The sequence below is a fragment of the Methylobacterium sp. C33D genome, from assembly GCF_053345825.1.
Genome location: NZ_JBKFAV010000031.1, coordinates 1 through 54,892, shown reverse-complemented (window position 1 = coordinate 54,892; position 54,892 = coordinate 1). Strand labels below are relative to the sequence as shown.

At 71.1% G+C, this 54,892-nt stretch carries 54 protein-coding genes and 1 other RNA gene; 30 read left to right on the top strand and 25 right to left on the bottom strand.

The genetic code is table 11. From position 1 onward, the window contains the following. Positions 1-711: 711 nt before the first annotated feature. From ACLBXO_RS22835 to ACLBXO_RS22815, 5 genes are all read left to right on the top strand, one after another. Positions 712-1,875, top strand: coding sequence for an ABC transporter substrate-binding protein (locus tag ACLBXO_RS22835; protein ID WP_447686782.1), 1,164 nt, complete (start codon positions 712-714; stop codon positions 1,873-1,875). A gap of 60 nt (positions 1,876-1,935) precedes the next feature. Next, entirely contained in the window at positions 1,936-2,811 is an 876-nt protein-coding gene (locus ACLBXO_RS22830; RefSeq protein WP_012329745.1) for a branched-chain amino acid ABC transporter permease, read from the top strand. Continuing rightward, positions 2,808-4,643, top strand: coding sequence for a branched-chain amino acid ABC transporter ATP-binding protein/permease (locus ACLBXO_RS22825; RefSeq protein WP_447686781.1), 1,836 nt, complete (start codon positions 2,808-2,810; stop codon positions 4,641-4,643). Before ACLBXO_RS22830 ends, ACLBXO_RS22825 begins: the two co-directional genes overlap by 4 nt. A gap of 8 nt (positions 4,644-4,651) precedes the next feature. Beyond that, positions 4,652-5,407 carry an ABC transporter ATP-binding protein gene (locus tag ACLBXO_RS22820; RefSeq protein ID WP_331316282.1) on the top strand — a complete coding sequence of 252 codons (756 nt, stop codon included), beginning with the start codon at positions 4,652-4,654 and terminating at the stop codon, positions 5,405-5,407. 260 nt (positions 5,408-5,667) lie between these two features. Further along, complete coding sequence (locus ACLBXO_RS22815) at positions 5,668-5,946, top strand: hypothetical protein (RefSeq protein WP_331316284.1); 279 nt, start codon at positions 5,668-5,670, stop codon at positions 5,944-5,946. A 187-nt stretch (positions 5,947-6,133) separates the two neighbouring features. Here the strand turns inward: ACLBXO_RS22815 and msrA are convergent, their stop codons facing one another. Both msrA and ACLBXO_RS22805 read right to left on the bottom strand, forming a co-directional pair. After that, complete coding sequence (msrA, locus tag ACLBXO_RS22810) at positions 6,134-6,652, bottom strand: peptide-methionine (S)-S-oxide reductase MsrA (protein ID WP_331316285.1); 519 nt, start codon at positions 6,650-6,652, stop codon at positions 6,134-6,136. A gap of 208 nt (positions 6,653-6,860) precedes the next feature. Continuing rightward, positions 6,861-7,016, bottom strand: coding sequence for a hypothetical protein (locus ACLBXO_RS22805; RefSeq protein WP_012329749.1), 156 nt, complete (start codon positions 7,014-7,016; stop codon positions 6,861-6,863). Positions 7,017-7,179: 163 nt separating this feature from the next. On the opposite strand from ACLBXO_RS22805, the gene ssrA reads away from it, so the two are divergent. From ssrA to ACLBXO_RS22790, 3 genes are all read left to right on the top strand, one after another. Beyond that, positions 7,180-7,352: a transfer-messenger RNA gene (gene ssrA, locus ACLBXO_RS22800) on the top strand. A gap of 318 nt (positions 7,353-7,670) precedes the next feature. After that, positions 7,671-8,204, top strand: a complete 534-nt coding sequence (locus ACLBXO_RS22795) for a hypothetical protein (RefSeq protein WP_447686780.1) — start codon at positions 7,671-7,673, stop codon at positions 8,202-8,204. Positions 8,205-8,665: 461 nt separating this feature from the next. Continuing rightward, positions 8,666-9,490: a cobalamin B12-binding domain-containing protein gene (locus tag ACLBXO_RS22790; protein WP_331316287.1), complete on the top strand. Its 825-nt coding sequence runs from the start codon at positions 8,666-8,668 to the stop codon at positions 9,488-9,490. Between the two features lie 70 nt (positions 9,491-9,560). Here ACLBXO_RS22790 and ACLBXO_RS22785 read toward each other — a convergent pair whose 3' ends face one another. Next, positions 9,561-9,809: a hypothetical protein gene (locus ACLBXO_RS22785; protein WP_331316288.1), complete on the bottom strand. Its 249-nt coding sequence runs from the start codon at positions 9,807-9,809 to the stop codon at positions 9,561-9,563. Positions 9,810-10,270: 461 nt separating this feature from the next. Here ACLBXO_RS22785 and ACLBXO_RS22780 point away from each other — a divergent pair, with 461 nt between their 5' ends. The 4 genes from ACLBXO_RS22780 (at position 10,271) to ACLBXO_RS22765 (ending at position 13,584) form a co-directional block, all read left to right on the top strand. Next, positions 10,271-10,918, top strand: coding sequence for a hypothetical protein (locus ACLBXO_RS22780; protein ID WP_331316290.1), 648 nt, complete (start codon positions 10,271-10,273; stop codon positions 10,916-10,918). Positions 10,919-11,162: 244 nt separating this feature from the next. After that, on the top strand, positions 11,163-11,582 hold the full coding sequence (locus ACLBXO_RS22775; RefSeq protein WP_331316291.1) for a CopG family transcriptional regulator: 420 nt from the start codon (positions 11,163-11,165) through the stop codon (positions 11,580-11,582). A gap of 49 nt (positions 11,583-11,631) precedes the next feature. Then, positions 11,632-12,888, top strand: a complete 1,257-nt coding sequence (locus ACLBXO_RS22770) for an extracellular catalytic domain type 1 short-chain-length polyhydroxyalkanoate depolymerase (protein WP_447686779.1) — start codon at positions 11,632-11,634, stop codon at positions 12,886-12,888. A 423-nt stretch (positions 12,889-13,311) separates the two neighbouring features. After that, the gene (locus ACLBXO_RS22765; protein WP_447686778.1) at positions 13,312-13,584 is read left to right on the top strand and encodes a hypothetical protein; all 273 of its coding nucleotides are present in this window, start codon (positions 13,312-13,314) and stop codon (positions 13,582-13,584) included. Between the two features lie 55 nt (positions 13,585-13,639). On the opposite strand, the gene ACLBXO_RS22760 is transcribed toward ACLBXO_RS22765, so the two are convergent. The 7 genes from ACLBXO_RS22760 to ACLBXO_RS22730 all read right to left on the bottom strand — a co-directional run bounded on the left by ACLBXO_RS22760 (position 13,640) and on the right by ACLBXO_RS22730 (position 16,628). Then, positions 13,640-14,008 carry a hypothetical protein gene (locus ACLBXO_RS22760; protein ID WP_331316296.1) on the bottom strand — a complete coding sequence of 123 codons (369 nt, stop codon included), beginning with the start codon at positions 14,006-14,008 and terminating at the stop codon, positions 13,640-13,642. Positions 14,009-14,302: 294 nt separating this feature from the next. Continuing rightward, positions 14,303-14,542, bottom strand: coding sequence for a hypothetical protein (locus tag ACLBXO_RS22755; protein ID WP_331316298.1), 240 nt, complete (start codon positions 14,540-14,542; stop codon positions 14,303-14,305). A 503-nt stretch (positions 14,543-15,045) separates the two neighbouring features. Then, positions 15,046-15,264 carry a hypothetical protein gene (locus ACLBXO_RS22750; protein ID WP_447686777.1) on the bottom strand — a complete coding sequence of 73 codons (219 nt, stop codon included), beginning with the start codon at positions 15,262-15,264 and terminating at the stop codon, positions 15,046-15,048. A 110-nt stretch (positions 15,265-15,374) separates the two neighbouring features. Beyond that, positions 15,375-15,650, bottom strand: a complete 276-nt coding sequence (locus ACLBXO_RS22745; RefSeq protein ID WP_331316302.1) for a hypothetical protein — start codon at positions 15,648-15,650, stop codon at positions 15,375-15,377. Positions 15,651-15,701: 51 nt separating this feature from the next. Further along, a complete protein-coding gene (locus ACLBXO_RS22740; RefSeq protein WP_331316304.1) occupies positions 15,702-15,896 on the bottom strand; it encodes a hypothetical protein in 195 nt (64 codons plus the stop codon). A gap of 41 nt (positions 15,897-15,937) precedes the next feature. After that, positions 15,938-16,291 (bottom strand): DUF6481 family protein, encoded by a 354-nt coding sequence (locus ACLBXO_RS22735; protein WP_447686797.1) that lies wholly within the window; start codon positions 16,289-16,291, stop codon positions 15,938-15,940. Between the two features lie 127 nt (positions 16,292-16,418). After that, entirely contained in the window at positions 16,419-16,628 is a 210-nt protein-coding gene (locus ACLBXO_RS22730; RefSeq protein ID WP_012329763.1) for a cold-shock protein, read from the bottom strand. Between the two features lie 561 nt (positions 16,629-17,189). On the opposite strand from ACLBXO_RS22730, the gene ACLBXO_RS22725 reads away from it, so the two are divergent. Next, complete coding sequence (locus tag ACLBXO_RS22725) at positions 17,190-17,825, top strand: class I SAM-dependent methyltransferase (protein WP_447686776.1); 636 nt, start codon at positions 17,190-17,192, stop codon at positions 17,823-17,825. A 25-nt stretch (positions 17,826-17,850) separates the two neighbouring features. Here ACLBXO_RS22725 and ACLBXO_RS22720 read toward each other — a convergent pair whose 3' ends face one another. From ACLBXO_RS22720 to ACLBXO_RS22685, 8 genes are all read right to left on the bottom strand, one after another. Then, complete coding sequence (locus ACLBXO_RS22720; protein ID WP_447686775.1) at positions 17,851-19,290, bottom strand: 8'-apo-carotenoid 13,14-cleaving dioxygenase; 1,440 nt, start codon at positions 19,288-19,290, stop codon at positions 17,851-17,853. A 169-nt stretch (positions 19,291-19,459) separates the two neighbouring features. Next, positions 19,460-21,613 carry a PAS domain-containing sensor histidine kinase gene (locus ACLBXO_RS22715; RefSeq protein WP_447686774.1) on the bottom strand — a complete coding sequence of 718 codons (2,154 nt, stop codon included), beginning with the start codon at positions 21,611-21,613 and terminating at the stop codon, positions 19,460-19,462. Between the two features lie 277 nt (positions 21,614-21,890). Next, positions 21,891-23,585 (bottom strand): AMP-binding protein, encoded by a 1,695-nt coding sequence (locus ACLBXO_RS22710; protein ID WP_447686773.1) that lies wholly within the window; start codon positions 23,583-23,585, stop codon positions 21,891-21,893. A 61-nt stretch (positions 23,586-23,646) separates the two neighbouring features. Beyond that, positions 23,647-24,558, bottom strand: coding sequence for a hydroxymethylglutaryl-CoA lyase (locus ACLBXO_RS22705; RefSeq protein ID WP_447686772.1), 912 nt, complete (start codon positions 24,556-24,558; stop codon positions 23,647-23,649). Continuing rightward, a complete protein-coding gene (locus ACLBXO_RS22700; protein ID WP_447686771.1) occupies positions 24,555-26,573 on the bottom strand; it encodes an acetyl/propionyl/methylcrotonyl-CoA carboxylase subunit alpha in 2,019 nt (672 codons plus the stop codon). Before ACLBXO_RS22700 ends, ACLBXO_RS22705 begins: the two co-directional genes overlap by 4 nt. Before the next feature lie 10 nt (positions 26,574-26,583). Next, positions 26,584-27,372 (bottom strand): enoyl-CoA hydratase-related protein, encoded by a 789-nt coding sequence (locus ACLBXO_RS22695; RefSeq protein WP_447686770.1) that lies wholly within the window; start codon positions 27,370-27,372, stop codon positions 26,584-26,586. A gap of 10 nt (positions 27,373-27,382) precedes the next feature. Beyond that, a complete protein-coding gene (locus tag ACLBXO_RS22690) occupies positions 27,383-28,927 on the bottom strand; it encodes a carboxyl transferase domain-containing protein (protein WP_447686796.1) in 1,545 nt (514 codons plus the stop codon). Positions 28,928-29,004: 77 nt separating this feature from the next. After that, positions 29,005-30,174 carry an isovaleryl-CoA dehydrogenase gene (locus ACLBXO_RS22685; RefSeq protein WP_447686769.1) on the bottom strand — a complete coding sequence of 390 codons (1,170 nt, stop codon included), beginning with the start codon at positions 30,172-30,174 and terminating at the stop codon, positions 29,005-29,007. A gap of 172 nt (positions 30,175-30,346) precedes the next feature. Between ACLBXO_RS22685 and ACLBXO_RS22680 the strand changes: the two genes are divergently transcribed. Beyond that, complete coding sequence (locus ACLBXO_RS22680; protein WP_447686768.1) at positions 30,347-30,970, top strand: TetR/AcrR family transcriptional regulator; 624 nt, start codon at positions 30,347-30,349, stop codon at positions 30,968-30,970. A gap of 180 nt (positions 30,971-31,150) precedes the next feature. On the opposite strand, the gene ACLBXO_RS22675 is transcribed toward ACLBXO_RS22680, so the two are convergent. Then, complete coding sequence (locus ACLBXO_RS22675; protein ID WP_331315276.1) at positions 31,151-31,348, bottom strand: hypothetical protein; 198 nt, start codon at positions 31,346-31,348, stop codon at positions 31,151-31,153. 270 nt (positions 31,349-31,618) lie between these two features. Here ACLBXO_RS22675 and ACLBXO_RS22670 point away from each other — a divergent pair, with 270 nt between their 5' ends. Continuing rightward, a complete protein-coding gene (locus tag ACLBXO_RS22670; RefSeq protein WP_331315278.1) occupies positions 31,619-31,837 on the top strand; it encodes a DUF6894 family protein in 219 nt (72 codons plus the stop codon). Here the strand turns inward: ACLBXO_RS22670 and ACLBXO_RS22665 are convergent. Together ACLBXO_RS22665 and ACLBXO_RS22660 are read right to left on the bottom strand one after the other, a co-directional pair. After that, positions 31,825-31,971 carry a hypothetical protein gene (locus ACLBXO_RS22665; RefSeq protein ID WP_331315279.1) on the bottom strand — a complete coding sequence of 49 codons (147 nt, stop codon included), beginning with the start codon at positions 31,969-31,971 and terminating at the stop codon, positions 31,825-31,827. The two genes, ACLBXO_RS22670 and ACLBXO_RS22665, sit on opposite strands and share 13 nt — an antisense overlap. Positions 31,972-32,676: 705 nt before the next feature. Continuing rightward, on the bottom strand, positions 32,677-32,886 hold the full coding sequence (locus ACLBXO_RS22660; RefSeq protein ID WP_331315280.1) for a hypothetical protein: 210 nt from the start codon (positions 32,884-32,886) through the stop codon (positions 32,677-32,679). A gap of 307 nt (positions 32,887-33,193) precedes the next feature. On the opposite strand from ACLBXO_RS22660, the gene ACLBXO_RS22655 reads away from it, so the two are divergent. Both ACLBXO_RS22655 and ACLBXO_RS22650 read left to right on the top strand, forming a co-directional pair. Continuing rightward, entirely contained in the window at positions 33,194-34,810 is a 1,617-nt protein-coding gene (locus tag ACLBXO_RS22655) for an FAD-dependent oxidoreductase (RefSeq protein ID WP_447686767.1), read from the top strand. A gap of 207 nt (positions 34,811-35,017) precedes the next feature. Continuing rightward, positions 35,018-37,390 carry an ATP-binding protein gene (locus tag ACLBXO_RS22650; protein WP_447686766.1) on the top strand — a complete coding sequence of 791 codons (2,373 nt, stop codon included), beginning with the start codon at positions 35,018-35,020 and terminating at the stop codon, positions 37,388-37,390. 13 nt (positions 37,391-37,403) lie between these two features. On the opposite strand, the gene ACLBXO_RS22645 is transcribed toward ACLBXO_RS22650, so the two are convergent. Continuing rightward, positions 37,404-37,538, bottom strand: coding sequence for a hypothetical protein (locus ACLBXO_RS22645; RefSeq protein ID WP_331315284.1), 135 nt, complete (start codon positions 37,536-37,538; stop codon positions 37,404-37,406). 197 nt (positions 37,539-37,735) lie between these two features. Beyond that, on the bottom strand, positions 37,736-38,101 hold the full coding sequence (locus ACLBXO_RS22640; RefSeq protein WP_447686765.1) for an ArsR/SmtB family transcription factor: 366 nt from the start codon (positions 38,099-38,101) through the stop codon (positions 37,736-37,738). A gap of 105 nt (positions 38,102-38,206) precedes the next feature. Between ACLBXO_RS22640 and ACLBXO_RS22635 the strand changes: the two genes are divergently transcribed. Further along, the gene (locus ACLBXO_RS22635; protein WP_447686764.1) at positions 38,207-38,953 is read left to right on the top strand and encodes a glucose 1-dehydrogenase; all 747 of its coding nucleotides are present in this window, start codon (positions 38,207-38,209) and stop codon (positions 38,951-38,953) included. 372 nt (positions 38,954-39,325) lie between these two features. Here the strand turns inward: ACLBXO_RS22635 and ACLBXO_RS22630 are convergent, their stop codons facing one another. Then, positions 39,326-40,066: an SDR family oxidoreductase gene (locus ACLBXO_RS22630; protein ID WP_331315288.1), complete on the bottom strand. Its 741-nt coding sequence runs from the start codon at positions 40,064-40,066 to the stop codon at positions 39,326-39,328. Between the two features lie 207 nt (positions 40,067-40,273). Between ACLBXO_RS22630 and ACLBXO_RS22625 the strand changes: the two genes are divergently transcribed. Continuing rightward, entirely contained in the window at positions 40,274-40,831 is a 558-nt protein-coding gene (locus tag ACLBXO_RS22625) for a TetR/AcrR family transcriptional regulator (RefSeq protein ID WP_447686795.1), read from the top strand. Positions 40,832-41,061: 230 nt separating this feature from the next. Here ACLBXO_RS22625 and ACLBXO_RS22620 read toward each other — a convergent pair whose 3' ends face one another. Beyond that, positions 41,062-42,513: a carbohydrate porin gene (locus tag ACLBXO_RS22620; RefSeq protein WP_447686763.1), complete on the bottom strand. Its 1,452-nt coding sequence runs from the start codon at positions 42,511-42,513 to the stop codon at positions 41,062-41,064. On the opposite strand from ACLBXO_RS22620, the gene ACLBXO_RS22615 reads away from it, so the two are divergent. The 11 genes from ACLBXO_RS22615 to ACLBXO_RS22565 all read left to right on the top strand — a co-directional run bounded on the left by ACLBXO_RS22615 (position 42,500) and on the right by ACLBXO_RS22565 (position 54,862). Next, entirely contained in the window at positions 42,500-42,625 is a 126-nt protein-coding gene (locus ACLBXO_RS22615) for a hypothetical protein (RefSeq protein WP_447686762.1), read from the top strand. The two genes, ACLBXO_RS22620 and ACLBXO_RS22615, sit on opposite strands and share 14 nt — an antisense overlap. A 574-nt stretch (positions 42,626-43,199) precedes the next feature. Continuing rightward, entirely contained in the window at positions 43,200-44,759 is a 1,560-nt protein-coding gene (locus tag ACLBXO_RS22610; protein ID WP_447686761.1) for an ABC transporter substrate-binding protein, read from the top strand. Positions 44,760-44,816: 57 nt separating this feature from the next. Further along, on the top strand, positions 44,817-45,797 hold the full coding sequence (locus ACLBXO_RS22605; RefSeq protein WP_447686760.1) for an ABC transporter permease: 981 nt from the start codon (positions 44,817-44,819) through the stop codon (positions 45,795-45,797). Next, positions 45,797-46,717, top strand: a complete 921-nt coding sequence (locus ACLBXO_RS22600) for an ABC transporter permease (protein ID WP_447686759.1) — start codon at positions 45,797-45,799, stop codon at positions 46,715-46,717. Before ACLBXO_RS22605 ends, ACLBXO_RS22600 begins: the two co-directional genes overlap by 1 nt. Then, complete coding sequence (locus ACLBXO_RS22595; protein ID WP_447686758.1) at positions 46,717-48,567, top strand: ABC transporter ATP-binding protein; 1,851 nt, start codon at positions 46,717-46,719, stop codon at positions 48,565-48,567. Before ACLBXO_RS22600 ends, ACLBXO_RS22595 begins: the two co-directional genes overlap by 1 nt. 105 nt (positions 48,568-48,672) lie before the next feature. Next, entirely contained in the window at positions 48,673-49,431 is a 759-nt protein-coding gene (locus tag ACLBXO_RS22590; protein ID WP_331315299.1) for a DeoR/GlpR family DNA-binding transcription regulator, read from the top strand. Next, on the top strand, positions 49,424-50,716 hold the full coding sequence (locus ACLBXO_RS22585) for an allantoate amidohydrolase (protein WP_447686757.1): 1,293 nt from the start codon (positions 49,424-49,426) through the stop codon (positions 50,714-50,716). The genes ACLBXO_RS22590 and ACLBXO_RS22585 overlap by 8 nt, the downstream gene beginning before the upstream one ends. Next, positions 50,713-51,693 carry an aminoglycoside phosphotransferase gene (locus ACLBXO_RS22580; protein ID WP_331315303.1) on the top strand — a complete coding sequence of 327 codons (981 nt, stop codon included), beginning with the start codon at positions 50,713-50,715 and terminating at the stop codon, positions 51,691-51,693. Before ACLBXO_RS22585 ends, ACLBXO_RS22580 begins: the two co-directional genes overlap by 4 nt. A 10-nt stretch (positions 51,694-51,703) precedes the next feature. Further along, complete coding sequence (locus tag ACLBXO_RS22575) at positions 51,704-52,639, top strand: phosphotransferase (protein WP_447686756.1); 936 nt, start codon at positions 51,704-51,706, stop codon at positions 52,637-52,639. 11 nt (positions 52,640-52,650) lie between these two features. Continuing rightward, entirely contained in the window at positions 52,651-53,430 is a 780-nt protein-coding gene (locus ACLBXO_RS22570; protein WP_447686755.1) for an inositol monophosphatase family protein, read from the top strand. Between the two features lie 28 nt (positions 53,431-53,458). Next, positions 53,459-54,862, top strand: coding sequence for an ethanolamine ammonia-lyase subunit EutB (locus ACLBXO_RS22565; RefSeq protein WP_447686754.1), 1,404 nt, complete (start codon positions 53,459-53,461; stop codon positions 54,860-54,862). The last annotated feature ends 30 nt before the right edge of the window (positions 54,863-54,892 follow it).

The window sequence follows — 54,892 nt, the reverse complement described above, 5'->3', positions numbered from 1 at the left end:
ATGACGGGACCGGGCGCGGGGGAAGCGGGCACGCGCCCGCTGTCCCGTACGCCGCACGCGCTTCAGCTCGCGATGCCCCGTGTTCGAAGCTGGACGGTGCAACGGTTCGCTGGAAAACGAAAGCGCGTCCGGTCGGAATACTCCGTCGCGGCGGGACGAAGGGCAGGATGCACGGCCTGCTCAGCGAGTTCGAACGGTTCGTCCCGACGGGTCGCGAGGCCGCACGCGTCGCCACCATCGCGTTCATGAACGCCGGTCCCGCGCTCGGCGACCTGCCCGCATCGGAACACGGGCCGCGGGCGCCCGGACGTCCCGCGTGCCTGAGGCGCAGGGTGGCCCGCGCGCCCGCGACGGCATCGTCCTGCGTCCGGCCTCCCACGGGCGAGCGTACAGCGATCTAGATAGCCCGTGACGCTGGTCCGCCTCGCAGAAGAGCGCCGGATCTCTGCCTGAAAGTACACAGTCCGGATCGCGCCTATTCGGGTCTCCGCGTTCCGGATGCGCATCGGGACAGCGTGTCTGCGAGCGGTGTCTCGCCGTGATCGTCTTCGATCTCGCCGCACCGCAGCGAAATCGGTCGAGTGACGATCCGAGAGCTTCTTCTCATCGAAACTGATCGGCGAAGGTTTGCAGGATAGACATCGGCGCGGGGAATAGGGACCATCGTTGCCAACGCCGGGCCCGAGCATCGGCGGTGGGACGGATACGCCGATGAGGACGACGCGCCGCGTTTTCTTGACGGGGACCGCATCCGCGGTCGCGGGCAGCCTGGTGCCGGGGGTGATCCGCTCGGCCTGCGCTCAGGGTGCCGGGGCAACAGTCCGGATCGGCATGGTGCTTCCGGTGACGGGGCCGGGCGCGGATGCCGGCCGCTACGCGCTCGCCGGCGCGAAGATCGCCCTGGAGGCGGTCAACAAGGCCGGCGGGGTGCTCGGCAAGCCCCTGGAGATCGTCACCGAGGACGATCAGACCACCAATCCCGGCGCGGTCTTCGCCTTCTCGAAACTGGCGTCCCAGGGCGACCTCGTCGGCTTCCTCGGCTCGATCCGCTCGACCCAGAACCACGCCATGGCGCCCGACATCCTGAAGACGGGGAAACCGGTCTGTTTCGGCGGCACCGACCCGGTTCTGACGCAGCTCGGCAATCCCTGGCTGTTCCGCTTCCGCCCCAACGACAGCTTCTCGGCCCGGGTGATCGCCGAGCACGGCGTCAACGGGCTGGGCAAGAAGAAGTGGGCGATCATCCACTCCACCGACGCCTTCGGGACCAGCGGTGCCAAGGCGCTGACCGAGAGCCTCGCCAAGGGCGGCGCCGCCGTCGCCCTCGACCAGGGCTACACCAACCAGAGCCAGGACTTCACGCCGGTCGTGCTGGCGATCCGGCAGTCGGGCGCCGACGTGATCGGCTCGTACTTCACCTTCGAGAACGATATCGGCATCTTCGCGCGGCAACTGCGCCAGCTCGGCGTCACCGCGCCCTGGGTCGGTTCGCCGTCGATCACCAACGTGACCGCCCTGAAGCTCGCCGGGCCGTCGCTCTACGGCACTTACGGCGTGGCCGACTACGCCGAGGAATCGAGCGACGCGGCCCGGGCCTTCGGCAACGCCTACCGGGCCGCGATGAAGGTCGCCCCCGACAACCAGTCGTCCTGGACCTTCGACGCGGTCACGGTGCTGGCCAAGGCGATCAACACGGCGGGCAAGACCGACCCGCAGGCGATCCGCGAGGCCATCCTGGCGGTGCGCGGCCACGAGGGGGCCGAGGGGACCTACAACTTCGACAAGAGCGGCGACGGCCTGCACGGCTACAACGTCGTGCGCAACGACAAGGGCAACATCGTCTTCGACCGGCGGATCGACTTCTACCAAGGGTGAGCCGGCCGACGTGTTCGGGGCGCGTGAACGACATCCGGAGGAGGCGAGAGTGCGGACCGCATGGACCTGATCCTGCAACTCCTCTTCACCGGGATCGGCATCGGCTCCGTCTACGCCCTGGTGGCGCTCGGCTTCGTGCTGATCTTCCGCGCCACCAACGTGGTGAACTTCGCGCAGGGCGAGTTCTCGATGGTGGCGGCCTTCCTGATGGTGGTCTTCGCGGTCGACCTCCAGTGGCCCTACTGGTTGTCACTCCTCCTGACCCTCGGCGGGATGGCGCTGCTCGGCGCCCTGTTCAATCTCGGCGTCTACTACCCGCTGCGGCACCGCAGCTACCTGCCGGTAATCATCTCGACCATCGGCGCCTCGATCTTCCTGGCGAACACGACGCTCGCCCTCTACGGGCCGCAGCCGCAGGTGCTCCCGCCCGTCTTCGAGACGCAAGGGTTCCTGCTCGGGCCGGTCTTCCTCGACAGCCAGTACCTGCTGATCATCGCGGTCACGGCGGCCCTGGTGGCGTTCCAGTACTGGTTCTTCGAGCACACTCTTGTCGGCAAGAAGCTCCAGGCGACGTCCCAGGACAAGGAGATGGCCGCCCTCCTGGGCATCCCGGTGGCCGGCATGATCATGCTGACCTTCGTGTACAGCGCCGTGCTCGGCGGCATCGCCGGCATCCTGGTGGCGCCGGTGCTGTTCGTGTCGATCCAGATGGGAGCCACGATCGCCCTCAAGGCCTTCGCGGCGACGATCATCGGCGGCTTCGGCGACGTCACCGGGGCGATCATCGGCGGCCTCGCCCTCGGCATCATCGAGACCTTCGGGGCGGCCTACATCTCGGTTCCCTACAAGGACGCCTTCGCGTTCCTGGTGCTGGTGGTCTTCCTGGTCGTGCGCCCGCAGGGCCTGTTCGGCGAGCGCGTGGCGGAGAAGGCATGAGCGGTCGCCCCTCCACGGTCACCGGCCCGGCCGCCGCGGCTCCAGCGCCCGCGCCGCGCCGCCTGCCTCTCGGAAGCCTCGCCTACGCGGCTCTGGTCGCCGCCCTGGTGACGCTCGCCGCGACGACGCCGCTCAGCGGCTACGCCCTCAACATCCTGATGCAGGCGACGACCTACGCGATCGCGGTGATCGGGCTCACCGTGGTGCTCGGCCTGTGCGGGCAGATCAACCTCGCCCAGGCCGCCTTCTTCGGGATCGGTGCCTACGCGGTCGGGCTCGGCACGGTCGACGGGGGCCTGAACTTCTGGATCTGCCTCGTCACCGGCCTGGGTCTCGCGCTCCTCCTGGGCGCCGCGCTCGGCGCCTCGACGCTGCGGCTCGGCGGCCACTACCTCGCCATGGTGACGATCTCGTTCCAGCAGATCCTGACCCTGGTGCTGACCAACTGGATCCCGGTCACGCACGGTCCCGACGGGGTGCCGAACATCCGCCGCCCGGCCCTGTTCGCCGACGGGCAGAGCTACCTCGCCCTCTGCGTGCTGGTGCTGGCCGTCGTCGGCTGGCTCGTCTGGCACATGCCGCGGACGCGGCTCGGGCGCGCCATGCGGGCGGTGCGCGACAACGAGCTCGCCGCGGGCGTGTCGGGCATCGACATCTACCGCACCAAGGTCGCGGCCTTCGCCCTCGGGGCGCTGCTGGCGGGGCTCGGCGGCGGGCTGTTCGCCGGCAGCTTCACCTATATCAGCCCGGACCAGTTCTCCTTCGCCGAGTCCATCGTCTTCCTGACAATGGCGCTGCTCGGCGGCGTCGGTTCGCCGGTCGGCGCCGTGATCGGCACCGCGCTGCTGATCCTGATCCCGGAATGGCTCCGCTTCCTCAAGGAGATCCCGGGGCTCTACCTCGCGATCTACGGGCTCGCGGTGATCCTGATCGTGGTGTTCATGCCCGACGGGATCTGGGGCTTCCTCGGCGACCAGGTCCGGCGGCTGCGCCGGGCCCGCCCGGCTCCGCCGCCCGTCGCCGAGCTGACCTTGAGCCAGGGCGAGGCCTCCGCGGCACCGATGCTGGAGGTGTCGGACCTGTCCAAACACTTCGGCGGCCTCAAGGCCGTGGACGCGGTGAGCTTCACGGTGGCGCGGGGCGGCATCCACGCGCTGATCGGCCCCAACGGCTCCGGCAAGACCACGACGCTGAACGTCCTCTCGGGCCTCTACAGCCCCACGGGCGGTACCGTGCGGCTGGCCGGGCGGGACGTCACGCGCCTCTCCCCGCACCGGCGGGCGGCGGCCGGGATCGGCCGCACCTTCCAGAACATCCGCCTGTTCCGCTCCATGAGCGCCCTGGAGAACGTCGTCATCGGCGCCGAGCGCCCCAACAACCCGCTCGCCGCCCGAGACCGCGCGAGCCTGGAGGCCCGCGCACGGGCGGCGCTCGCCTTCGTGGGGCTGGATGGGCGGGCGCTGGAGCCGATCTCCGGCTTCTCGTACGGCCACCAGCGCCTGATCGAGATCGCGCGGGCACTGGCCGGCAACCCCGTGCTGCTGCTCCTCGACGAGCCCGCCGCGGGGCTCAACTCCAGCGAGAAGAACGCCCTGACGGTGCTCCTGCGCCGGATGGCCGCCAAGGGCCTGATCATCCTGATCATCGACCACGACATGACGCTGGTGAGCGACGTGGCGAGCCACATCACCGTGCTGAACTTCGGCCGCCGCATCGCCGACGGCGTCACCGCGACCGTGCTGCGCGAGCCCGCGGTGATCCAGGCCTATCTCGGCGAGGACGCCGCCGCCGGCCCTGCGGCGAGCCTTAAGACCGACCTCGCCCCGGTGTGACTCCCGCGATGACGACGCCCGCCACACCCCTTCTCGAGATCCGCGACCTCGTCGTCCGGTACGGGGAGATCGAGGCCGTGCGCGGCCTGTCCTTCTCGGTCGGGGCCGGAGAGGTGGTGACGCTGCTGGGCTCGAACGGCGCCGGCAAGTCGACGACGCTCAAGGCGATCTCCGGGCTGGTGCGGCCCGCCGCCGGCACGATCCTGCTGGAGGGGCGGCCGCTGGAAGGGCTGAAGCCCGAGGCGATCGTGCGGCTCGGTGTCGCCCACGTTCCGGAGGGGCGCCGGGTCTTCCCGGGGCTGACGGTGCGCGAGAACATCATGCTGGGCGCGTCCAACCGCTCCGGCCTCGGCAGGCGGGCGCTGCGCGACGAGGTCGAGGCGATGTTCGACCTCTTCCCGGACATTCGCCGCTTCGGCGACGCCCTGGGCTGGACGCTGTCGGGCGGCCAGCTCCAGATGGTCGCCCTCGCGCGCGGCCTGATGGCCAAGCCGCGGATCCTGCTGCTGGACGAGCCCTCTCTCGGACTGGCCCCGGTGATCGTCCAGGCGGTTTTCGCGATCATCGCCGAGGTGCGCCGCCGCGGGACCACCGTGCTGCTGGTGGAGCAGAATGCCCGGATGGGGCTCTCGGTGGCCGATCGTGGCTACGTTCTGGAGACCGGCCGGCTCGTCCTGCAGGGCGCGCCCGACGCCCTGTGGGCCAACGACGAGATCCGGTCGGCGTATCTCGGCGGCCGGACAAGGCCCGAACCCGCGGTCTGACCGTCCGGCGCCTCGGCGGTTGCGCGTCGCTGAGGTTTGGAAGGCCCCGTGGCCCGGGCGGGGCGCGACGGCAGAGCTGGACTGTGCGGTTTTGCCCCAAGCCGCCCGCCATCCGCGGGGGCGCTCCGGGACCTAGTTCCGCTCCTGTGAGCCTCTGCTCACGAGCCGGGAGCCGGTGCGCGGCCGAGTTTCCGACGCGAACTGCCCGGCTACGACCCGCGCGTGCATGTGCCGGTCCCCCGTCTCTCGAGGCTTCGACGATGCGTTTCCTTCCCGCTGGTGCATTCGCCCTCGTCGTCATGGCAACGCCCGCCTTCGCGCTGGACATCGGAGACACCATGCAAGCCTGGGCCGGAGCGTCGTCGACGGAGAAAGATGATCTGTTGCGTAGAATGGACGGCGCGCGCGGCGGGCGCGCATCACGTGACAGCGTGCGCTCTTGCCTCGACGACACGTCGCGGACCGCGGGCCACGCGAATTTGCCGATCTCGGAGGTGGCGAAGGCCTGCTCCGAGCAGGCCTCGCGAGAGAACATATAGGTCCGTCGCCGTAACGGAACCGTTGCCGATCGTCGCGACGCGGCGGCGGAGCCCGTCGCTGCCGTGACGATCCTCCGCGCCGAGCGACCCGTTCCAGAACCGGTGCATGTCAGCGGGTCACTGGCGGTTCTGTCGTGACCGCGGGGCCCGAGACGGCAGACAATCCGCCTGCCCCGGGCCGGCGCGCTCACGCGTCCTGCGCGGCGCGCGCGCGTGCGGGCAGCACCCAGTTCGGCCTGATGAAGTGGCAGGTGTAGCCGTCGGGACGCCGTTCCAGGTAATCCTGATGCTCCGGCTCCGCCTCCCAGAACGGACCGGCCGGCGCCAGCTCGGTCACGACCTTGCCCGGCCACAGGCCGGAAGCGTCGACGTCGGCGATGGTCACTTCCGCGACCCGACGCTGGTTGTCATCGGTGTAGAAGATGGCCGAACGATAGCTCGGGCCCCTGTCGTTGCCCTGGCGGTTCGGCGTCGTCGGGTCATGGATCTGGAAGAAGAACTCCAGCATGCGCCGGAAGCTCGTCCGAGCCGGGTCGTAGATGATCTCGATGGCCTCGGCATGGGTGCCGTGGTTGCGGTAGGTCGCGTTCGGCACGTCGCCGCCCGTGTAGCCGACGCGGGTCGACAGCACGCCCTCCTGACGCCGGATGAGGTCCTGCATGCCCCAGAAGCAACCACCGGCCAGCACCGCCCTCTCGGTTTCCATCTTCGCTCCTCCTGAGCCGCTTCACTGATCTCGCCAATATGGGGATCCCGAGGCGCTACGCCCTGCGACCTCGTAGCCTGGATCGATATCGCGGCACCTAGCAGACCCGCCTCGGTCGCGGCGTCAACCGCCCACACCCGCGCGTGGATGCGCGCGGGCTGCCAGGGAGAGACGTTCGCTGCCGAGCGAACGTCTCCGAGGCGGCCTCTCAGCTCCTCACGAGCGGCTTGCTGGCCTTGAAGTTCTTCCGCGCCGGCTCGGCCTTGCGGGGATCCGGCTTGTCGGCGAGGAGGCGCTTCACGCGCTCGTTGAAGTCCTCGGGCGTGACGCCCTGCGCTTTGCCGGTTTTGAGTTCGCGCGCCATTTCGGCCTCCGCGTCGTGGCCCAGAGCACGGGATTGCGCGGAGGGATCGCCCTCATATGGGCGCTCGTCGGCCGCGGCGCCACAGACTTGGGGCCCGGAGAGCCCTTCGCACCCGATGGACCGGCGGGCCGGGATGGGGTATGGTCGCGGCGAGGTTGATGACCGGTTCGTAATAACGCTTCAGGACCCGGGGGCGGTACCCGGCGCCTCCACCAGAAGCATCCTGCCCCGGATACCGCGCGGGGACCAGGGTGCGCGTCCGCCGTTGCGGTCTGCGCGCCGCCAGGGTGCTTCTGCTGGGGGTGAAACAGGTTCGACTGGGCGGTAAAGGGATCGCGAGTTCTGTCCTGCTTCGGCAGGATAAGATGCGGCTTTCGGTAAGGACTCGACCGGCTTGGCGCGGGCAACCCTCGTTCCGAGCACCTGGCCAAAACTCTAAATGCCAACGACAACGTCGGCATGGAGATGCGCCTCGCGGCGTAATCTTCCGGGGCGTGGGTACGCCTAGCAACAGAACCCGGGGCTTCGGCCTCGGGACCCGCCTTTATCGTCTGCCCTTCGCAGGTTCGGGTTCGCGGTCGGGCAGATCGGAGCGTTGCTCGAACGAGCGCGAGCCGGGCGGCGGCGAAGGCCGTCGCGGCCGCGGTCGGCGCGATGATGCGGCGCCTCGTGGGAGACGCTCTCGCCGAACCCGCGCGCGGCCGCGGTGCCGCCATTCCGGATATCGTCGCGGCTTGCGAGCTCGCCCATTGCGCCGGACTGTTCCGTGAGCGCCCCGGCGATACGCCCGAGCCCGGCGCTACACCCGAGATTCCGGACCTGCGGCGGACTTGGTTCGCCATGGAAAACGGCGAAGCGCTGCGCGCCGTGGCCGATCGCGCCAGCGCCGAAGCGACGCGTGATCGGGGTGCGCCGCGGAGGCGCCGGCCGCCGAGCCTGCGGACGGTCTTCGCACGGCGATGGCTGCCCGGGGAGCAGCGCACGGTCTCTGCGGGCGGATCTCGTCTTAAGGATGTTCGAACCGTGATCGTGGCATCGGGCGCTTCGCCGGCTGACGTGGCGGTGCGCGGCTGCCGGCGGCCCGGTCGCCCCAATCGTGAACGCATCCACGCTCGCCCGAAGCACCCACGCTCGCCCGAAGGCGGCTCGTGGGCCTTCACCTGGGTCGGTCGCCGCGGCGTCGGATGACCGGCGGCGGGCCGCGGGACCGACCTCGGATCTCGCGCGCCGCGCAGCGCGCGCCGGGACTGCTCTGCCGCCTCGTCCAACCTTCGGCCGATCTACGTTGTCGTCCCGTGTCGGAACGGCGACCTGCCCGGCTTCGCGGCGTAAAAACCGTGTCGCTCCGCGCGGTGCCGAACGCGGGGCTCTCGGTGGCGGCTCCATCGTAGGGCAGCCGGGTGTGGCGGAGGCCGAAGGCATCGCGGGCCGCGGGACAGGACGCGCGATGCGCGGGAACCTGCATCCGACGCAGCAGTTCAGCGCCGGCACGGGCCCGAACAGCCCGCAGCGGCCGTATCGAGCTTGGATCCCGTCAGGCTGTAGCCGAAGTTAATCGCACGGGATCTGAATTATAGTTCACTAATCGAGTTGCCTATTGGCGGATCAAAACATATAGTGCTGTATCGGCGGGGGAGCCAATGCCTGAAATGGCGGAGATCGGTGTCGCGCGCACATGCGGTGACCGACAGATTCGGTCCGCTCGCGGAGCGGCCGCGCGCAACGTGGCCATTATCCAGGCCGGCCTCGCCCGGATCGTCGAGGACGAGATCCTGCCGCGCTTGGCGCTCGCGCATCAGGCCGATCCGCCGCCGCAGCCATCGCCCCCGAAACCGCCGACGCCTGAACGCGTCGCCTCCCTCGCTCGAGCGTTGATGGAAGGCGAACCGCACGGCGAATGGGTCCGCGCCCTCTTGGAGGAGGGGGTCTCGTTGGATGCCCTGCTGCTCGACCTGTTTGCACCCGCGGCACGGCATTTGGGCGAGCTCTGGGAAGAAGATGCCGCGGATTTCCTCGACGTGGCGGTCGCGCTCGGTCGCCTCCAGAATCTGACGCGCGCTCTGTGTGCGGATCTGGAGGGCGTGGACGTGACGGCGAACGGTCGCCGCGTCCTGCTGATGCCCTGTCCCGGCGAGACCCATCTCTTCAGTCTCGCGCTCGTGGCGAGCTTCTTCCGCGAGGCGGGATGGGATGTGGTCCTGACCACAGGCGCGGACGAGGACCCCGCCAGCTTGGTCCGCGCCGAACAGTTCGATCTGGTCGGCATCTCTCTGTCTTGCGACATCCTCCTGCCCGTGATGGCGGTGTCCGTGGCGAAGTTGCGCGCCGCGTCGTGCAACCCGGACTTGCGCGTCATCGTCGGTGGACCGCTCTTCGTGCGGGCGCCTGACAGCGCCCGTCTGGTCGGCGCAGATGCCGTTGCCGCGGACGCGCAATCGGCGGTCGGGATCGCGGAGGCCACCCTGGCGCGATGACGCCATGCGGCCGAGTGCCCGATCCGGCGACTTGGCGCTGTGCGGATCTTGGCGTTGCGCGGATCTCTTCTCATCGGGACGGTGTTAGAATCGTCGCGGTCGAGAGGCAGAGATTCAGAATTTGCAAGCATTCGACGAGCAATTGGTGCACGAATTCGTCCGCGGCCTCGTACAGTCGGCCGTCGCACGCGGCCTCGATCCGACCCTTCGGCTCGAACAGTTTCGGGCATTGCAGCAAGCGGCCGTCGCCATGTCGCGAGATCCTGCCGTAGGTCGCACCAGCGAGCAGCTTATCCGGGCGATCGACTGCGCTCTCCACGACCTGGCTGCGGTGAAATCGTAGGCGGATCGGACGCGTCGCGCGGGTTCGAGCGCACGACCGCGGCAGTGCTGACTGCCTCCGCGCGGAGCGAAACCCGCGATCGACGATCCGTCCTGACTGTGGTCCGCGAGTCTCGCCGCGCGGGCCCTCCCCTCGACGATGGCGTCGGAGCACGGGCCTGACACGACGATGTTCGGCAATCCCGGCCAGCTCCGAAGTCTTTTGGGAAGGTTGTCCCGGGATCGGGCGCCGCAACACGGCCTGCCCGCCGTTCTGGCGCAAGGTCTCGGTCCCGCGTCAGCGACCTGCGGGCGATCTTGTGCCGAGCGGCGCCGTCACGCGCCGGCCGGACGTCCTCCAGGCCAGCGCTGACCGGTCGTTGCGGACAACCTGCAAGTACCCTATCGGCCGCGATGATGCCCGACCGATCCCGCCGCACCATCTGGTCCGACAGTCTCATGGCCGAGGTCGGCGCGCGCCTCCCCCTCTTCGATGACCTTTCGCATGACGCGCTCCAGCGTCTCTCGGCCGAGGGCTTCGGGCGCGGATTGCTGACGGCGTCCCTGCGAGCCCGCCTGCGCAAGGCCGGCTTCCCGGATCTCGGTCATCTGGCCAGGTCTTCACCGATCGCGATCGCCGCGACCAGGAAGTTCGGCCCCATCCGCGTCGAGCGCGTCCGGCATTTCATCCTCGACGAACTGGCGCGCTGGCTCCCGGACGCGCGGGAGATTCACACCGCCGAGGCAACGCGGGAGCGGAGGCTCGTCCGGCTGCGCGGGCTGTCGGCCGGATGCCTGCCCCTCGGGGCGGATCAGATCGCGGCGCTCCGCTTCGAGGACGGATCCTGTGCGGACATGGCCACGTGTTCGCGTCTCGGGCTTCTGCGGACAGGCACCGTGACATCCGGTGAGGTGGACCACGTCGTCACGGCGCTCGCCCGTCTTGCTGGCGCGGCCGATCCGATCCCCTCGCACCCTCTGGATGATGCCGGGGCGGCACCGGCGGGCGACGCCGCGGCCGTGGCGGCCCGTCGTGCCGCTCTGCTGGCGGAGCGGGATCGCGAATGGGACGAGGCCGCACCGACCGCCAGCCGGCTTCGGAGATAACCCCTCGTCCGGATCCGGGATCGATCGCCGAGTCCGGATCCCGCCGGATTGCCGGTCGCCGCGCGCCCGGCTCAGATCGCGGCTCGGCCCGACGCGACCCTGCCTGGGCTCCTGACGCGGCGGCTCTCCACGGAAGACCCGGCGATCCGTCCGTCCCGATTCGAGCACGCGCTGCGAGCCCTTGCGCCGCCACCCAAGTCAACCATCTAAAGACCATCCAATCGGATGGCCTGGGGATGGTGAGATGGTCGGCAAGGTGCACGAACTGCGGCCGAAGCTGCCGGACAGCGAGAAGATCACGCTCAACCTCGGCTTCGTGGACCTCGGCCACATCGACCTGATGGTCCGCGACGGCTTCTACGCCAACCGCGCCGATTTCATCCGAACCGCCGTGCGCAATCAGATCGAGCGCCAGGGCGAGGCCGTCAGGCAATCTGTCAGCCGGAAGCAGCTGAGCCTCGGCCTGTCGCACTACACCAAGCAGGCGCTCGAGGCGGCGCGCGACGCGGGCGCACCGCTCCACATCCAAGTGCTCGGGCTGGCCAGCATCGCCCTCGACGTCACGCCGGAACTGGCCCGCGCCGCCATCGCCTCGGTCGAGGTGCTCGGCGCCTTCCAGGCCAGTCCCGCGGTCAAGGCGGCGCTCGCCGACCGGATGACCTGACGGCTGTCAGCCCGCCCCGCCCGCTCCCCACTCGATCAGGACCCGCCCGATGGATCGCGCCACGAAGACCGCCTTCCGACGCTTCGCGTTCCCGAAGCTCGACCCGGCCCGTGCCGCCCGCGCGTCGGAGGCGATGGCCAGGCTCCATGAGCGGCAGGCCGCCGCCTTCAAGCTGTGGTCGGAGGCGGGTCGGGGCGCGGCCGAGGCGGATGCGCCGACCGCGGACGCGGCCGACATCCTCGACATGGTCGCGCCCTCCGCACCCGGCGAAGCCTGGGTCGCGCCGCAGACGACCGCAGGCCGCTCGGACCGGCGCCCCCAGGCGGAGTTCGGAGGCGACATCGCAGGCAGCGTGATGCGCACCATCCAGGACGCGCTGGCGACGGCCGGCCTGGGCGCGGATCGCGACGGGCGGGACGTGGCGACGCCGGCTCCCGCGCGGCTTCCGGAAGGGGCACGCTTCGAGGCCCGCACATTCACCGGCGCGGCCGGGACCCGGAACTACAAGGTCTACGTACCGAGCGGCTACGCCGGCCAGGCGCTGCCCGTCGTGGTGATGCTGCACGGCTGCACGCAGAATCCCGATGACTTCGCCGCTGGCACGCGGATGAACGCGGTCGCCGAGGCGCGCGGCGTCCTCGTGGTTTATCCGGAGCAGCCGCGTTCGGCCAACATGCAGCGGTGCTGGAACTGGTACGAGCCCGGTGACCAGCAACGTGAGGGCGGCGAGCCTGCCCTGATCGCCGGCATCGTCCGGCAGGTGATCGCGGACTTCTCGGCCGATGACAGGCGCGTCTACGCGGCGGGCCTCTCGGCGGGCGGGGCCGCCGCCGCGATTTTGGCGATGACCTATCCCGACCTGTTCGCGGCGGTCGGCGTCCACTCCGGCCTGGCGTGCGGCTCGGCGCGGGACGTGCCGTCGGCCTTCGCGGTCATGAAGGGGGACGGCGCGCGCGCGACGGGGAAACGACACGCCGTGCCGCTGATCGTGTTCCACGGTGACCGCGACCGCACGGTGCACGCGGCCAACGGCGACCGCGTGGCCGCGCAGGGGCCGTCCGATCCGGACCTCCGCACATCCGTGACAGAGGGCCGGACACCGGATGGGATGGACTATACCCGCACCGTCCGGACGGACGCGTCCGGCCGCCCCATCGTGGAGCAGTGGGTCCTGCACGGCGCCGGGCACGCGTGGTCGGGCGGCAGCCCGGCCGGCACGTTCACCGACCCGCGCGGCCCGGACGCGAGCCAGGAGATGATCCGCTTCTTCCTGGAGCACGCGCGGGGGGGCGGTGCCAGACCCTGAGTGCTGCCGGTCTGTCGGCCGCCCCGGCCCTGCCGGATCGCGCGACCGACGAGGGATCCGATCTCGCTGGGCGGGGGAGCGCGCTTCAGGTCCGGACTATCTTTGTCGGTCATGAAGGCGCAGAGTATCGCCATCACCGGATCGGTTGATCCAGGCTCTGGTGACTGAGGGTCTATGCCCCCGCCTGCAACGGACAGGCGCGCGTGGCAGACCTCATCGAATGTCCCGCCGAGCCGCGTGCGCGACACGCGCGCCGCGGGGGCGGGCGGCTGATCGATCCGCTCACGGATCTGGATGCCGCGGGCTTGGCCCGGAATCTCGCGTCGCGGACCGTCGCGACATTCCGAGCCACTCGATCAAGCTGCGCGTCGAGGACCCGATACCGCAGTCGACTCGGCCCCCTGATCACCGATGGATGTGCGCATGACTGATCGCGAGACGTGCTTGGACGCGCTGGGAACGCTCATCGTCCGGGGGGACCCGGCCGAGCTCGCGGCCGCCCAAGATATCCTGCTGCGGTTCATCCTGCGCGAAGACGGTGCGGAGCGGCGAACAGCGGCCCTCGATGGGCTGCGCGCCGAACTCGCGTGCGAGACGCGGACCGGAGCCCGCTCCCGCGAGCAGCAGGCCTTCCACACGGTCCTCCTCGCGATGATCGAGCGGACCCGCGACATGGCGGGCGCGACGACGGTGTGAACGCCCGCGGAAGCGCAACGCGGTCCGTCGCGGCACGATTGTGCCGCGTGTCCCGTCAGATGCCGATGCTCGCTGCCCCGGCCGCGGCCGCCTGCGGAACGGTGGCGCCGTTCCGCAACGCCATCGCGATGGCGATCGACATGGTGTCGATGGCGAGCGCGCGATCTTGCCCGTAGTCGTAAGAGCTGCTTCTCCCGGAACTCAGCCGCGCGGAGTAGGCGTCGGGGAACGCCCGATCGATCCGCGTTCTGAGGAGCTGAGCGGCCGCGGCGTAGTTGGCTTCGAAATCGCGGCCCTTGCTCGCCGATGCCCCTTCGAAGGTGCCGGCTTCCTTTCGCCTGGCGATCGCATCGGAGCTGCGCTCCTGCGCGCTGCCAAGAAAAAACTGGATCGTTCTGGAGATCAGCCACCGGACGATGGTCATCGAAATCTCCTGGGGTGCTGGCGAATGCGTGCCTGTGCGGATGCATAGCACATCACGGCACGGCCTGAGCTTAAAAATACGGTTCCGGCGATTATTAATGTCCCCTGCCTGCTGCGGCGGGATGCTGGCTGGGACAGAGGTGTCCGGCTTTCCCGGTCACGGGCGGGCCCGCCTCGGTCGCCCCGCACATCGATACGGGGACGCTCGGGGGCGCGCCCGCACGCGGGCCGAACCCCGCGCGCCCACCGAAGTCATCGCGCGTCCCGGCCCCGGCCGTGCCCGCACCGCCGTCGGTCACGGCGAAGACGATGGCGAAGACGATGGCGAAGAGATCTGCGGACCCGGATGCAGCAGGGTCGTGACGTGTTCGGTCGCTTGCCACACGGGCCAGGAGCCCTCGCGCACGAACATGGCGAACGCCTCGATCACGTCCGGCCGGTCGAAGGCGCGCACGCCCTCCGGTGCGCGCCCGACGATGCAGGTCGCATCCGCCGCATCGGCGGCGGGCGAGCGGCGATCCAGTGAGAACATCACGCCCGACCGATCGGGCCTGAGCGCGTCCGGCAGGGCGTCGATCTTGCGCCAGAGGCAGAACCACCGGGCGCAGGCCTCCGGGCGTTCGCTGTAGATCCCGCAGCCCGTTCCGGTGCTGTGCCCGCACACGGTTCCCGCCGGCTTGTCGAGGGCGGGAATCGCCAGAACACGGCAGCACATTGTGCAGGAACCGCATGACCGACCGGGGACGGTGCGCTCGGGGGGGCGCGGGGCGCCCCGGCTCGGGCCGCCTCGGGCTCGTGCTTCGCTTGCGATCGGTCTGTCCTCGCTTGCCGTCGTCCGGCGGGGATGATCCTGGTGAGGCGAGGGCGGTGCTGCGAAGCCGTCCGGTCGCTGCACGCCCGCCGACCCTCAGCGCCCTCCATACCGTGCCGACAGCCGCTGTTCACGTCCCCCGTCCAGGTTGGCCGCCGTGATCGCGCCGGCCGGGAGGGCGTCGGCGACGAGGGTGCGAAGCGGCTAACGATCCCGCAGGCGGCGGGTCAGGCGGCCGGGCGCCGCGCGTGCCGCCACGCCGCGATCGCGCTCCGTCGCGCCTCGAAAGCCACGCGCAATCGCGTTCCGGGTGCGCCCTGACGCTCCGCGCCGAAGCCGTGGCGCAGAACGGCATCGGGCCCGAACACCCGTCGCATCTCGGCACGCCAGAGGCGGTCCGCGACGGCGAGCGTGGTCTCGGTTTCCGCGAGGCGTTCGATGTCCATGGCAGACGTCCTCAGCTCATCGCTGCTGCCACAACGCGCGGTCCTGTCGGGAGGTCCCGCGCGGGCGTCATCCCGGCCGCGGTCGCAGGGCGGTTCCGGAAATCGGCGCGTCAGAGGGCCCGCGCGAGGCCCGCTTCCAGATGGAGGGCGCTGGCGGTCTGCTGAGAGAGGCGGACGCCCGTCGGCTCGACCTCCGCATCGGCCTTCACCGCGCGGCGCACGATGGCCAGTGCCTCGTCCTCCGAGGTGGTGATCGCGGCGTAGAACATGACCAATTGGCCCGACAGCTCCGCGTCGTCGGGACGCGTCACCTTGAGGATGAAGGCCGTCTGATTGGGTTCGATCATCGCCGCGTCGGCCGAGTGGGTGTCCTTCGTCGTCGTCATGGATCGCAACAGCCTCGATCTGGGTCGGACCGGTCGACGTCCCGAGTCCGTTCAAGCGGACGTGAGCTCACCCTCCCGCACGGCGCGCTCGCCGCTCGCGGACTTGATGCGGTAAGTCGGCTCGCCGGACCGGTCGTCCGGCATCAGGCGGACGACCTCGAAGAGGCCGTCGACGGTGCTCTTACTGCCGGCGTAGCTGAGCCCCAGCTGCCGAACGTGCTGGCCGATCTTGAACTTGTGAGACATGGGTCGTCCTCCGGAGTGACAGCGCGCGGGCCGGGTTCGGGCTAGCGGCGTGCACGCGCCTTTCGGGCCGCGAACCGCGCGTCGCGGGCCGCCTTCTGTTCGGCAGCGCGGGCAACCTGCTGCTCCGCCATCTCGGCAGCCAGACGGTCGGACTCGGCCGCGGCGCGGGCCTGCGCGGCCTGGACCTCAGCCTCACGCTCGAGCTCGGCGGCCAGACGCACGGCTTCCCGTTCGGTCGCCCGCAGGTCCCGGGCCTGGATGACCGCGCGCCGCGCGGCCTGCCGAGCGAGCACGGCCGGATCATCGGCCGCCGGGCGTGCCCGGAACCGGGCCAGGGTGGCCTGCCGCGCTCTGGCCGTCTCTGCGAGACGATCGACGAGGTGATCGGTTTTCAAAGGCTTCACGAACTCTCCGTAGGCGCACCGGGCGTCAGCCCGGGTGGCGAGACATGGATGAGGCATGGATGAAGCCGCTCCGCGGCAGGAGCGGCTTCGACGTGCATCGCGCGGGGACGCGCGAGGCTCAGGCGGCCTGAAGGCTGCCGGCCGACTGCTTGCCGGTCCGCCGGTCGGTCTCCATCTCGTAGGAGACCTTCTGGCCCTCGTTCAGGCCCTGCATGCCGGCGCGCTCGACGGCCGAGATGTGGACGAACACGTCCTTGCCGCCGTCATCCGGCTGGATGAAGCCGAAGCCCTTGGTGTCGTTGAACCATTTAACGGTGCCGATGGTCATAGGTATTCCATATCAGTGAAGGCAAAAAGATAGGGCGGGCGCATGGATCGCACGCGCCCGGTCGCCGAATGTCGAAAATGGGAGAGATGCAGAACGCTCGCCCTGTTGAGGCGATACGGCCGGATACCTGGCCAAAAATCGATCTCACATCTGTAAGCCAACGGCGCATCGATGACAAGTATTTTAAAAAACTGCGCGTTTCACGCCGCGCTGTGCAGCAATAATTGATCCTGAAATTCTGCTCGGACTGCGCGCGAACGGCCCGGATGAACCGCCGCGTCCGCGTCCCTGCGCTCACGCGCCCGGTCGCCCGATTTCCGACAGTGCCGGCCGCCGCTCCCGCCCGACGAGGACGGGTGGCCGAGCGAGCGGAGCGGTCCCGCAGGCACGGCGCCGGCTCGAGCCCGCGATCCGCCCCGCGCGGTCTCCCCGGCGCGGATGCGGCGACGTGGACACCTGTCCGCGGGGCTGTGGGGCACTTTCTTTATCCGCACGCTATCCCAGCTTCGCGCGCCGGCCGTCGGGTTCGACGCGCCGTTCGACCCGGGAGCCCGCTCGCCGATGACTCAGGATCTGCCGGACTTTCCCCCCGAGGCGTTCGCCAAGCACGACCGTCGGCCAGATCCCGCGTTCTACGCGCAACCGCGCTTCGTGACCCATATCGACGACGCCGCGATCGCGGCAGTCACCGACCTCTACAGAGCGATCGTCCCGGCGGGCGGCGACATCCTCGATCTGATGTCGAGTTGGGTCAGTCACCTGCCGGACGAGATCACCTATGCCAGCATCACCGGTCACGGCCTGAACGCGGCCGAGCTCGCCGCCAACCCGCGCCTGACCCGGCATTTCGTGCAGGATCTCAACACCGAGCCGCGCCTGCCGCTCGACACGGCCTGCGTCGACGCCGCGCTGATCTGCGTCTCGGTCCAGTATCTCCAGCGCCCCGTGGCCGTCCTGTCCGAGATCGCGCGCGTGCTGCGCCCCGGTGCGCCGGCGGTGATCAGCTTCTCGAACCGCTGCTTCCCGACCAAGGCGGTGGCCATCTGGAACGCCCTCGACGGCGCGGGCCACGCCCAGCTCGTCGGTCTGTACCTCCAGCGCGCCGGCTTCGCCCGCGTCGAGGGACGCGTCCTCAACCCCGTGGGAGGCCCCGGCGACCCCGTGACGGCGGTGATCGGCTGGACCGCCGCGACCTGAGGAGCCGGGGCGCAGCACCGGCCTCTCAGGCGAGGCCGCGTGCCGGGAACCAGTTGCCGTGGAAGCCAAGCGGGATCCGGTGTCCGAGGCGGACCCGCGCCACGGGAGGTGCGTCGAACGCGCGCGCGTCGAGGATCGCGAAGTCGGTCGTGTCGCGGGCGGTGTCGATGACGAGCCCGACGAGCCAGCCCTCGTCCTCGCCGGCCCCGGCATGCGCGGGCACGAAGACGAACTCACCCGGGACGTGATCGGGACCGAAATCGTGCACGTGCCGCGCGCCCGTCTCGAGGTCGTGCTTGTAGAGCCGCGTCGCACCGGCGAGCTGCGTGTTGCCGTCGGCGGGGACGCTGACCGTGTAGAGGTAGCGGTGGCGCTGCCCGAGGCGCCGCTCGTCGAGGCGGGGGAATTCCTGCGCCGCGGGGTCGATCACGCGCCGCTCGACCCGACCCGTCGACGGATCGATCGTCCAGCGTTCGAGCCGGCCCGGCGTGTCGAGCCCGCCCCCGGGCGAGGCGAACACCGTCCCGTAGGCGACGACATCGAGGATCACGCGCCCGTCCGCGGCGTCGTAGGCGTTGGCGGCGTGGAACACGAAGCAGGGCTCGACGGCGCACCAGACGATGTCGGCGTCGCTGCCGTGCCGGGGGAGGAGGCCCACCCGGGCCCCGTGGCCGGGGTTCCAGCGGAACGGGAAGCGGTACCCGGCGAGCAGGGCCCGGAACGAGAACGTGACGGGCAGGTCCAGCACGATCACGAAGCGGGCCGTGATCGCGCAGTCGTGGATGCAGGGGCCGTGGGCGACCGCGACCGGCACATCCCGCACGACCTGCCCGCCCGGTGCGAGAACGACGTGGCGCACGCGGTCCCAGACGCGGCCGTCATACGCGACGGCGTGAGTCTCGCCGGTCAGCGGATCGCGGTGCGGATGACCGGTGAAGGAGCCGGTGAGCGTCCCGTCGAACGGGTTGTAGCGCTGCTCCTCCAGCGTCCGCGAGAGCTCGACGGGGAAGCTGCCGGCCTCCACCACCGCGAAGATCCGGCCGCCGATCTCGACGACGTTGGTGTTGACGGTGTCGTTGCCGCCCCGGCGCGGCCCGGGCGCCGCTGGCCGCCCGAGCGCCGCGGCGGCCTGGCGTGAGCCGATCCATCGGTTGCGATACCACCGCGCCCGGCCATCCTCGAGGGCGAGACCGTGCACCATGCCGTCGCCGAGGAACCAGTCGTGGCCCCGCGTCGCCGCTCGGACGGGGTTCGCCCCCATCTTGAGGTAGAGGCCGTCGAGGCCGGGCGGGATCGCCCCGGTGACGGGCAGGTTCTCCAGCGTCAGCTCCGCGCGCATCGGTTCGTGGACGCCGACGACGAAGGGATTCACCGTGCCGGGCAGCCGCAGCCGGTTGCAGGCCGCCAGCAGGCCGACGCCGATCTCGGCGGCCGCGCGGAAGGCCGACTGGACTCGTTTCGGCATCGGGCGCGATTCCACGATCGGGCGGCGGGCAGGACGACATCGACGCGAAGCCGGCCTTCCCCTGCCACCGAAGGAGGCCGCGCTCGCGTCTTCGCGCACCATACCCGAACGCGGGGACCGCGACGCGCGCGGCCGAACTCCGACGCTCGGCGCGGCCGCGTCCCGTCGATCAGGAGACCGGCATCTCGATCCGACAGCGCACGCCGTCCGCGCCGAGCCTGTAATCGACCGTGGCCTGGAGCGCGTAGGCCAGCGCCTCCTGGATCAGCTCCGTGCCGTAACCGCTGCGCGTCACCTGACCGGGATCGATGGTGACGCCGCCCTCTGTCCAGTCCAGGGCCAGGATCCGGCGGCCGCGCGAATCGGGAAGGATCGCCCAGGTGACGCGCAGCCGACCGGTCGCGTTCTGGAGCGCGCCGTACTTCACGGCGTTGGTGGTCAGCTCGTGGACGGCCAGGGCGAAGTTCTGCACCTGCCGCGCGGTCAGGTGTACCTCGGGGCCGGCGACGGTGATGCGGTCGGACGCGCCGTCCACGTAGGCGGCCAGTTCGGCCCGCACCAGCGCGCCGACCTCGACCGTGTCGCTGCCGTACTGGCTGAGCAGACCCTGCGCGCGGCTCAGCGCCAGCAGCCGCGCCTCGAACGCCTCGACCGGGCTGCCCTGCCGCAGCGTCCTGCCCGCCACGGCGCTGACGACACCGAGCAGGTTGCGCGTGCGGTGCTGCAGCTCGTTGATCAGCACCTCCTGCCGCGCCAGCAGCCTGTGGTGGTCCGTGACGTCGATGTTCACCCCGGACCATTTGCGGATCGACCCGTCCGGGTACGTGATCGGCACCGCGCGGACGTTCGACCACCGCCACGACGCGCTCGGGGCGTGCCACAGGCGGTACTCGTGATCGACCGCCGTCCGCGTCGCGACCGCCTGCCGCCACTTCGCCTCCGTGAGGGCCCGGTCATCGGGATGGATCGCGTGGACCCAGCCGCGCCCGAGCCACTCGTCCGGGCGCTGCCCGGTGAACGCGCGCCAGCCCGGGCTGTCGACCTCGATGACGCCCTCGGCCGACGCCTCCCAGCTGAACTGTCCGAACCCCTCGACCAGCCCGCGGAAGCGCTCCTCGCTCGCGCGCAGATCGTCCTCGGCCCGCTTGCGCGCGGTCACGTCGCTGGCGGCGCCGAACCATTCGCGGATCTCGCCGTCATCGTCGAGGAGCGGCACGGCCCGGGACAGCGCCCAGCCCAGGCTCCCGTCCGCCTGCCTGACGGGATGCTCCAGCTCGAACATCGTCTTGGATCGGATCGCCCGCCGGATCGCCTCGCGCAGGCGCGGCTGGTCGGCGGGATCGATGTAGGCGCTCAGCCAGTCGTCGTTCGGGGTGACGGTATCGGCCAGGAAGCCGCGACCCTCGAGGACGCGCAGCTCGCTCCAGTCCGGGCTCATGCGATAGATGACATCCGCACTGGCGGTGACGAAGGCGCGGAACCGCTCCTCGCTGGCGCGCAGCCGATCTTCGGCCCGCTTGCGCTGGAGGATGTCCTTGAAGAGGACCGCCACCTGCCGCCGTTCCGGCGCCCCGATCGGGAAGGCGTAGACCTCGTACCAGCGCCCGAGCGCGTCGGCGCGGTCCTCGAAGCGCTCGGGTTTGCCGGTGCGCACGATCCGGCCGTAGGTCTCGAACCAGTGCGGCTCGAGGTCGGGCGCCAGCGCCCGGATGGTCTGCCCGACCGCGTCGCGGAGGCCGGTCTGCTGCTCGAAGGCCGCGTTCACCGACAGGAAGCGGTAGTCGACCGCCTGCCCGGCCCCGTCGAACAGGACCTCGATGGTGCAGAACCCCTCGTCGATGGCGTCGAAGAGGTCGCGGTACCGGGCCTCGCTGGTCCGCAGCTTGGCCTCGGCGCGCAGGCGTTCACCGATCTCGAGGCCGGTCATGTGCACCGCCATCACCTGCCCGTCCGCGTCGCGCACGGGCATCAGGAGCGCGTCGAAGACGTCCTCCGCGGCCCCTCCGACGCGGGCGGCCAGAGGTTGCCCGGCCACCTGTACGGCCTCGCCCGCGAAGGCGCGCGCGTAGAAGGCCGCGACCGTCGCCCACCCCGCCGGAAAGGTCCGCGCCAGCGGCCGGCCGAGCCCCGCCGGGTGCCGGTCGCCGTAGAGCCGCGCGGCGGCATCGTTGTAGATCAGGAGGCGCTCGGGTCCGCAGACGAGGGACGCGACCAGCGGGCTGCCGAGCACCTGCTCGACCATGACCCTGAGGCGCTCCGGCCAGCGGGCGGACGCCCCCAGCGGCGTCTGTTCCCAAGCGAAGTCGCGGATGCGCGCGGCCATCTCGCCGCCGCCCTGTGGCCATGCCGACACTGATACACCGCCTCGGTGACGTCACGCGCCAGCATGTCCGCTCGCGGCGCGCGCAGCAATGATGGCGCTTCACCGGACGACGACTTCGACACGCCGCCGAGCGATGACACGAGCGATGACAGCATCCGCGGGAGCCGAGCGGTCTTCAGGAGCCGCGCCGGCGGCCGCGGGCGACGGGTGCGGACGCCGTCCGGCGACACCGCGCCGGTGACGGCCCGGCCGCTCCGGCGGAAGCTGGCCCGCGCCCTCAGGCCGTCGCGGGTCGCGCGAGCCCCAGCTGCTCCTCCACGCACCGACGCATCACGAACTTCTGGATCTTTCCGGAAACCGTCATCGGGAAGGCGTCGACGAACTGGATGTATTTCGGGATCTTCTGGCGCGCGATCTGCCCCTCGCAGAACGCGCGCACCGCCGACTCCGACAGGGTCTCACCGTCGCGCAGCCTGATCCAGGCGCACAGCTCCTCCCCGTATTTCGGGTCCGAGACCCCGAAGACCTGGACGTCCTGGATCTGCGGATGCCGGAAGAGGAACTCCTCGATCTCGCGCGGATAGATGTTCTCGCCGCCGCGTATGACCATGTCTTTGATCCGGCCGACGATGTTGCAGTACCCCTCCGCGTCCAGTGTCGCGAGGTCGCCGGTGTGCATCCATCCGGCGGCGTCGAGGACCTCCGCGGTCCGCTCCGCGTCCGCCCAGTAGCCGAGCATGACCGAGTAGCCGCGCGTGCACAGCTCGCCGCGCTCGCCCCGCGGGGTCACGCGTCCCTCGGAATCCACGATCTTGACCTCGAGATGCGGGTGGATCCGGCCGACGGTCGTGACGCGCCGCTCCAGCGGGTCGTCGCTGGAGCTCTGGAAGCTCACCGGGCTGGTCTCGGTCATGCCGTACGCGATGGTGACGTCGCGCATGTTCATCTGCTCAACGACCCGGCGCATCACCGCGATCGGGCACGGCGCGCCCGCCATGATCCCGGTGCGCAGGGAGCGGAGATCGAACTGCGCGAAATCGGGATGGTCGAGCTCGGCGATGAACATGGTCGGCACGCCGTAGAGCGCGGTGCAGCGCTCGGCCTGCACGGTCGCCAGCGTCGCGCGCGGATCGAAGCCCTCGCCCGGAAAGACCATGGCGCAGCCGTGGGTCAGGGCCGCGAGATTGCCCATCACCATGCCGAAGCAATGGTAGAGCGGCACCGGGATGCAGATCCGATCCTCGGCGGTCAGCCGCATCGCGCGGCCGACGAAGTGGCCGTTGTTGAGGATGTTGTGGTGGGTCAGCGTCACGCCCTTCGGGGCGCCCGTCGTGCCGCTGGTGAACTGGATGTTGGCCGCGTCGTCGAACTGCATCACGTCGGCGAGGTCGCGCAGCGCGGCCGTGCCGGCCGCGTCGCCCCGGGCCGCGACGGCGTCGAAGGCGATCGCGCCCGGGGCCGGCGGTCCGCCGATCTGGATCACCGCGCGCAGGTGCGGCAGACGCGCGGCGGAGAGCCGGCCCGGCTCGGAGGCGGCGAGTTCGGGGGCCAGGGTGTTGAGCATCCCGAGATAGTCGCTGTCCTTGAACGCCGTCGCCGTCACGAGGGCGGCGCAGCCGACCGCGTTGAGCGCGAATTCCAGTTCCGTCAGCCGGTAGGCCGGATTGATCGTCACCAGGATCAGCCCCGCCCGGGCGGCGGCGAACTGGGTCAGCACCCACTCGGCGCGGTTGAGCGACCAGATCCCGATGCGGTCTCCGCGCCGGAGGCCGAGGGCGAGCAGGCCGACCGCGACGGCGTCGGCGCGGTCCCTCAGCTCGCGCCACGTCCAGCGCGCATCCTGCGCGGGCGCGACCAGCGCCACGCGATCCGGCCACGCCGCGGCGGCGCGATCCAGGGCCTGGCCGATGGTCAGGCCGAGCAGGGGCTCACCGACCGCCCCGTGGACATAGCTCACCGCTCGGTCGCTCATGTCGTCCTCCCTCGTTCCTCCGAACACGTGCGCGGCCGCGGCGCCGAGGCCGCCCGCTCGATCAGGGGTGCGGCGGCGCGGCGGCCAGCGCGCGGGCGACCTTCGAGGCCGGCTCCCGGCCGAGCTGGGACGCGATCGACCGCCCGGCCGCGGCGAGGGCGTCGAGGTCGATGCCGGTCTCGATGCCCATGCCGCGCAGCATGTAGACGACGTCCTCGGTGGCGGCGTTGCCGGCGGCGCCCGGCGCGTAGGGGCAGCCCCCGAGCCCCGCCACCGCGGCGTCCACAACCGACACCCCGAGTTCGAGGCAGGCGAGGATGTTGGCCAGGGCCTGCCCGTAGGTGTCGTGGAAATGCAGGGCGATGGCCGTCATCGGCACGTCGGCGGCCACCCGCTCGACGAGCCGCCGGGCCTGGAGCGGCGTGCCGGTCCCGATCGTGTCGCCGAGGGCGATCTCGTGGCAGCCCATCGCGTGCAGGGACGCGGCGACCCGGGCGACCGCCGCCGGCACGACGTCGCCCTCGTAGGGGCAGCCCAGCACGCAGGAGACGTAGCCCCGCACCCGCAGGTCTCGCGCGCGCGCTGCCTCCAGCACCGGGGCGAAGCGGTCGAGGCTCTCGGCGATCGAGCCGTTGACGTTGCGCCGGGAGAAGCTCTCGGAGGCGGCGGCGAACACCGCGACCTCCCGGACCCCGGAGGCACAGGCCCGCTCCAGGCCCTGCAGGTTCGGGACGAGAACGGCATAGCCGACCTCGGGCCGGGGCCGCAGCCGCGCCAGGACCTCCGCGGTGTCGGCCATCTGCGGCACCCAGCGGGGCGACACGAAGCTGCCGGCCTCGATGCGGGTCAGCCCGGCCTCGGCCAGGGCCTCGATCAGCGCCACCCTGGCGGCGATCGGCACCGGCGCGGGCTCGTTCTGGAGCCCGTCGCGCGGCCCGACCTCGACCACCTGCACCCGGGCCGGATAGCTCATGCGGGTCGCTCCTCCGCCGCGAAGGTGACGATCTCGGCGCCCTCCTCGACCATGTCGTCGACGGTGTGGCGGATCTCGGCGACGGTGCCGGCCTGCGGCGCGCGGAGGGTGATCTCCATCTTCATCGCCTCGATCACCGCGAGCGGCGCGCCCTTCTCCACGGCATCGCCGGGCCGCACCCAGAGCTGGGTCAGGCGGCCCGGCACGGGCGCCGTCACCCGGTCGCTGCCGGACGCCTCGGTCCGGGGCGGGGCGAGGGGATCGACGTGGACCAGCGTCGCGTTCCGGCCGCCGACGATCACCGTCAGCTCCGCGCCGCTGCGGACCGCGCGCAGCCGGCGCCAGACGCCGTCCAGCATCAGCCGCTCGCCCTCTGCGTCCTCGGCGAGCGCCGCCAGGACGGAGCCACCCGGCAGGTCGACGCGGGCGCCGCCGTCGGGGAGCGGGTGCGTGCGCAGGGTGACGGGCGGGTCGTCGCCGTGGCGGAACTGCAGGTCCTGGTAGGGCTCCCCGTTCATCCGCCACGCGTCCGGATCGGCCCAGGGCGACCACGGGTCGCCGCTCGCCCGCGCCTGCGCGGCGACGGCCGCGCGCCGGTCGCGCAGGACGGTGAGGGCGGCGGCGGCCCAGAGCGCGGGATCGGCCGCACCGGTCACAGGCGGCGCCAGCAGGTCGTCGGCGTGGCGGGCGATGAAGCCGGTATCGAGGTCGGCCGCGCGGTAGGCGGGGTGGCCGGCGACGGCGCGCAGGAGATCCAGATTGGTCGTCACGCCGACGACCTCGTAGGCGGCGAGGGCGGCCGCGAGCTGCCGGATCGCGGCCGCCCGGTCCTCGCCCCAGACGACCAGCTTGGCGATCATCGGGTCGTAATCCGGGGTGATCCGGTCGCCCTGCACGATCCCGGTCTCGACCCGCACCCGCCCCGGCACCTCCGGCGGCTGGCGCAGGTGGGCGAGGGTGCCGACCGCCGGCAGGAACTCGCGCTCCGGATCCTCGGCGTAGACGCGCGCCTCGATGGCGTGGCCGCGCAGGGCCAGATCCCCGGCGCCGAGCGGCAGCCGCTCGCCCGCGGCCACGCGCAGCTGCCACTCCACCAGGTCGAGTCCCGTGACCATCTCGGTCACCGGATGCTCGACCTGGAGCCGGGTGTTCATCTCCATGAAGTAGAAGGTCTCGCCGTCGGCGATGAACTCCACCGTGCCGGCGCCGACATAGCCGACCGCCCGCGCCGCCGCGACCGCGGCCTCGCCCATCCGCGCGCGCCGGACCGGATCCATCCCCGGGGCGGGCGCCTCCTCGATCACCTTCTGGTGGCGCCGCTGGATCGAGCAGTCGCGCTCGAACAGCGAGACGGTGGTGCCGTGGCTGTCGGCGAAGACCTGGATCTCGATGTGCCGGGGGCGGGTCAGGTATTTCTCGATCAGCACCCGGTCGTCGCCGAAGGGCGCCCGCGCCTCGCGCTGGGCGCCGGCCAGGGCGGACTCGAACGCCGCGGGCGCCGCGACGACGCGCATGCCCTTGCCGCCGCCGCCGGCCGACGCCTTGATCAAGACCGGGTAGCCGATCCGGGCGGCCGCCTCCTTCAGCACCGGGAGATCCTGCGCGGCGCCGTGATAGCCCGGCACCAGCGGCACCCCGGCGCGCTCCATCAGCGCCTTGGCCTCGGCCTTGGAGCCCATGGCCCGGACCGCCGCCTGGGGCGGGCCGACGAACACGAGGCCGGCCCCGGCGCAGGCGCCGGCGAAGTCCGCGTTCTCCGACAGGAAGCCGTAGCCCGGATGGATCGCCTCCGCCCCGGCGCGCCGGGCGACGTCGAGGATCCGCTCGCCCACGAGGTAGCTCTCGCGCGCCGGGGCGGGCCCGATCGGCCACGCCTCGTCGGCCATCCGGGTGTGGCGGGCGCCGGCATCCGCCTCGGAATAGACCGCGACCGTGCCGATGCCGAGGCGCCGGGCCGTGGCGATCACCCGGCAGGCGATCTCGCCGCGGTTGGCGATGAGGATCTTGCCGAACATGGCCGCCCCCTCAATCCCGCCGCCACGGGGGAGGGCGCTTGTCGAGGAAGGCGGCGATGCCCGCCTGCCCCTCGTCCGACGCCCGGCGCCGGGCGATGCGCCGGCCCGTCTCGCGTCCCAGGTCGGCGTCCACCGGCCGCCCCTCGCACAGGAAGACGAGGTCCTTGGCCTCGGCCTGCGCGCCCGGGGCGCCCCGGAGGATGTCGCGCAGCACCTCCGCGCCGGCCGCCCCCAGCCGGCCGTCGGGCACCACCTCGTGCACGAGGCCGATCGCCCGTGCGCGCTCGGCGGAGAAGACCTCCGCGGTCTGGAACAGGCGCCGGGCCCAGCGCGGGCCGATCGCGTTGACCACGTAGGGGCCGATCGTCGCCGGGATGAGGCCGAGCCGCACCTCGCTCAGGCAGAACCGCGCGCTCTCGGCCGCGATGGCGACGTCGCAGCAGGCGGCGAGCCCGACGCCGCCGCCGTAGGCCGCGCCGTGCACGAGGGCGAGCGTCGGCTTCGGCAGCCGGTCGAGACTGTGCATCAGCCCCGCGAGCCCGGCGGCGTCGGCGAGGTTGCTGTCGAAGGACTGGCCGGCGATCCGGCGCATCCACGCGAGGTCGGCGCCCGCCGAGAAGCTCTGGCCGGCGCCCGCCAGGACGATCGCCCGGATCCCGGGCGCGGCGCCCAGCCGGTGCAGGGACGCGGTGAGGGCGGCGATCAGGCCGTCGTCGAAGGCGTTGTGCTGCTCCGGACGGTTGAGCGTCAGGGTGGCGACCCCGCGCTCGTCGACCGTCTCCAGCAAGGTGCCGCCCACCCCGCGCCTCCTACATCCGGAACAGGCCGAAGCGGGTCTCAGGCGTCGGCGCGTTGAGGCTCGCCGAGAGGCCGAGCGCCAGGACGCGGCGCGTGTCGGCCGGGTCGATCACCCCGTCGTCCCAGAGCCGGGCGCTGGAATAGTAGGGGTGGCCCTGCTCCTCGTACTGCGCCCGGATCGGCGCCTTGAACGCCGCCTCGTCCTCCGCCGACCACGTGCCGCCGCGGCCCTCGATGCCGTCGCGCCGGACCGTGGCCAGGACCGAGGCCGCCTGCTCGCCGCCCATCACGCCGATCCTCGCGTTCGGCCACATCCAGAGGAAGCGCGGCCCGTAGGCCCGTCCGCACATGCCGTAATTGCCGGCCCCGAAGCTGCCGCCGATCAGGACGGTGAATTTCGGCACCGCGGCGGTCGCGACGGCGGTGACCATCTTGGCCCCGTCCTTGGCGATGCCGCCGGCCTCGTAGCGCCGGCCGACCATGAAGCCGGTGATGTTCTGGAGGAACACCAGGGGCACGCCGCGCTGGGCGCAGAGCTCGACGAAATGGGCGCCCTTCAGGGCACTCTCCGAGAACAGGATGCCGTTGTTGGCGACGATTCCCACCGGGTAGCCCCAGATATGGGCGAAGCCGCAGACCAGGGTCTGGCCGTAGAGGCGCTTGAACTCGTCGAAGTCGCTGCCGTCCACCAGCCGGGCGATGACCTCGCGCACGTCGTAGGGCGTCCGGCGGTCCGCCGGCACCGCCGCGTAGATCTCCTCGGCGGCGTAGCGCGGCGGCTCGGGCTGCCGCAGCGCGAGCGCGGGGCGCTTCACCGCGTTCAGGTTGGCCACGATGCGGCGGGCGATGCCGAGGGCGTGGGCGTCGGTCTCCGCCATGTGGTCGGTCACGCCCGAGATCCTGGCGTGCACGTCGGCGCCGCCGAGCTCCTCGGCGCTGACCTCCTCGCCGGTGGCGGCCTTCACCAGCGGCGGCCCGCCGAGGAAGATTGTGCCCTGGCCGCGGACGATGATCGACTCGTCGCACAGCGCCGGCACGTAGGCGCCGCCGGCGGTGCAGGAGCCCATCACCACGGCGATCTGGGCGATCCCCTGCGCCGACATCGTCGCCTGGTTGTAGAAGATGCGACCGAAATGGTCCCGGCCCGGGAAGACTTCGTCCTGGCTTGGCAGATGCGCGCCGCCGCTGTCGACGAGGTAGAGGCAGGGCAGCCGGTTCTGCTGCGCGATCTCCTGCGCCCGGAGATGCTTCTGCACGGTCATCGGGAAGTAGGTGCCGCCCTTCACGGTCGCGTCGTTGGCGACGATCACGCACTCGCGCCCGGAGACGCGGCCGATGCCAGTGACGATCCCGGCCGAGGGGACCTCGCCGCCGTAGAGGCCGTGCCCGGCCAGCTGGCCGACCTCCAGGAAGGGCGAGAACGGGTCGATCAGCGCCCGGATCCGCTCCCGGGGCAGGAGCTTGCCGCGGGCGCGATGCCGCTCCCGCGCGGCCGCCCCGCCGCCGAGGCGGACGCGGTCGGCGGTCGCGCGCAGGTCCGCCACCAGGGCGCGCATGGCCTCGGCATTGGCGCGGGCCTCGGGCGCGCGCGGATCCAGCGCGGATTCGATCACCGGCACGGCGCCCGTCTCCCTCAGGCCGTCTCGGCGAACAATTCGCGGCCGATCAGCACGCGCCGGATCTCGCTCGTGCCGGCGCCGATCTCGTAGAGCTTGGCGTCGCGCAGCAGGCGGCCGGTCGGATAGTCGTTGATGTAGCCGTTGCCGCCGAGCGCCTGGATCGCGTCGAGGGCCACCGCGGTCGCGCGCTCGGCCGCGAACAGGATCGCGCCGGCCGCGTCCCGGCGCGTCGCCCGCCCGCGGTCGCAGGCCCGCGCCACCGCGTAGACGTAGGCCCGGGCGGCGTTCGTCGCCGTGTACATGTCGGCGATCTTGCCCTGCATGAGCTGGAACTCGCCGATCGGCCGACCGAATTGCCGCCGCTCGTGGAGATAGGGCAGGACGACGTCGAGGCAGGCGCGCATGATGCCGAGCGGGCCGGCGGCCAGCACGGCGCGCTCGTAGTCGAGGCCCGACATCAGCACGCCGACGCCGCGCCCCACTGCGCCCAGGACGTTCTCTTCCGGTATCTCGCAGTCCCGGAACAGCAGCTCGCAGGTGTTCGAGCCGCGCATGCCGAGCTTGTCGAGCTTCTGCGCGGTGGAGAAGCCGGGAAAATCCTTCTCGACCAGGAACGCCGTGATCCCCCGCGGGCCGGCCCCGGGATCCGTCTTGGCGTAGACCACCAGGATGTCGGCGTCGGGACCGTTGGTGATCCACATCTTGGTGCCGTTCAGGACGTAGCGGTCGCCGCGCCTGTCGGCCCGCAGCCGCATGGAGACGACGTCGCTGCCGGAGCCCGGCTCGGACATCGCGAGCGCGCCGACATGCTCGCCCGCGATCAGCCTCGGCAGGTAGCGCCGCTTCTGCGCGTTGGTGCCGTTGCGGCGGATCTGGTTCACGCAGAGGTTGGAATGCGCGCCGTAGGACAGCCCGACCGAGGCAGAGGCCCGGCTGATCTCCTCCATGGCCACCGCGTGCTCGAGGTAGCCCAGGCCGGCGCCGCCGTAGGTCTCCTCGACGGTGACGCCGAGCACGCCGAGTGCGCCGAGCTTGCGCCAGAGGTCGGCGGGAAACGCGTTGCTGACATCGATCGCTGCCGCGCGGGGGGCGATCTCGGCGCGGGCGAAGCGCTCGACCTCGGCGCGCAGGGCATCGGCCGTCTCGCCCAGGCCGAACTCGAAATCCTGCAGGCCGATGGGCATCGCGCGTCTCCTCGCCTGAGAATCGGGCACTCGCCTCTCTGAAACGAACGTACGTTCGTTAAGCGGTGCTGGCAAGGCGATTTACGAACGGTTGTTCGTTAGATTATAGCGGGGCTCGGCGTGAGCATTCCCCGGTGTCTGTTGCGCTCTGAACTGTCTTCGGAGTGTCTTCGTGGGTCGCACCGCCGGATCGAATGGGCCGCGCACGGCCGCCGCCATCCGCCAGGCCGGGCTTCGGCTCATCTACCGTCACGGCTTTGAGGCGATGACCCTGCGCGCCCTGGCCGCCGAGGTCGGGATCCAGGCGGCCTCGCTCTACAACCACATCCGCAGCAAGCAGGATCTGCTGTTCGACATCGTGCGCGACCACATGGAGACATTGCTGGCGCAGACCGACGCGGCGCTGGCAGCGGCGTCCGGCGGCCCGACGGACCGCCTCCGCGCCTTCGTGGCCCACCACGTCACGTACCATCTCGAGAAGAAGCAGGAAGTCTTCATCGCGAATTTCGAGCTGCGGTCGCTCGATCCGCCGCATTACGCGGCGATCGTGGCGCTGCGCCGGGACTACGAAGACAGGCTGGTCGCGCTGCTCGATGACGGCGTCGCCGCGGGCGCGCTCGACATTCGGGACTCGCGCGTCGCGGCCTACGCGATCCTCGGCATGCTCACCAGCGCCTGCACGTGGTACAGGCCCGATGGCCGGATGACCAAGGCGGAGATCGTCGACCTGCACACCGACATGGCGCTGCGCGGCTGCGTCCGGCGCCACCGACAGGCGATGGCCCGCGACGACTGAAGTCCTTCCGCGCGTCCAGAGAGTCGGGCCGTCTCGCCGACGGACAGCCGGCTCTCGAGGGCCGCCCTCGACGGTGCGGCCGTCGACGGGCCCGCGTATGGAGAATGCGCGCGGTCGGCTACCGGACGCGGGCTCGGCGCGCTCGGCGGGCGGGCTACCACCCGGGCAGCGGCGGACGCCTCAGATCAGTCCGCCGGACGGGGCGGCGGTGAGGGTCCTGCCGGCCCGCGTGACGAGCTTGGCGAAGGCCAGCGCGGCCGCCGAGGCCTGGGCCTCCGAGGGGAAGGTGCGATCCGATGTCAGGACCGGCATCTGTGTCGCATCGAGGAGCACCCAGGTCCAAAGACGGGTGTCGGTCGCTCGGATCTCGAAATGCATGGCGGGCTCGTCGGGCGCTGGGACATGCCCGCACCATGCGCCGCAAAAAGGCCTGCCGCGTTAAGAGCTTGGCCGGCGCAACAACCTGCATCGACCTGCACCGGGCTTGCCCCCGACATCCTCGTAGATCACAGGCGCAACTGCGTGCCGACGCGGGCGGATTCGACCCCTGCCGGGCCCGACTTGGCATGCCAGCTTGGCTTTATCCGCCCATTCGATGCTACCCTCGCGCGGTCGGAGTGCTGTGCCGACGGTGTGAGCAGGAGCGACATGGTAGAGCGGTACCATTTCCGCCTGAGAGGGCCGAACGAGGTCATCGAGGACGAGGAGGGCGTGCTGGCAAGCTCGATCGAGGTCGCCGTGGCCGAGGCAACGCAGTTGATCGCCGAGATGCACGCGCGGGGCGAACTGCCCGATCCTGACGAACGCTGGTGCGTGGAGATCCACATCGCCGACGGCACCGTGCTTCGTTCCCTTCAGCTGTACTGAGCGCTGGCCGCCGGGCGCGTGAGCTTGCGCAGGATCCGGCGGATGTGTTCGCGGAGGATGAGCGCCTCGGGCGGCGGCCCGGCACCCGGAGGCTCGACCGATATCTCCAGATCGCCCAGGACCGAGGCGTACATCGAGTTCTCCACGCTTTCCGCGAGCAGTAACCATCAACCCTAGCAAACCGTTGCAACCCCTATAAGTCAGGTTTCGCCCTACAGGACTCGGCAGTCTCTACGCGGAGGGGAGCGCCCGGACCGACAGAAGACTCCGGAACATGAAGTCGATCTCAGTATCGGAGCTCGCGCGGGCGAGTGCGCGGCAGGGTCTGCGGCGCGCACGCTGAGAAAATCCGGCGCCGCGCGGGCGGCGCGTGCTTGCACAGCCGCGGCGAATGCGGCGGCGCGCACGCTCACGCCTCGCCGGCGAGGCGCTGATGCCCGAGCGATCGCGGCGACGATTGTCCGGAACGACGGCCGAGGATCGCGGTCCGAGCCGCGCCGGGTCGGCGCCGGGAGCCGGAACCGCGACAGGGAGGCCGGCCGCGTCACCGGCGGACCGGGCGTGTCGAATTGGTCGCAGCGCGCCCGCGAGGCGCCGGATCCTCCCGCGGCGAACGCTCAGTCCGGTGATAGCGAGGTCCGGCCCGGTCCGGTGGATCGGGGCTCGGCCGCCCCCGGTCTGCCCGAGCCCCGAGCCGGCGGCCTGTCCATCGCCGACCATCGAGGTGCCGGTCCCCGCCATCCGCGACCGGCTCGCAGGATGCCCCGCGTCGCGGCCGGTCCGGGCGCGGCCGGTGCGCGCGGCGCTGCGACTGCACTGAGTGCGTGGCCGGCTCCGTCTCAGTTGGCGAGGAAGGCGGCGAGCCCGGCCAATCCCGACAGGGAAGCGCGGCTCTCTTCCATGCACCGCGCGTTCAGGTCCGCGGCCAGACCGTCGAGCTTGGCCTGAAGCAGGTTGATGCTCGCCAGGGACAGGTCGCCGGGGAGCAGGACGATCACGTCCCCCTCGTCGAGGTGTATCGTCTCGCGGATCGCAGCAACATCAGCCATGGATGCCTCCGTCGGGAATATTGATCTCTCGACCTGTCGCGAAGATCTCACGTTCCGAGGGCGCCGGCCGTGCTCGGGAGCACGCGCTCCTACACTGATCCGCGGGCGGGGCGCTGCCACGTGACCCGCGCCGGCCGGTCGGGCGGCTCCGTGCCGCCATCGGGTGCCTGCCCGCGACGTCGATCGCCGCGACAGCCGATACCCAGACCGTCCCCTGCACCGGCGAGCGCGGGGATGCGGATCTTGCTTGCCGAGGCCCGGCCATCGATGCTGCGCCCCCGGGCGCAACTTGCGATAGGAGCGGTTCATGGAATCGATCGGTCGTGACCTCCGGGAGATGCAGCGCATCCCACTCGCCGCATCGCATGTCGCCGCGATCCGGGGCATCGGGGTCGAGACGCGCTACCCGGCCGGAACCTTCGTCGTGCGCGCCGGCGACCTAGCCGACCGCTTCTACTACGTCGAGGCCGGCGAGATCGAAGTGGTCAACCCGTTCACCGACGAGCGACATCTGCCCGCGACGCTCGGGCCGACCCAATTCATGGGCGAGATCTCGTTCCTGAACGGCGGCGTCTGGTCGATGCCCATGCGGGCGAGCGCGGATACCGTCGTCACCGAGGTCCCGCGTCCGGCGATGCTGCAGCTGATGTCCGAGATTCCGGAGATGTCGGACATCATCATCACGGTCCTCGCCGCACGGCGGCGACGGCAGCTCGACGCGCATGACGGCACGCTCGTGCTCATCGGCGAGGATGACGACCGGAGCGTGCGACGGATCGCGGAGTTCGCGAGCCGGAACCGCCTTCCCTGCAGGTCCCATCCGCTGGGCAGCCCGGAGGCGGCGAGCGTGGCCAGAAGCTGCGCGATCTCGTCGGAGAGGCCGGCGGTCATCTTCGGCCGGGGCGTCGTCGTGCCCGATCCGACCCCCGCCAAGGTCGCGCGGCTGCTCGGCCTCGACTACAACCTCGTCGACGACGAGGCCTTCGATGTCCTCATCGTGGGCGGTGGCCCGGCCGGAGTGGCTGCCGGGGTCTACGCCGGGGCGGAGGGGCTCCGCGCGCTGGTGATCGAGGACGTGGCGATCGGCGGTCAGGCCGGCACCTCGAGCCGCATCGAGAACTACATGGGCTTTCCGACCGGCATCTCCGGGGCCGATCTCGTCTGGCGCGGGGAGGTCCAGGCGATGAAGTTCGGCACGCGGTTCGCGATGCCGCGGCGCGTTGCGAAGCTGGAAGGGCTGGAGGACGGATCGTTCTGCGCGACCTTCGACACGGGTCGGCGCGTCCGGGGGCGGGCGGTCGTGGTCGCGACCGGCGTCCAGTACCGCAGACTGCCGATCGAGCGCCTCGAGACATTCGAGGGGGCCGGCATCTACTACGCGGCGACCGAGATCGAGGCCCGTGACTGCCGGAATGCCGAGGCGATCATCATCGGGGGCGGCAACTCCGCGGGACAGGCCGCGATGTATCTCAGCCGCTCCGCCCGACACGTGCGCCTCCTCGTGCGCGGGCCGTCGCTCGCGACCTCCATGTCGAGCTACCTGTCGAGCCGGCTGGAGGCGGAGCCGGCGATCACCGTCGAGTACGGCGCCGAACTCACCGCTTTGCACGGCGATTCCCACCTCGAGGCGGTCACGATCCGCACCCTCGCCGATCAGACGACGCGCGTGGTCCCGACCTGCGCCGTGTTCGTCATGGTCGGGGCCGCCCCCAATACGGGCTGGCTCTCGGGGCTCGTCGAACTCGATAGCCACGGGTTCGTCATGACCGGAAACACGATCGGCGCCGTCTCACCCTACGCGACGTCGCGTCCCGGCATCTTCGCGGTCGGCGATGTTCGGGCGGGATCCGTCAAGCGCGTCGCGGCCTCGGTCGGCGAGGGCTCCGTCGTCATCTCGACGGTATGGGAGCACGTCCGAACATAGCGCACCTCGCCCTCGATCCGGCACGGACGGCCGATGCCTCTTCGAAGAAGTTCTTCGAGGGCTCTGCGCAATAGTGATGTCTATCAGGTCGTTCTCGCGCAAGACCAGCGGTCCTGTTTCCGAGCCGCGGCCCGGATCGTCGGGCCCTCAACAGCTCCGCATTAACCGCCTTGTGCGACGGTCGGGCGTCCCGGGTCTGGTGTCATCATGCGGCTGCGCACCCTCCTCGCCCTCGTCTTCGCCGCCGGAGCGCTGCTCCTGACGGCCGCCACTACGACCCTGGTCTCGCAGTTCGTCGCCGCGCGCGTGCAGATCCGCGCCGAGGCGCACACCGCCGAGCTCGCGGAGCATCTGCGCCAGATCATCGACGCCAACATCGCCGAGCGGCTCGGCGACATGGCCGTGCTGTCGTCGGTCGCCCGGACGAACGCCACGAAGCCCGAGGCGCAGCGCGCGTGGGTCGATGCCCTGCGCGAGAGCTACCCCGCCTATGCCTGGATCGGCTTCGCGGACCGGTCCGGTGTGGTCGTCGCCAGCACCGGCGGCATGCTGGAGGGCGAGAGCGTGGCCGCGCGCCCGTGGTTCCAGAAGGGCATCGAGGCCCCGGCCGTCATCGACATCCACGAGGCGAAGCTCCTCGCGAAACGCCTGCCGGCGCTGCCCTACGGAGAGCCCCGGCGCTTCATCGACGTCGCGATGCCGCTCCACGACGCGGCCGGGGCCCGGACCGGCGTCGTCGGCGGCCATCTCAGCATCACGTGGATGCGGGAGATGAGCCGGGCGGCCATCGCCAAGGCCCTGAAGCGCGAGCCGAGCGTCGAGGTGCTGATCCTCGCCGGCGACGGGACCGTCATCCTCGGCCCCGGCGATCAGGCCGGTCAGCGGATCGACGCCGTCCTGCCCGCGCTGCCGGAATTGACGAGCGGTGCCGAGCTCGCGAGCGCGCGCGGGACATGGCCCGACGGGGCTGATTATTTCACCGGCGCGAGCCGCGCCCGTCCCGCGGCCGATCAACCGACCCTGCCGTGGACCGTGCTGGTGCGGCAGCCCGTCGAGGTGGCGAAAGCGATCTCCGATCCGATCATCAACCGGCTGATGCTCGGTGGCGCCGCCTTCACGCTCCTGTTCGCGCTGCTGGGCTGGTCGGCGGCGGAGCGGCTCGCCCATCCGCTCCGCGCGCTGGCCGGGGCGGCCAGCGGCATCGACGCGTCCACGGGCGACAATCGCCTGCCGAAGCCGCGTGGCTACTTGGAGATCGCCGAGCTGACGGACGCGCTGACCTCGCTCCTGGCGCGCCTGGGTGAGCGCGATCAGGCCCTGGCCCTCGCCAATGTCGATCTCGAGCGCCGCGTGTCGGAGCGAACCGCGGAGCTCGCCGACGCCTGCGATCGCGCCGAGGCGGCCCAGGCGCGTGCCGAGGCCGGCGAGCGCGCCAAGAGCGATTTCCTCGCCACGATGAGCCATGAGGTCCGCACGCCGCTGAACGCCATCGTGGGCTTCGGTGACCTGCTCCGCGACGACGCCACGCTGACCCCGAGCCAGCAGCGCTGCGTCGACCAGATGCGGGCCGGATGCGAGGTCCTGACCACGGTGGTCAACGACATCCTCGATTACGCGCGCATCGAGGCGGACGGCATCGCGCTGGAGGCGGCGCCGTTCTCGCCGCGCGCCCTCGTCGAGGAGACCGTGGCCCTCGTCGCCGGAACCGCCGAGCGCAAGGGCCTCGCCCTGCGCTGGGAGAGCGAGGCGGGCACGGAGCAGCCGGTCGTCGGGGACAAGGCGCGGCTGAGGCAGGTGCTGCTGAACCTCGTCAACAACGCGGTCAAGTTCACGCAGCGCGGCGCCGTGACGGTCACGCTCACGCGCGCGCCGCGATCGGACGGCGTCGCCCTGCGCGTCGCCGTCCGCGACACCGGGATCGGGATCCCGGTCGAGGCGCAGGCGCGACTCTTCACCCGCTTCGCCCAGGCCGACAGCTCCACGACCCGGCGCTTCGGCGGCACGGGACTGGGGCTCGCGATCGCCAAGGGCCTGATCGAGACGATGGGCGGCACCATGGGGCTGGAGAGCCGCGACGGGGCGGGCTCGACCTTCTGGTTCGACGTGGTCCTCCCGCGCGCGCCGGCGCTCGACCAGCTGGTCCCGCCGGCTCCGCCGCGCGCGGTCGAGACGGATGGGTCCCGACGCGGGCACCTGCTCCTCGTCGAGGACGGGGCCATCAACCGCGAGATCGCCCAGATGGTTCTGGAGGCGATGGGATATCGCGTCTCCATCGCCTGCGATGGCCAGGAGGCCGTGGCCATGGTCCAGGCGCAGGCCTACGATCTCGTGCTGATGGACGTGGAGATGCCGGTCATGGACGGCATCACGGCCACGCGCATCATCCGCGGCCTCGGCGACGCGTCCGGCGCGGTGCCGATCATCGCGATGACGGCCCACGTCCTGCCCGAGCAGGTCCGGGCGCTCCGGGCGGCCGGCGCCGACGACCATGTCGGCAAGCCCTTCGATCGCGCGCATCTGCGCGCCGTCATCGAGCGCAACCTCGCGGGAACGGACGGTCGGTCGCGACCGGCCGCGTGATCGGCCGCCGGAATCAGGCCCGCAAGCGCTGCGCCAGAGCGCGCCCGTCCTCGAACAGCGCCAGATCCGACACCTGTCGCAGCCGCTGGCGGCCCATCGCGACGATGGCCGCACGCGCCTGCAGGAGGTGGTCGACTGCCAGGACCATCGGGTCATCCGCCGGCAGATTCGTGGGCGATGCGGCAGACGCGCACGTGACGCCGTGCAGGCCGGTCGGACAGGGCTCCGGCCTCGCGTCGGCCCTGTGGGACGTCCGGCGGACAGGACCGGCGCCTGCCCGGACCTGGTGAGCAGCGGGTTCGACGCCGCGCCCCCGATCTTCGACAACAGATCCGGGTCGCGTGCCTAACGCGGTTCTGCCGCCTTCGCGGGGCGCGCGTCGGTGCCGGCCTCAGAAGCGTAGGCATTGATGATCCCCGCCAGCAGGCCGGGAAAGCGCGCCTCCACCTCGGTCCAGCGAGAATGGTTGCGCACCTCGACGCCGTGCCGTTCGCTGCGGATCAACCCGGCCTCGCGCAGCACCTTGAAGTGGTTGGACAGCGAGGATTTCGGGATGACCCGGTCCCCGACCGCCGATACGGCCGAACAGGCCTCGACGCACCCGGCCTGCATGATCTTGGCGAAGATGGCCGCGCGGCTCGGGTCGGCGAGCGCGTGCAGGATGGCCTCCGGCCGCACGTCCTCGATGGCGGGGTGAAACAGGGATCTCATCTTTCGTCCATCTGGGCCCTTGAACGACGCTCCGTTAGTTCCGAAGTTCCGAACTATGGGACGATGGCCGCGATCCGCGGCCGGCCCATGCCGGAGATAGCATACATGTCGAAGCTTGCGGGCAAGGTCGCCGTCGTCACCGGGGCCTCGAAGGGCATCGGAGCGGGGATCGCCAAGGCGCTGGCGCGGGACGGCGCCGCCGTGGTGGTGAACTACGCGTCCAGCAGGGCAGGGGCCGAAGCCGTCGTCGCCGCGATCACGTCCGCCGGCGGCAGGGCCGTCGCGGCCCAGGGCGACGTATCCCGAGCTTCCGAGGCGCAGGATGTGATCGAGGCCGCGATCCGCGCGTTCGGGCGGCTCGACGTGCTGGTCAACAATTCCGGCGTCTACGAGTTCGCCGCGATCGAGGAGGTCACCGAGGAACACTATCGCCGCCAGTTCGACGTCAACGTACTCGGCGTCCTGCTGGCGACGCGGGCCGCCGCGAAGCATCTCGGCGAAGGCGCGAGCATCGTGAACGTCTCCTCGGCGATCACGCACGTGCACACCCCGACGGCGGCGGTCTACGCGGGCACCAAAGGCGCGGTGAACGCCATATCGGGGGTGCTCGCCAACGAGCTGGCCCCCCGCAAGATCCGCGTGAACGTCGTCAGCCCCGGCTACGTGGTGACCGAGGGGACGCACACAGCCGGCATCTCCGGCTCGGAGATGGAGGCCGGGATGATCGCGCAGACGCCCCTCGGCCGTGCCGGTCAGCCGGACGATATCGCCACCGTCGTGGCGTTCCTCGCGTCCGACGACGCGCGCTGGCTCACCGGCGAGAACATCACGGCGAGCGGCGGCATCCGCTGATCCACGAGGGCGGCCCCCGCGAGCGTCTGGGAGCCCGACTGCGCGCGGGGGCAGACCGTCGAGGCGGCGCGTCGCCGACGGGCAGGTCGCCGACCGATATCGTCCGCGTCTCCTCCCTCCGGCTCGCCGTCGGGCCGGGAGCGGACCGTTGCCGACACACCCCGCGGGGACGATGATCCGGCCGCCGGGCTACGCGGCAGGGACGGTCGTGTCAGCGAGCGGACGGGTCGCTCCCGAGCGCACGATGAGGCCGCCTTCCTCCGCCGGAGCGCATGCGGTTGAGCGGCACGCCGTCCGCGTCGGCCGCGGTGAGAAGGGGAGGGGAGTTATGATCCGGTCGCGATGGCGCCTCACCACGTTCGCCGAAGGGGATCACGCGTTCGCGCCACCGTCGACCGTGATGGTGGTGCCGGTGATCTGGCGCGCGGCGGGGCTCGCCAGGAACGCCACCGCGGCCGCGATGTCGTCCGGCGTCCCGTAATGGCCGAGCGCGGTCATCGCGCGCTGCATGTCCGCCTGCGCGCCGTCGGCCGGGTTCATGTCGGTGTCGGTCGACCCCGGCTGCACGAGGTTCACGGTGATGGCGTGCGGACCGAGCTCGCGCGCCAGCCCCCGGGTGAACGAGAGCAGGGCGGATTTCGACATGGAGTAGACCGTGACCCCGGGGAACGGGACGCGCTCCCCGAGACAGGAGCCGATCGAGATGATCCGGCCGCCTTCCGCGAGGTGCGGGATCGCCGCCTGCGACGCCAGCACGACGGAGCGCACGTTGACGTCGAGGATGGCGTCGATGTCGGCGAGGCTCATCTCCGCCACCGGGCCGCCGCGGGCGATGCCGGCGTTGTTGACGAGGATGTCGAGTCCCCCGAGCCCCTCGGCCGCCTCGTCGACCGAGCGCCTCACCGCCGCGGCGTCGGCGCTGTCGGCCTGGATGGCGCGGGCGCGGCGCCCCTTGGCCTCGATGGCGCGGACGATCTCGGCCGCCCGTTCGGCGGACCGCTCGTACGTGATGGCGACGTCCGCGCCCCGGTCGGCGAGCGCCAAGGCGATGGCCGCACCGATGCCGCGTGATGCGCCCGTCACCAGGGCGCGCTTGCCTGCCAGCTCACTCACGTCCGCCTGCTTCTGTAATGAACGACACAGAAATGGCTAGATGCGTTGTCGGTGTGGGTCAAGCGGTTTATATAACGATCGATGCAAAAATCGGCTTCGACGTCAGCGGCGGCCCAGGCAGCGACGCGTGTGGCGGCACGGTCAGCGCCGGCCCGCGGGCGCGGCCGGCCCCGCGCCTTCGACCGTGAGGCGGCGCTCGAGCAGGCGATGCGGCTGTTCTGGCGCCGCGGCTTCGCCGCGACGTCCATCTCCGATCTCACCGCAGTCATGGGGATCGGCTCGCCGAGCCTCTACGCGGCGTTCGGCTCGAAGGAGGCGCTCTACGCCGAGGCGCTGCGCCACTACGGCGACCGGTACGGCGGGATGGTTTGGGCCAACTTCGCCGCCGCCGCGACCGCGCGCGAGGCCGTCGCGGCGCTCCTGATGGACTCGGCCGCCGCGCTCACGGGCTCCTGCGGGCGCATCGAGCCGCTCGGCTGCATGGTGACGCTCTCGGCCGCCGGCAGCGAGGGACAGGCGGAGCTCGGCGCCCTGGTGTGCGCGGCCCGCGCCGAGGGGCTCAGACGGGTCGAGGAGCGGCTCGCGCGCGCGGTCGCGGAGGGCGAGATCGGCGCCTCCGTCGACCTCTCCGCACTCGCCCGCTTCGTGCTCACGGTGCAGAACGGCATGTCGCTCCAGGCCCGCGACGGCGCGAGCCGGGCGGCGCTCGAGGCCGTCGCCCGGCTCGCGATGGCGGGGTGGGACGCGTCTGCCGGCGCCCGCTAGCCGGGAACCGCCGCGGTGACGCCGCGCGCCGGCTTTCCCCTCGCCCGACCGGCACGCTGATCCGCCCTGCGTGACGTGATCCGCCCTGAGGGACGGCTCGGGGCCAGGACGGGAACGGATGGACGGGAACGGATGGACGGGTACGGGGCGGCCACCGGAGGACGGTGTCGCCCGGGGCCCGCGCCGCCTGAGCGCTGCGGAGGTGGCCGCTCAGGCAGAGCGGTCGCGTCTCAGCCCGGAGCCAGGCCGAGCAGCGTGCCGAGCGGGACCGACAGCGTGAAACCGCCGTAGAAGCCGTCCTTGGGGCGGCGCGCCGTGTAGGGATTGAAATAGGAATTGCCGTTCACGAGGTACTGCACGACCGGCTCCACGACCACGCCGCCCGGCATGGCGAAGTGGGCGTTGAGCTCGAACACGAACTTGTCCCGGGAGAAGGGCGCGCCCGTCCCGCCCGAGATGAAGTTCGCGTCGGCGAGGAAGCGCGTGTAGTTCTCGTTGAGGCGCTGCCAGTTGATCTTGATGCCGTAGGTGTCGAGGGGGCGGCTCTGATCCGGGGCCTGCAGGAGCAGTCCGACGAAGCTGTTGAAGCGGATCGGGATCGTCGGATCGAAGGCGTAGCCGGTCCCCGTATAGACCGAGATCGCGGTCGGGTGCGGATTGACCTCGCGCCCGCCGTCGGCCCGCCAGAGGGTCTGCGTGCCGGTCAGCACGATGCCCGAAGTCCCGGATTTCTGGAGGACCGGCGTGCCGGGATTGAGCCCTTTGGACGTTCCGAAGACGGTCTTGAAGTTGTCGTCGTGATCGGCCGAGTTGAAGAAGCCCGTCAAGGAGGCGCGTCCGGGATAGGCTTCCTGGGTGTAATCGGTCACGCGGCCGATCTCGAACATGGCGAGGGCCCCGGACAGGCGCTCGTAGCCCCAGTCGTAGCCCGAGAGGACGTTGGTTCCGGGATTCACGCTGAAGGCGCCGGCCTGGATGTACGTGGTCGGCGAGATCTTGTAGGCGAAATTCGCCCCCCAGACCGCGTAGAGCGGCGAAGTCCAGCCGGCATTGAGATACAGGATGTCCTGGAAGCAGGAGTTGATCGAGTTGCAGGGCGGCAGGGCGTAGTAGCGGCCCGGATGGGTGCGGCCGACCTCGATGACGAGGCGGTCGTCGAGCAGCTTCTGCTGATAGGTCAGGAGCGACAGGCGGTTGTCGTTCGGATTGTAGGGCGGCTGATACCCGACCGTCGTATCGCCGATGTCGCCGGCCATGTTGAGGTTGCGCACGAGGCCGAAGAGCGTCTCGGTGAAGTTGATGCTGCCGCCCGCGATGCCGGCGAGCTTCTGCATGTCCGCCGTCATCGACAGGACGAAGTACGCGGAATTCGATTGCTGCCCCGTGCGCAGGCCCGCGGACGGGTTGGCCTGATAGAAGTCGTACATGTTGATGTCGAAGGTGAAGCCGGCCGCCGCCATCTCCGTCGCCCACGGCGCGAGCGGACCGACGCGGATCGGGGACGCCGCCTTGGCGGCGATCTCCGGGTTCGTCCGCGCCTGCGTCTGATCGCTCAAGGTCTCGACCGGTGTCGCGGTCTGCGCGGCGGCCGGATGCGCGGTCAGTGCCGATCCGAGCACGAGCAGGCCTAGGACCGCGCCGGTCCCGGACGGTGAGGCGAAGCGCGACATGTCCCCGATCATCGTGATCTCCGTTCGGGGGCCCGGCCGGAGCGTGCCGGTGCGCGGGCCGGCCGCGGAGCGGCAGGCCGAGCGGCCGGGAGCCGTCGGAACCCATTCGGTGCCGGTGGTGTGACTGGTTCGGCGTTCTGCGCGCCTTCTCGATGACGGGCCGATCACGGTTCGGTCGTCAGCCGAATCCGGTCTCGCCGAAGGACGCCGCTACACTCGCGGGTCCGAACTCATCGCTGACTCAACGTGTCATGAGAGATTCCGCATCGTCAATGGGTGATGCATGGTTTTTGTGTAGTCTGACCGAGTCGAGATTTTTTGGTCACAGTCGAGCCGGGCAAGGCCGTCTCGGCGCGTAATGCTGGGGCGACGGTTTAATCCCACTACTTTTGCTTAAGTCATCGACAAATCATCCACCTCGCGTTGTATCGGCGCGACGTCGGATCGCAAATTGGCTCATAAGACGTGACCGATGGCATTTTTGCTCACCGTATGAGCATCCTCAGCGATAAAGGGCTGATAATCGGCAGCGCGTTGAGTCTGTGAGCATTGTGCTCGAACTTCACGCACCGCAGCGCCGCGCGCGCGGCGACGAGCGCCGATCCGCTCCGTTCGCGCGGTTCGCGGCCGTGGCACGTGGCTTGCTGTGTGGTTTTTGACCGATGTGTGCTGTCGGTCGACAGGTGGAGGGCGACGGGATGGATCGCAGGCGGTTCCTTCGGCGGCTCGGTGCGATGGCCGCGTGCGCGCAGATCAACCCCGACGTCCTGATCTCCCCGGCCTTCGCCCAGAGCGCGCGGCCTCTGGTCTTCCTGTCGGCGGAGAACATCACCGGGAACTGGGACCCGACGGCCCACACGACGCTCTCGCAGAAGAACATCGAGGGGTTCGTGATGGGCTTCCTCACGCGCACACCGATGACGCTCGATGATCCCGGCAAGGTGGTCTACGAACTGGCGACCGACATCAGGCTCCTCGACCCGCACCGCCTGCAGATCACCCTGCGCGACGGGGTCACGTTCCACGACGGGAAGCCGTTCAAGGCCGAGGACGTGAAGGCGACCTTCGAGTACGGCGCGCAGCCCGATCGACCGGCGCAATGGTATCCCGGGCCGACCGACACGCTCACGATCACGACGCCCGACGACCGCACGGTGATCGTCGACACGACGAAGGGCGGGTATCCGGCGCACCTCTTCGTCTTCCTGGCCTCGTTCCTGCCGATCATGTCGGCGAAGGACGTGGCCGAGGGGCCCGGCGGCATCCTCGCCAAGCGCCTCAACGGCACGGGCCCGTTCCGCTTCGTCGAGCAGCGCGGCAACACCACGGTGCTCAAGGCCTACGAGGGCTACTTCAAGGGAAAGCCCGCGATCCCCGGCATCGACTTCACCTTCACGGCGGATTCGACCACCCGGATGCTCTCCCTGATGAACGGCCAAGCCTCCATCGTCGAGCGCCTGGAGCCCGAGCAGGTCGAGACCGTCAAGGGCAATCCGAAGATCGCCGTCAGCCGGATCGTCTCGGTCGAGAACAAGTACCTGTGGTTCCGGTGCTCCAAGCCGCCGTTCAACGACGTCCGGATGCGCCTCGCCGCCTGCCACGCGATCGACCGGAGCGTGATCCTCGATGTCCTCGGCTCCGCGGGCCACGCCTCGTCGAACTTCGTCTCGCCGGTGAAGTTCGGCTACGTCGACCTGAAGAACTATCCCGCCTACGACCCGGACAAGACGCAGGCGCTGCTGGCGGAGGCCGGCTTCCCGAAAGGGAAGGGCTTGCCGCCGCTGGAATACATCACCTCGGTCGGCTTCTACCCGAAGACCAAAGAATACGGTGAGATCATCACCGCGATGCTGAACGAGCAGGGCTTCCCGGTCACCCTCACCGTGCTGGAACCCGCGGCCTGGAACGAGCGCCTCTACCACCGCCCCGGCGGCGGACCGGGCCACATGATCGATTGCGGCTGGTCGACCGGATCGCCCGAGCCCGACCTCGTGCTGCGCACGCATTTCCACGCGTCCTCGCACCGCATCACGGGTCTCGAGGATCCGGAGGTCGACGCGAGCCTCGACAAGGAGCGGAACGCGCCGACCCTGGAGGCGCGCAGGACGATCCTGCAGACCGAGACCATGCCGCTCCTGGCCGCCAAGGCGCCGGCCCTCTCGCTCTTCACCTCGGCGATGATCCACGCGATGCAGGCCGACCTGAAGGGCCTGTTCATCTACCCCGACGGCTCGATCGACGCCGCGCGCACGGCCTGACCGGAACCCACGCCCCGCCGCGTCCGGCGGCGCGCCATCCCATAACCCCATCGTCCGATGTTCGTGCTCAGCTTCCTCGCCCGGCGCCTCGCGCAGGGGGCGATCATCATCACCCTGGTCTCGCTCCTGATCTTCACCCTCCTGCGCGTCGTTCCGGGTGACCCGGTGCGCCTGATGGTCGGCGGGATGGCGCCGGATTCCCTCGTGGAGCAGATCGCCGAGCGGATGGGCCTGCGCGATCCGATCCTGGTCCAGTTCGGCCGCTACGCCGGGCAGGTGGTGCGCGGCGACCTCGGCCACAGCTTCGTGCGGCCCGCGAACGGCGCGGCCACGGGCGGGGCGAACTTCGACGACGCGACCCGGGCCGAGCGGGCGCCCGTCGCCGCCCTCATCGGCGAGGCGCTGCCGATGACGCTGCAGCTCGCGGCCCTGGCGCTGACCTTCGCCCTGGCGTTCTCGTCGCTCGTCGGCATCGCCGCGGGACTCAGACCGGGCGGACTCGCGGACCGGTTCGCGTTCGCGGTCTCGTCGATCTTCATCTCGCTGCCGAACTTCTGGTTGGCGATCGTGCTCGCGCTCCTGTTCTCGGTGAAGCTCGGCTGGCTCCCGGCGGTCGGCTACGGGGGATTCTCCTACACGATCCTCCCGGCCATCGTGCTGGCGGTGGAGCTGTCCCCGGTGCTGATCCGGACCCTCTCGGGCGCCGTGGCCACCCAGATGGGCGAGGCCTACGTCGCGGTCGGCCGCATCCGCGGTCTCACGGAGACGCGGATCGTCGGGGCGCACGTCCTGCGCAACGCCGCCGTGCCGCTGCTCAACCTCCTCGGCGTCCAGTTCTCCAGCCTGCTCGGCGGCGTGATCATCGTCGAGTACATCCTCGACTATCCCGGACTCGGCCTGCTCACCATCAACGCCGTGCTGCAGCGCGACTTCCCGCTGATCCAGGGCATCGCGATCGTCACCAGCGCGATCTTCGTCGTGATCAACATCCTCGTCGATCTGGCCGCCACGATCATCGATCCGAGGCTCGCGTACTGATGGGCGTCGAGACGAGCCTCACCCTGGGGGCCGCCCCGGTCGACACGGAAAGCGCCCGCTCGATCGGGCGCCGCATCCTCGGACGGGCGGCCCGGGCGACCGGCTTCCGCATCGGCCTCGGTCTGTTCGGGATCCTGGTCCTGGGCACGCTCCTCTATCCCGAGTTCAGCGGCCTCGATCCCGGCAAGATGGATGTCCGCGCCCGCCTGCTGCCGCCGCTCCTCGCCGGTCCGCACTGGCGCTGGGCGCACCCGCTCGGCACGGACCAGATCGGCCGCGACATGCTCGTCCGCTGCCTGATCGGCCTGCGCTACTCCTTCCTGATCGGCGTCGCCGCCACCGCGCTGACCCTCGTCATCGGCTGCGCGCTCGGGATGGTCGCGGGCTACCTCGGCGGCCGGACCGACGCGGTGATCATGCGCGTCACCGACGCGCAGCTGTCGATCCCGATGATCATCCTGGCGATCGCGGTGCTCGGCGTCTCCAGGCCGACGATCCCCGCCATCATCCTCGTGCTCGGGCTGTCGAACTGGCCGGTCTACGCCCGCGTGACGCGCTCCGTCGCGATGGCCGAGCGCGGTCGCGAGTACGTCCGGGCGGCGCAGGTCTCGGGCGCGAGCCATGCCCGGATCGTGCTGACGCTGCTGACGCCGCTCCTGGTGCCGCCGATCCTGTTCACGGCGGTGCTCGACATCGCCCGCATGATGATCTTCGAATCGACGCTCGGCTTCCTCGGTCTGGGCGTGCAGCCGCCGACGCCGACCTTCGGGAACATCATCGCGGATGGCCGGAAGTATCTGCTGAACGCGTGGTGGATCGCCACCATGCCGGGCGTGTTCCTCGGCCTCACGCTCGTCGGCCTCAACCTGATCGGCGCGGCGTGCGAGCGGGCGCGCAACGCGATCCACGGAGGCGCCTGATGGACACGCCGCCGGTCCTGTCCGTCCGCGACCTGAGCGTCGACCTCGCCGGGCCCGTCGCCGGGCGGCGGATCCTCGACGGCATCGCGTTCGACGTCGCGCCGCGGGAGATCGTCGGCGTGGTCGGCGCCACCGGCGCGGGGAAGACGGTCCTGGCGAAGGCCCTGGTCAACGGCCTGGAGCCGCCGCTCGCCGCCCGCGGGACGGTGCGCTTCCGCGGGCAGGACATCCTCGGCCTCGCCCCGCGCGCGATGCGGCCCCTGCGCCGGGAGATCGCCTATGTCGGCGCCAACCCGATGGGCGCCCTCGACCCCACGCTGCCCGTCGGCCACCAGATCGCCGAGAAGATGCGGGCCGTGAATCCCGCCGTCGCGGCGGCGGAGGCGCGCCGCCGGGTCGTCGCGCTGCTCGACGCGGTCCGGATACCCTCCGCCGCCCGGCGCTTCCACGATTACCCGTCGCAGTTCTCCGGCGGCATGATGCAGCGCGCGCTGCTGGTGGACGCGATGATCTCGGATCCGGCGCTCCTCGTCGCCGACAACGTCACCCAGCCCCTCGACGTGACCGTGGCCGCGCAGGTCATCCGCCTGATGCGCGAGCTCACGGAGCGCTTCCAGACGGCGATCCTGTTCGTCTCCTCGTCGCTCCCGGTCGCCCGGGAGGCCGCGTCGCGCACGCTCGTCATCGATGCGGGCCGCCTCGTCGAGGAGCAGCCGACCGAGGCGCTGATCGCCCGGCCGCGGCACGCCTACACCCGCGATCTGGTCGCCCAGATCCCGACCATCTGGGCCCGCTCCCCCGCGCTGCCGCGCACCGGCGTGCCCGCGCGCGACCGGTCCGAAGCGCGCCCGGTCATCCGCCTGGAAGACGTGTCGCAGACCTACCGGGTGCGGGAGCGGGGGACCTTCGCGGGGACGAGCGCGCTCCGCGCCGTGCGCGGCGTGACCTTCGACATCCACAAAGGCGACAGCTTCGCGGTGGTCGGGGAGAGCGGCTGCGGCAAGTCCACCTTGATGCGCCTGCTCAGTCGCCTGGAGCGCCCCAGCGGCGGCCGGATCCTGTGCGACGGGCAGGACATCGCACCGCTCGCGGGACCGGCTCTGCTCGGGTTCCGCCGCAAGCTCCAGCTCGTGCTGCAGGACCCGTTCAACTCGCTGCCCCCGCGCACCGGCATCGGCGCGATGCTCGAGGCGCCCCTGCGCACCCACGGGTGGCGGGATGCCGCCCGCATCCGCGCGCGCGTCCGCGCGGTCATGAACGATGTCGGCCTCAGCACCGCCCTCTACGACGCGCTGCCCGTCGGCCTCTCCGCGGGGCAGCGCCAGCGCATCAACGTCGCCCGCGCGATGGTGCTCGAGCCCGAGATCCTGCTGATGGACGAGACGCTCTCGGCGCTCGACCAGACCGAGCAGTTCCGGCTGCTCGCGCTGTTCGAGAAGCTCCAGCGGGCACACGGCCTCACCTACATCTTCATCAGCCACGACCTCGCGATGGTGCGCAAAGCCTGCAACCGCGTCGCCGTCATGTACCTGGGCGAGGTCGTGGAAATCGCCGACAACGAGCGCCTATTCTTCGATCCGGGCCACCCCTACACGAGGGCCCTGCTGTCGGCGATGCCGACCCTGGAGGAGCGCCGCTACCGCCCCGAGGAGTGCCTCCTCGACGGCGAGCCGCCGAGCCCGATCGACCTGCCGGCCGGCTGCGCCTTCCGCTCGCGCTGTCCCCGGGCCTTCGCGCCCTGCATCTCCGAGGGGCCGAACCTCGTGACGCGCGGTGCGGGCGCGCTCGCCGCCTGCCACCGCGTCGCGGCTCCCGGCGCGCGGCCGATCCACGCCGAGGCTGCGGGTTAACAGATGACGCGATCCGATGAATTGCGGCCCGTCGAGGACCGTGCCAACCCGTTCCAAGGTTGTGTCCCTTCGCGAGGGATTACAACCCTTGGGAGACGGACGCCGATGAGTATAACCGAGCCGCGCCTGCAACTGATCCTGACGGAGTTGCAGCGCGACGGTCGCGTATCGGTCAACGAGTTGGCGACTCGCCTCGGAATCAGCACCGAGACGGTCCGGCGCGACCTGCGGGACCTTGAGATGCGCGGGCATGCCCGCCGGGTCTACGGCGGCGCCGTCATCGACCAGAAGAAGGACGATCAGCCCTTCGACGAGCGGGCGCGCGTCGGCATGCGCGAGAAGGCGCGCATCGCGTCGGCCGCCCTGGCCCTGGTGGAGGACGGCATGACCGTCTTCATCGACACCGGCACCACGACCCTGGCCTTCGCCCGGCAGCTGGTCGGCCGGCGGATCACCATTCACACCAACTCCATCGGCATCGCCACCCTGCTCGCCGACGATCCGCAGTCGCAGGTGACCGTGCTCGGCGGCGAGATGAAGCCGCATTACCGCGGGCTGTTCGGCCACCGCACCGTCGCGGCCGTGCGCGAGCACGTCTACGACCTCGCCGTCATGGGCATCGTGACCGTGCATCGCGAGCACGGCTTCATGGATCTCGGCCAGGAGGAGGCGGTCCTGCGCCGCGCCGCCGTCGAGCAGACCCGGCGCTCGGTGATCCTGGCCGACAGCTCGAAATTCGGGCGGCTCGGCACGATCCGGACCCTCGGTCTCGGCGACGTCGACACGCTCGTCACCAACGCGCCGCTGGCGAGCGACTTCGCCGACGCCTTCCGACAGCTGAACGTGGATGTGCTCCATGCCTGAGACACCGCCGCCGTCCTCCGTGCGGATCGATGCCGCCCGCCTCCACGGGATGATGGACGCCGTATCGCGCTTCGGCGGCGGCGGCGACGGGTCGATGACGCGCCTCGCGCTCTCGGCCCAGGACGGCGCCGCCCGCGACTGGCTCGGCGCCTGGTTCCGGGAGAACGGGTTCGCGCCGCAGGTCGACCGGATCGGCAACCAGTTCGGCCGCGTCGACCTCGCCGGGGGCAACGCGCCGACCGTGATGGTCGGCTCGCACCTCGACAGCCAGCCCAACGGCGGCCGCTTCGACGGTGCCCTCGGCGTCGTCGCGGCCTGCGAGGCGATCCGGGCCGTGCGCGCGTCCCTCGCGGAGCGCGGGCTGCGGTCGGCCTGCAACTTCGTCGTCGCCAACTGGACCAACGAGGAGGGCGCCCGCTTCCAGCCGAGCCTCCTCGGCAGCAGCGTGTTCGCCGGCCAGGCCGAGCTGGCCTGGGCCCTGGAGCGGCGCGACGGCGCCGGGATCGCGGTCGGCGCGGCGCTGGAGGCGATCGGCTATGCCGGGACCGACACGGTCCCGGTCCCGGACGCGTTCATCGAGCTCCACATCGAGGGCGGCCCCGTGCTGGAGCGGGAGGGGAAGCGGTTCGGCGCCTTCACCCGCTACTGGGGAGCCACCAAGTACCGCCTCGCCTTCCTCGGCCGGCAGTCCCACACCGGCCCGACCCCGATGGCCGAGCGCCGCGACGCCCTGCTGGCGGCCGCCTACCTGATCGCCGACCTGAAGGACATGACCGGCGATTACGGGCTCGACCTGCACACCTCGGTCGGACGGCTGGAGGTCTTCCCGAACTCGCCCAACACCGTGCCGAGCGAGGCGGTGCTGTTCATCGAGCTGCGCTCCGGCGCGCCGGCGATCCTCGAGGAGGCCGAGGCCCGGCTCCGGACGTTCATCGACGCGGCGGCGGCGCGGGCCGGCGTCGACTCGGAGGTCCGCGCCATCGATCTGCGGCCCGCGGGCGCCATGCATCCCGGCCTCGTCCGGCTCGCGGAGCGGGCCGGCGCCCGCAACGACGCGCCGCCCCGGTTCCTCGACACGATCGGCGGCCACGACGCGATCAGCCTGGCCGCTGTCTGCCCCGCGATCGTGCTGGCGGTGCCCTGCCGGGACGGGGTGATGCACCATCCCACCGAGTTCGCGGCCCCGGAGGATCGGGCCTTCGGCACCCAGGTCCTGGCCGAGATGCTGATGCTGCTGGCGACGGAGGGGCTCGCGGCCCTCGGCACCGGGGGAGAGGGCCGGTGAAGGCGCCGGGCGCGCCCGACGGCGCTCACGAGCGGCTGGCCGAGGAGGCCCTCGCGGCGATCCCCCTCCTGGCGGACCGGCCGGTCCGCTACGGCGTGGCCTGCCCGGGCGCGGCGTCGCCGTCGTACCACGGCGTCGAGTCGGCCACCTTCCTGGTGGCGGCGGCGCCGGATGCGGAGCCGGACTACTTCCTCAAGGTCACCGAGCCGGCCGCCGCCGCCCTCATCGACCCCGCCGCCGCGTTCGAGGCCGCGACGCGCGTCGCCGCGCTGGGACTCGGCCCCGAGCCGCTGCATCTGGCGCGGGCGCAGGGGGCGATCCTGTTCCGCCGCCTCGGCCCCGAGTGGCGCCCGGCGTCCCTCGACCGCCTGCGCCAGCCCGACGCCCTGGCGGCGGTGATCGGGGCCTTCGACCGCATCGCCGCCGGCGCAGCGTTCGGCCGCCGGTGGAGCGTCTTCGACGGCATCCGGACCCTGCGCGCGGCCCTCGGCGCCGAGGGCGAGACCCTGCCGGCGGACCTGCCCCCGGACGCGTGGTTCCTGTTCGACTGGGGCGATGCCATCGAGGCGGCGCTCGCCGCCGCCGGGACCGGGTGCCGCCCGGCCCACGCCGACCCGCACGCCTCCAACCTGCTGTTCGCGCCGGACGGCGCGCTGCGCCTCGTCGACTTCGACATGGCCTGCGATACCGACCCGCACCATCAGCTCGGCGCCTTCCTCAACGAGGCCTGCCCGTTCGAGAGCGAGATGCGGCTTGGCATCGAAATCGCTGAGGGGGCCTGCCGGGCGGACGTGTTCAGCCGCTGCCGCGCCTACGCCGCCGCCGACGACCTGTACTGGGGCCTGCGGGCGCTGGCGATGGACCGCGTCTCGCCCCGGCGGAGTCTGGAGTTCCGGAAATACGCGAGCTGGCGGTTCCTGCGCTGCCGGGCGCGGGTCGGCCGCCCGGACTTCGAGGAAACCCTGAGGACGCTGTGAGGAGCGCGGCATGATCCCTCTCGGAAGCGGGCGCACGGAGGCCGAGCGGGCCTTCGAGGCGACCCTTCACCGGGTCGCCCCGTGGCAGGGGCGGCCCATGCGCTACCGGCCGGTGCTCGGCGGCATCAGCAACACGAACTGGCGCGTCGAGGTCGCGGGCGAGGCGCACCCGTATTTCGTGAAGATGCCCGGGCGCGGCACCGAGATGTTCATCGATCGGGCCGCCGCCCGCGCCGCGAGCCGGCAGGCGGAGGCGATCGGCCTCGGCCCGCGCACCTTCGACTATCTCGACGCGGACGACGTGGAGATCGCGGAATTCGTGGAGGGCCGCCGGCCCTCGACCAACCGCGACTTCGCCGACGCGGCCGTGCGCAACGAGGCGATCGCCCTCTATCGCCGCTTCCACGGCGCCCCTCTGCTGCCGCTCACCAAGACGGTGTTCGACATGATCGACGAGCACGACCGTCAGGCCGTCGATCTCGGCGCTCTGCTGCCGCCCGACCAGGCGTGGCTGACCCGTCAGACGCGCCTCGCCCGGGCCGCCCTGGAGGCCTCCGGCATCGACCTCGTGCCGTGCTTCAACGACCCGATGCCCGGCAACTTCCTGATCGGGGAGGACGGCTCGATCCTGCTGATCGACTTTGAGTACGCCTCCAACAACGATCGCCTCTACGATCTCGCGATCTGGAGCGGGGAGATGTTCTTCTCCGAGGACGTCGATCGCGCGATCATCGAGGCGTATTTCGGCCGGTACAGCGACCAGCTCTTCGCCCGGTTGATGGTGCACAAGGCCCTGGCCGACGTGAAATGGTCGACCTGGGCGATGGTGCAGAACCGCATCTCGGACCTCGACTTCGATTTCTACAAGTACGGCATCTGGAAGCACATGCGCGCCCGATCGATCATGAACGACACGCGGTGGCCGGCCTTCCTGAAAGCGCTCTGAGCGTGCCGGACATGCTTCCCCCCGCGGACGAGATCCTGGCCTTCGCGACCGGACTCGCCGACGCGGCCCGACCGGTGGCGATGCGCCACTTCCGCACGGCCCTCGACATCGTCGCCAAGGCGGATGCGAGCCCCGTCACCCTGGCGGACCGGTCGATCGAGGCGCTGCTGCGCGAGCGGATCGCGGCGCGCTTCCCGGAGCACGGCATCGTCGGCGAGGAGATGGGCGTGACGCCGGGCCGGGGTCCGGTCTGGGTCATCGACCCGATCGACGGCACCAAGAGCTTCGTGACCGGGCTGCCGCTGTTCGGAACCCTGATCGCCCTCCTCGACGGCGGACGGCCGACCATCGGCGTCATCGACATGCCGGCCCTCGGCGAGCGCTGGACGGGCATGCCGGGCGCGGCCACGTTCAACGGGGCGCTGGCCCGGGCCAGCACCTGCCGGACCCTCGCCGCCGCGCGGTTCTTCACGACCACGCCGGACGGCTTCTCCGGGGCGGACGCGGCGCGCTACCGGCGCCTCGTCGACCGCGTCGGCATCCGGCGGTTCTGCGGCGACTGCTACGCCTACGGCCTGCTGGCTTCCGGCCATTGCGATCTGGTCGCGGAGACCGGCCTCCAGCCCTACGATTACCTCGCCCTCGTCCCGGTGATCGAGGCGGCCGGCGGCGTGATCACCGACTGGGCGGGCTCCGCGCTGACCCTCGACTCGGACGGGCGGGTGCTCGCCGCCGCCACACCCGACCTGCACGGGGCCGCCCTCGACATCCTGCAGGATCGGGTTCCCTGAGATCCGACAGCGCGCCGGGAGCGCCCGCATGGCCTACGCGACGACGATCGAAGGCACACGCTTCACCTTCCCCGACCTGCGCAGCCTGCTCGCCAAGGCCACGCCGGAGCGCTCGGGCGACCAGCTCGCCGGGCTGTGCGCGGAAGGGCCTGTCGAGCGCCTGGCCGCGCAGATCGCCCTCGCCGACCTGCCGCTGAGGACCTTCCTGGCCGAGGAGCTGATCCCCTCGGACGAGGACGAGGTCTCCGACCTCATCGCCCGCCGCCACGACGCGCAAGCGTTCGCGCCGGTCGCCTCGCTGACGGTCGGCGCCTTCCGCGAGTGGCTGCTCGCGCCCGCCGCCGACGCCGCCGCCCTCGCCGCCCTCGCGCCCGGCCTCACGCCCGAGATGGTCGCGGCGGTCTCCAAGATCTGCCGCCTGCAGGACCTCGTCGCGGTCGCCGCCAAGCGGCCGGTGGTGACCCGCTTCCGCTCGACCCTCGGCCTGCCCGGGCGCCTCGCCACCCGCAACCAGCCCAACCACCCGACCGATTCCTCCGAGGGCATCCTGATCTCGGCCCTCGACGGCCTGCTGATGGGCTCGGGCGACGCGGTCATCGGCGTCAACCCGGCGACCGATTCCCTGCCCGACTACATCCGCATCGTCGAGCTGCTCGAGACCCTGCGGCTGCGCCTCGACGTGCCGACCCAGCACTGCTGCCTCGGCCACGTCACCGTGGCGATCGCCGCCATGGCCCGGGGCGCGCCCGTCGACCTCGTGTTCCAGTCGGTGGCCGGCTCGCAGAAGGCCAATGCCGGCTTCGGCGTCGACCTCGCCGTCCTGCGCGAGGCCTCGGACGCGGCGCGCGCCCTCGGCCGCTGCCCGGCGGGCGGGCAGGTCATGTACTTCGAGACCGGCCAGGGCTCGGCGCTCTCGGCCGACGCGCACTGGGGCGTCGACCAGCAGACCATGGAGGCGCGCGCCTACGCGGTGGCGCGGGAGTTCGACCCGCTGCTCGTCAACACGGTCGTGGGCTTCATCGGCCCCGAGTACCTCTACAACGGCAAGCAGATCATCCGCGCCGGGCTGGAGGACCATTTCTGCGGCAAGCTGCTCGGCCTGCCGATGGGCGTGGACGTCTGCTACACCAACCACGCCGATGCCGACGGCGAGGACATGGACGCGCTGCTGACCCTGCTGTGCGCGGCCGGGGTCAACTTCGTCATCACGGTGCCGGGGGCGGACGACGTGATGCTGAACTACCAGTCGCTGTCGCACCACGACGCGGTCTTCGCCCGCGAGACCCTGGGTCGCCCCCCGGCGCCGGAATTCGAGGCGTGGCTGCGGGCCGTGGGCATCACGGACGGGCAGGGCCGGCTGGCCGGCGCGGCGGGCGCGCTGCCGCCGGCCCTGGCCGAGGCGTCCCGGCTCCTGCCCGGGCGGGCGGCGTGACCGGCGAGCCGGCCGGGCCGGCCCGCCCGG

Bases quoted from the DNA above. Each gene is read 5' to 3' on its own strand.
- ACLBXO_RS22790 (WP_331316287.1), top strand. From the start codon at position 8,666: ATGGCGGAGATCGGTGTCGCGCGCACATGCGGTGACCGACAGATTCGG.
- ACLBXO_RS22690 (WP_447686796.1), bottom strand. From the start codon at position 28,927: ATGCGCGCCCTGGTGGCGGACCTGCGCGCGACCGCCGACCGCGTCCGC.
- ACLBXO_RS22635 (WP_447686764.1), top strand. From the start codon at position 38,207: ATGTCGAAGCTTGCGGGCAAGGTCGCCGTCGTCACCGGGGCCTCGAAG.
- ACLBXO_RS22760 (WP_331316296.1), bottom strand. From the start codon at position 14,008: ATGACCATCGTCCGGTGGCTGATCTCCAGAACGATCCAGTTTTTTCTT.
- ACLBXO_RS22705 (WP_447686772.1), bottom strand. From the start codon at position 24,558: ATGAGCTATCCGGCCCGGGTGCAGGTGGTCGAGGTCGGGCCGCGCGAC.
- ACLBXO_RS22575 (WP_447686756.1), top strand. From the start codon at position 51,704: ATGATCCCTCTCGGAAGCGGGCGCACGGAGGCCGAGCGGGCCTTCGAG.
- ACLBXO_RS22765 (WP_447686778.1), top strand. From the start codon at position 13,312: ATGACTGATCGCGAGACGTGCTTGGACGCGCTGGGAACGCTCATCGTC.
- ACLBXO_RS22725 (WP_447686776.1), top strand. From the start codon at position 17,190: ATGACTCAGGATCTGCCGGACTTTCCCCCCGAGGCGTTCGCCAAGCAC.
- ACLBXO_RS22720 (WP_447686775.1), bottom strand. From the start codon at position 19,290: ATGCCGAAACGAGTCCAGTCGGCCTTCCGCGCGGCCGCCGAGATCGGC.
- ACLBXO_RS22825 (WP_447686781.1), top strand. From the start codon at position 2,808: ATGAGCGGTCGCCCCTCCACGGTCACCGGCCCGGCCGCCGCGGCTCCA.
- ACLBXO_RS22645 (WP_331315284.1), bottom strand. From the start codon at position 37,538: ATGGTCCTGGCAGTCGACCACCTCCTGCAGGCGCGTGCGGCCATCGTC.
- ACLBXO_RS22595 (WP_447686758.1), top strand. From the start codon at position 46,717: ATGGACACGCCGCCGGTCCTGTCCGTCCGCGACCTGAGCGTCGACCTC.
- ACLBXO_RS22565 (WP_447686754.1), top strand. From the start codon at position 53,459: ATGGCCTACGCGACGACGATCGAAGGCACACGCTTCACCTTCCCCGAC.
- ACLBXO_RS22640 (WP_447686765.1), bottom strand. From the start codon at position 38,101: ATGAGATCCCTGTTTCACCCCGCCATCGAGGACGTGCGGCCGGAGGCC.
- ACLBXO_RS22625 (WP_447686795.1), top strand. From the start codon at position 40,274: ATGCGGCTGTTCTGGCGCCGCGGCTTCGCCGCGACGTCCATCTCCGAT.
- ACLBXO_RS22805 (WP_012329749.1), bottom strand. From the start codon at position 7,016: ATGGCGCGCGAACTCAAAACCGGCAAAGCGCAGGGCGTCACGCCCGAG.
- ACLBXO_RS22620 (WP_447686763.1), bottom strand. From the start codon at position 42,513: ATGATCGGGGACATGTCGCGCTTCGCCTCACCGTCCGGGACCGGCGCG.
- ACLBXO_RS22665 (WP_331315279.1), bottom strand. From the start codon at position 31,971: ATGTACGCCTCGGTCCTGGGCGATCTGGAGATATCGGTCGAGCCTCCG.
- ACLBXO_RS22715 (WP_447686774.1), bottom strand. From the start codon at position 21,613: ATGGCCGCGCGCATCCGCGACTTCGCTTGGGAACAGACGCCGCTGGGG.
- ACLBXO_RS22820 (WP_331316282.1), top strand. From the start codon at position 4,652: ATGACGACGCCCGCCACACCCCTTCTCGAGATCCGCGACCTCGTCGTC.
- ACLBXO_RS22745 (WP_331316302.1), bottom strand. From the start codon at position 15,650: ATGACGACGACGAAGGACACCCACTCGGCCGACGCGGCGATGATCGAA.
- ACLBXO_RS22730 (WP_012329763.1), bottom strand. From the start codon at position 16,628: ATGACCATCGGCACCGTTAAATGGTTCAACGACACCAAGGGCTTCGGC.
- ACLBXO_RS22780 (WP_331316290.1), top strand. From the start codon at position 10,271: ATGGCCGAGGTCGGCGCGCGCCTCCCCCTCTTCGATGACCTTTCGCAT.
- ACLBXO_RS22795 (WP_447686780.1), top strand. From the start codon at position 7,671: ATGATGCGGCGCCTCGTGGGAGACGCTCTCGCCGAACCCGCGCGCGGC.
- ACLBXO_RS22835 (WP_447686782.1), top strand. From the start codon at position 712: ATGAGGACGACGCGCCGCGTTTTCTTGACGGGGACCGCATCCGCGGTC.
- ACLBXO_RS22685 (WP_447686769.1), bottom strand. From the start codon at position 30,174: ATGCCCATCGGCCTGCAGGATTTCGAGTTCGGCCTGGGCGAGACGGCC.
- ACLBXO_RS22750 (WP_447686777.1), bottom strand. From the start codon at position 15,264: ATGGACATCGAACGCCTCGCGGAAACCGAGACCACGCTCGCCGTCGCG.
- ACLBXO_RS22615 (WP_447686762.1), top strand. From the start codon at position 42,500: ATGTCCCCGATCATCGTGATCTCCGTTCGGGGGCCCGGCCGGAGCGTG.
- ACLBXO_RS22815 (WP_331316284.1), top strand. From the start codon at position 5,668: ATGCGTTTCCTTCCCGCTGGTGCATTCGCCCTCGTCGTCATGGCAACG.
- ACLBXO_RS22585 (WP_447686757.1), top strand. From the start codon at position 49,424: ATGCCTGAGACACCGCCGCCGTCCTCCGTGCGGATCGATGCCGCCCGC.
- ACLBXO_RS22700 (WP_447686771.1), bottom strand. From the start codon at position 26,573: ATGTTCGGCAAGATCCTCATCGCCAACCGCGGCGAGATCGCCTGCCGG.
- ACLBXO_RS22675 (WP_331315276.1), bottom strand. From the start codon at position 31,348: ATGCATTTCGAGATCCGAGCGACCGACACCCGTCTTTGGACCTGGGTG.
- ACLBXO_RS22830 (WP_012329745.1), top strand. From the start codon at position 1,936: ATGGACCTGATCCTGCAACTCCTCTTCACCGGGATCGGCATCGGCTCC.
- ACLBXO_RS22740 (WP_331316304.1), bottom strand. From the start codon at position 15,896: ATGTCTCACAAGTTCAAGATCGGCCAGCACGTTCGGCAGCTGGGGCTC.
- ACLBXO_RS22590 (WP_331315299.1), top strand. From the start codon at position 48,673: ATGAGTATAACCGAGCCGCGCCTGCAACTGATCCTGACGGAGTTGCAG.
- ACLBXO_RS22670 (WP_331315278.1), top strand. From the start codon at position 31,619: ATGGTAGAGCGGTACCATTTCCGCCTGAGAGGGCCGAACGAGGTCATC.
- ACLBXO_RS22650 (WP_447686766.1), top strand. From the start codon at position 35,018: ATGCGGCTGCGCACCCTCCTCGCCCTCGTCTTCGCCGCCGGAGCGCTG.
- ACLBXO_RS22605 (WP_447686760.1), top strand. From the start codon at position 44,817: ATGTTCGTGCTCAGCTTCCTCGCCCGGCGCCTCGCGCAGGGGGCGATC.
- ACLBXO_RS22655 (WP_447686767.1), top strand. From the start codon at position 33,194: ATGGAATCGATCGGTCGTGACCTCCGGGAGATGCAGCGCATCCCACTC.
- ACLBXO_RS22775 (WP_331316291.1), top strand. From the start codon at position 11,163: ATGGTCGGCAAGGTGCACGAACTGCGGCCGAAGCTGCCGGACAGCGAG.
- ACLBXO_RS22600 (WP_447686759.1), top strand. From the start codon at position 45,797: ATGGGCGTCGAGACGAGCCTCACCCTGGGGGCCGCCCCGGTCGACACG.
- ACLBXO_RS22570 (WP_447686755.1), top strand. From the start codon at position 52,651: ATGCTTCCCCCCGCGGACGAGATCCTGGCCTTCGCGACCGGACTCGCC.
- ACLBXO_RS22660 (WP_331315280.1), bottom strand. From the start codon at position 32,886: ATGGCTGATGTTGCTGCGATCCGCGAGACGATACACCTCGACGAGGGG.
- msrA (WP_331316285.1), bottom strand. From the start codon at position 6,652: ATGGAAACCGAGAGGGCGGTGCTGGCCGGTGGTTGCTTCTGGGGCATG.
- ACLBXO_RS22710 (WP_447686773.1), bottom strand. From the start codon at position 23,585: ATGAGCGACCGAGCGGTGAGCTATGTCCACGGGGCGGTCGGTGAGCCC.
- ACLBXO_RS22770 (WP_447686779.1), top strand. From the start codon at position 11,632: ATGGATCGCGCCACGAAGACCGCCTTCCGACGCTTCGCGTTCCCGAAG.
- ACLBXO_RS22610 (WP_447686761.1), top strand. From the start codon at position 43,200: ATGGATCGCAGGCGGTTCCTTCGGCGGCTCGGTGCGATGGCCGCGTGC.